This is a genomic window from Nitratireductor sp. StC3 (genome assembly GCF_003015025.1).
GTDB classification, from domain to species: domain Bacteria; phylum Pseudomonadota; class Alphaproteobacteria; order Rhizobiales; family Rhizobiaceae; genus Mangrovimarina; species Mangrovimarina alexandrii.
The window spans coordinates 1-50,186 of sequence record NZ_PYBP01000016.1; the positions used below are offsets into that span (position 1 = coordinate 1).

At 61.9% G+C, this 50,186-nt stretch carries 57 protein-coding genes and 2 pseudogenes; 36 read left to right on the plus strand and 23 right to left on the minus strand.

Annotated features, from left to right (window positions below; genetic code table 11):
• Window positions 1-199, plus strand: a 199-nt coding sequence (locus C7T96_RS24285) for a hypothetical protein (protein ID WP_210203189.1), incomplete at its 5' end; no start/stop codon positions are given.
• A gap of 130 nt (window positions 200-329) precedes the next feature.
• Here the strand turns inward: C7T96_RS24285 and C7T96_RS21935 are convergent.
• Together C7T96_RS21935 and C7T96_RS21940 are read right to left on the minus strand one after the other, a co-directional pair.
• Entirely contained in the window at window positions 330-653 is a 324-nt protein-coding gene (locus C7T96_RS21935; protein WP_106573400.1) for a YnfA family protein, read from the minus strand.
• Between the two features lie 2 nt (window positions 654-655).
• Complete coding sequence (locus tag C7T96_RS21940; RefSeq protein ID WP_106573401.1) at window positions 656-1,069, minus strand: helix-turn-helix domain-containing protein; 414 nt, start codon at window positions 1,067-1,069, stop codon at window positions 656-658.
• A gap of 76 nt (window positions 1,070-1,145) precedes the next feature.
• On the opposite strand from C7T96_RS21940, the gene C7T96_RS21945 reads away from it, so the two are divergent.
• The 5 genes from C7T96_RS21945 to C7T96_RS21965 all read left to right on the plus strand — a co-directional run bounded on the left by C7T96_RS21945 (window position 1,146) and on the right by C7T96_RS21965 (window position 3,855).
• A complete protein-coding gene (locus C7T96_RS21945) occupies window positions 1,146-1,544 on the plus strand; it encodes a mercuric transporter MerT family protein (protein ID WP_106573450.1) in 399 nt (132 codons plus the stop codon).
• Between the two features lie 10 nt (window positions 1,545-1,554).
• On the plus strand, window positions 1,555-1,887 hold the full coding sequence (locus tag C7T96_RS21950; RefSeq protein ID WP_106573402.1) for a cation transporter: 333 nt from the start codon (window positions 1,555-1,557) through the stop codon (window positions 1,885-1,887).
• 5 nt (window positions 1,888-1,892) lie between these two features.
• Window positions 1,893-2,126 carry a GDCCVxC domain-containing (seleno)protein gene (locus C7T96_RS24505; protein ID WP_106573451.1) on the plus strand — a complete coding sequence of 78 codons (234 nt, stop codon included), beginning with the start codon at window positions 1,893-1,895 and terminating at the stop codon, window positions 2,124-2,126.
• A gap of 126 nt (window positions 2,127-2,252) precedes the next feature.
• Window positions 2,253-2,528 carry a metal-sensing transcriptional repressor gene (locus C7T96_RS21960; protein ID WP_106573403.1) on the plus strand — a complete coding sequence of 92 codons (276 nt, stop codon included), beginning with the start codon at window positions 2,253-2,255 and terminating at the stop codon, window positions 2,526-2,528.
• A 7-nt stretch (window positions 2,529-2,535) separates the two neighbouring features.
• The gene (locus C7T96_RS21965; RefSeq protein WP_106573404.1) at window positions 2,536-3,855 is read left to right on the plus strand and encodes an MFS transporter; all 1,320 of its coding nucleotides are present in this window, start codon (window positions 2,536-2,538) and stop codon (window positions 3,853-3,855) included.
• 83 nt (window positions 3,856-3,938) lie between these two features.
• Here the strand turns inward: C7T96_RS21965 and C7T96_RS21970 are convergent, their stop codons facing one another.
• Complete coding sequence (locus C7T96_RS21970; RefSeq protein ID WP_106573405.1) at window positions 3,939-5,150, minus strand: metal transporter; 1,212 nt, start codon at window positions 5,148-5,150, stop codon at window positions 3,939-3,941.
• The gene (locus C7T96_RS21975; protein WP_106573406.1) at window positions 5,147-6,277 is read right to left on the minus strand and encodes a multicopper oxidase domain-containing protein; all 1,131 of its coding nucleotides are present in this window, start codon (window positions 6,275-6,277) and stop codon (window positions 5,147-5,149) included. The genes C7T96_RS21970 and C7T96_RS21975 overlap by 4 nt, the downstream gene beginning before the upstream one ends.
• A 166-nt stretch (window positions 6,278-6,443) precedes the next feature.
• Between C7T96_RS21975 and C7T96_RS21980 the strand changes: the two genes are divergently transcribed.
• Window positions 6,444-6,692 carry a zf-TFIIB domain-containing protein gene (locus C7T96_RS21980; protein ID WP_106573407.1) on the plus strand — a complete coding sequence of 83 codons (249 nt, stop codon included), beginning with the start codon at window positions 6,444-6,446 and terminating at the stop codon, window positions 6,690-6,692.
• 156 nt (window positions 6,693-6,848) lie between these two features.
• Here C7T96_RS21980 and C7T96_RS21985 read toward each other — a convergent pair whose 3' ends face one another.
• The 3 genes from C7T96_RS21985 to C7T96_RS21995 are packed head-to-tail and all read right to left on the minus strand — an operon-like array spanning window position 6,849 to window position 8,941.
• Entirely contained in the window at window positions 6,849-7,211 is a 363-nt protein-coding gene (locus tag C7T96_RS21985; RefSeq protein WP_106573408.1) for an STAS/SEC14 domain-containing protein, read from the minus strand.
• Window positions 7,180-8,148 carry a cation diffusion facilitator family transporter gene (locus C7T96_RS21990; protein ID WP_106573409.1) on the minus strand — a complete coding sequence of 323 codons (969 nt, stop codon included), beginning with the start codon at window positions 8,146-8,148 and terminating at the stop codon, window positions 7,180-7,182. Before C7T96_RS21990 ends, C7T96_RS21985 begins: the two co-directional genes overlap by 32 nt.
• Entirely contained in the window at window positions 8,138-8,941 is an 804-nt protein-coding gene (locus tag C7T96_RS21995; protein WP_106573410.1) for a peptidoglycan-binding protein, read from the minus strand. The genes C7T96_RS21990 and C7T96_RS21995 overlap by 11 nt, the downstream gene beginning before the upstream one ends.
• 349 nt (window positions 8,942-9,290) lie before the next feature.
• Here C7T96_RS21995 and C7T96_RS22000 point away from each other — a divergent pair, with 349 nt between their 5' ends.
• From C7T96_RS22000 to C7T96_RS22035, 8 genes are all read left to right on the plus strand, one after another.
• Window positions 9,291-9,890, plus strand: coding sequence for a transglutaminase-like cysteine peptidase (locus tag C7T96_RS22000; RefSeq protein WP_106573411.1), 600 nt, complete (start codon window positions 9,291-9,293; stop codon window positions 9,888-9,890).
• 286 nt (window positions 9,891-10,176) lie between these two features.
• Window positions 10,177-10,728, plus strand: coding sequence for an isoprenylcysteine carboxylmethyltransferase family protein (locus C7T96_RS22005; RefSeq protein WP_106573412.1), 552 nt, complete (start codon window positions 10,177-10,179; stop codon window positions 10,726-10,728).
• A gap of 129 nt (window positions 10,729-10,857) precedes the next feature.
• Window positions 10,858-13,230, plus strand: a complete 2,373-nt coding sequence (locus C7T96_RS22010) for a cation-translocating P-type ATPase (RefSeq protein WP_199190549.1) — start codon at window positions 10,858-10,860, stop codon at window positions 13,228-13,230.
• Between the two features lie 111 nt (window positions 13,231-13,341).
• Entirely contained in the window at window positions 13,342-14,355 is a 1,014-nt protein-coding gene (locus C7T96_RS22015) for a cell wall hydrolase (protein ID WP_106573414.1), read from the plus strand.
• A 405-nt stretch (window positions 14,356-14,760) separates the two neighbouring features.
• On the plus strand, window positions 14,761-15,414 hold the full coding sequence (locus tag C7T96_RS22020; RefSeq protein WP_106573415.1) for a cytochrome c oxidase assembly protein: 654 nt from the start codon (window positions 14,761-14,763) through the stop codon (window positions 15,412-15,414).
• Entirely contained in the window at window positions 15,411-16,091 is a 681-nt protein-coding gene (locus C7T96_RS22025; protein WP_106573416.1) for an SCO family protein, read from the plus strand. The genes C7T96_RS22020 and C7T96_RS22025 overlap by 4 nt, the downstream gene beginning before the upstream one ends.
• Window positions 16,092-16,093: 2 nt before the next feature.
• Window positions 16,094-16,555 (plus strand): copper chaperone PCu(A)C, encoded by a 462-nt coding sequence (locus C7T96_RS22030; RefSeq protein WP_106573417.1) that lies wholly within the window; start codon window positions 16,094-16,096, stop codon window positions 16,553-16,555.
• Between the two features lie 25 nt (window positions 16,556-16,580).
• The gene (locus tag C7T96_RS22035; RefSeq protein ID WP_106573418.1) at window positions 16,581-16,934 is read left to right on the plus strand and encodes a copper chaperone PCu(A)C; all 354 of its coding nucleotides are present in this window, start codon (window positions 16,581-16,583) and stop codon (window positions 16,932-16,934) included.
• Between the two features lie 50 nt (window positions 16,935-16,984).
• Here the strand turns inward: C7T96_RS22035 and C7T96_RS22040 are convergent, their stop codons facing one another.
• The 5 genes from C7T96_RS22040 to C7T96_RS22060 form a co-directional block, all read right to left on the minus strand.
• Complete coding sequence (locus C7T96_RS22040; protein WP_106573419.1) at window positions 16,985-18,040, minus strand: NAD(P)/FAD-dependent oxidoreductase; 1,056 nt, start codon at window positions 18,038-18,040, stop codon at window positions 16,985-16,987.
• On the minus strand, window positions 18,037-18,597 hold the full coding sequence (locus C7T96_RS22045; RefSeq protein ID WP_106573420.1) for a L,D-transpeptidase: 561 nt from the start codon (window positions 18,595-18,597) through the stop codon (window positions 18,037-18,039). Before C7T96_RS22045 ends, C7T96_RS22040 begins: the two co-directional genes overlap by 4 nt.
• Before the next feature lie 32 nt (window positions 18,598-18,629).
• Window positions 18,630-19,514, minus strand: coding sequence for a peptidylprolyl isomerase (locus C7T96_RS22050; RefSeq protein WP_245414215.1), 885 nt, complete (start codon window positions 19,512-19,514; stop codon window positions 18,630-18,632).
• Window positions 19,515-19,525: 11 nt separating this feature from the next.
• Window positions 19,526-20,152 carry a DsbA family protein gene (locus tag C7T96_RS22055; protein WP_106573421.1) on the minus strand — a complete coding sequence of 209 codons (627 nt, stop codon included), beginning with the start codon at window positions 20,150-20,152 and terminating at the stop codon, window positions 19,526-19,528.
• A gap of 69 nt (window positions 20,153-20,221) precedes the next feature.
• Window positions 20,222-20,950 carry a L,D-transpeptidase gene (locus C7T96_RS22060; protein WP_245414216.1) on the minus strand — a complete coding sequence of 243 codons (729 nt, stop codon included), beginning with the start codon at window positions 20,948-20,950 and terminating at the stop codon, window positions 20,222-20,224.
• 553 nt (window positions 20,951-21,503) lie between these two features.
• On the opposite strand from C7T96_RS22060, the gene C7T96_RS22065 reads away from it, so the two are divergent.
• On the plus strand, window positions 21,504-22,295 hold the full coding sequence (locus tag C7T96_RS22065) for a heparan-alpha-glucosaminide N-acetyltransferase (RefSeq protein WP_245414217.1): 792 nt from the start codon (window positions 21,504-21,506) through the stop codon (window positions 22,293-22,295).
• A 12-nt stretch (window positions 22,296-22,307) separates the two neighbouring features.
• Here C7T96_RS22065 and C7T96_RS22070 read toward each other — a convergent pair whose 3' ends face one another.
• Window positions 22,308-23,315 (minus strand): murein L,D-transpeptidase family protein, encoded by a 1,008-nt coding sequence (locus C7T96_RS22070; RefSeq protein ID WP_106573424.1) that lies wholly within the window; start codon window positions 23,313-23,315, stop codon window positions 22,308-22,310.
• Between the two features lie 451 nt (window positions 23,316-23,766).
• Here C7T96_RS22070 and C7T96_RS22075 point away from each other — a divergent pair, with 451 nt between their 5' ends.
• On the plus strand, window positions 23,767-23,961 hold the full coding sequence (locus C7T96_RS22075) for a hypothetical protein (RefSeq protein ID WP_106573425.1): 195 nt from the start codon (window positions 23,767-23,769) through the stop codon (window positions 23,959-23,961).
• A gap of 1 nt (window position 23,962) precedes the next feature.
• Here the strand turns inward: C7T96_RS22075 and C7T96_RS22080 are convergent, their stop codons facing one another.
• Together C7T96_RS22080 and C7T96_RS22085 are read right to left on the minus strand one after the other, a co-directional pair.
• Window positions 23,963-24,553: a transglutaminase-like cysteine peptidase gene (locus C7T96_RS22080; protein ID WP_106573426.1), complete on the minus strand. Its 591-nt coding sequence runs from the start codon at window positions 24,551-24,553 to the stop codon at window positions 23,963-23,965.
• A gap of 183 nt (window positions 24,554-24,736) precedes the next feature.
• Window positions 24,737-25,234: a copper chaperone PCu(A)C gene (locus C7T96_RS22085; protein WP_106573427.1), complete on the minus strand. Its 498-nt coding sequence runs from the start codon at window positions 25,232-25,234 to the stop codon at window positions 24,737-24,739.
• Between C7T96_RS22085 and C7T96_RS22090 the strand changes: the two are divergent.
• From C7T96_RS22090 to C7T96_RS22100, 3 genes and pseudogenes are all read left to right on the plus strand, one after another.
• Window positions 25,222-26,429, plus strand: a pseudogene (locus C7T96_RS22090) (IS3 family transposase). The gene C7T96_RS22085 and the pseudogene C7T96_RS22090 sit on opposite strands and share 13 nt — an antisense overlap.
• 180 nt (window positions 26,430-26,609) lie before the next feature.
• Window positions 26,610-27,023 (plus strand): helix-turn-helix domain-containing protein, encoded by a 414-nt coding sequence (locus C7T96_RS22095; protein ID WP_106573429.1) that lies wholly within the window; start codon window positions 26,610-26,612, stop codon window positions 27,021-27,023.
• A gap of 67 nt (window positions 27,024-27,090) precedes the next feature.
• A complete protein-coding gene (locus C7T96_RS22100) occupies window positions 27,091-27,603 on the plus strand; it encodes a hypothetical protein (RefSeq protein WP_146149224.1) in 513 nt (170 codons plus the stop codon).
• Window positions 27,604-27,680: 77 nt separating this feature from the next.
• Here C7T96_RS22100 and C7T96_RS22105 read toward each other — a convergent pair whose 3' ends face one another.
• Window positions 27,681-28,145 carry a hypothetical protein gene (locus C7T96_RS22105; protein ID WP_106573431.1) on the minus strand — a complete coding sequence of 155 codons (465 nt, stop codon included), beginning with the start codon at window positions 28,143-28,145 and terminating at the stop codon, window positions 27,681-27,683.
• A gap of 11 nt (window positions 28,146-28,156) precedes the next feature.
• A complete protein-coding gene (locus C7T96_RS22110; RefSeq protein WP_199190550.1) occupies window positions 28,157-28,558 on the minus strand; it encodes a hypothetical protein in 402 nt (133 codons plus the stop codon).
• 49 nt (window positions 28,559-28,607) lie between these two features.
• Between C7T96_RS22110 and C7T96_RS22115 the strand changes: the two genes are divergently transcribed.
• The 6 genes from C7T96_RS22115 (at window position 28,608) to C7T96_RS22140 (ending at window position 36,961) form a co-directional block, all read left to right on the plus strand.
• Window positions 28,608-29,057 (plus strand): helix-turn-helix domain-containing protein, encoded by a 450-nt coding sequence (locus C7T96_RS22115; RefSeq protein ID WP_199190552.1) that lies wholly within the window; start codon window positions 28,608-28,610, stop codon window positions 29,055-29,057.
• On the plus strand, window positions 29,054-29,386 hold the full coding sequence (locus tag C7T96_RS22120; RefSeq protein WP_106573433.1) for a YnfA family protein: 333 nt from the start codon (window positions 29,054-29,056) through the stop codon (window positions 29,384-29,386). The genes C7T96_RS22115 and C7T96_RS22120 overlap by 4 nt, the downstream gene beginning before the upstream one ends.
• 317 nt (window positions 29,387-29,703) lie before the next feature.
• A complete protein-coding gene (locus tag C7T96_RS22125) occupies window positions 29,704-30,672 on the plus strand; it encodes a DUF3991 and toprim domain-containing protein (RefSeq protein WP_106573434.1) in 969 nt (322 codons plus the stop codon).
• A 124-nt stretch (window positions 30,673-30,796) separates the two neighbouring features.
• Window positions 30,797-31,396 carry a DUF1419 domain-containing protein gene (locus C7T96_RS22130; protein ID WP_106573435.1) on the plus strand — a complete coding sequence of 200 codons (600 nt, stop codon included), beginning with the start codon at window positions 30,797-30,799 and terminating at the stop codon, window positions 31,394-31,396.
• Window positions 31,397-31,403: 7 nt separating this feature from the next.
• Complete coding sequence (locus tag C7T96_RS22135; RefSeq protein WP_106573436.1) at window positions 31,404-31,802, plus strand: DUF3085 domain-containing protein; 399 nt, start codon at window positions 31,404-31,406, stop codon at window positions 31,800-31,802.
• An 86-nt stretch (window positions 31,803-31,888) separates the two neighbouring features.
• Window positions 31,889-36,961, plus strand: coding sequence for an N-6 DNA methylase (locus C7T96_RS22140; RefSeq protein WP_106573437.1), 5,073 nt, complete (start codon window positions 31,889-31,891; stop codon window positions 36,959-36,961).
• Between the two features lie 12 nt (window positions 36,962-36,973).
• Here the strand turns inward: C7T96_RS22140 and C7T96_RS22145 are convergent, their stop codons facing one another.
• Window positions 36,974-37,474 (minus strand): RES family NAD+ phosphorylase, encoded by a 501-nt coding sequence (locus C7T96_RS22145; RefSeq protein ID WP_280951752.1) that lies wholly within the window; start codon window positions 37,472-37,474, stop codon window positions 36,974-36,976.
• A gap of 2 nt (window positions 37,475-37,476) precedes the next feature.
• The gene (locus C7T96_RS22150; RefSeq protein ID WP_106573438.1) at window positions 37,477-37,827 is read right to left on the minus strand and encodes an MbcA/ParS/Xre antitoxin family protein; all 351 of its coding nucleotides are present in this window, start codon (window positions 37,825-37,827) and stop codon (window positions 37,477-37,479) included.
• A gap of 391 nt (window positions 37,828-38,218) precedes the next feature.
• Between C7T96_RS22150 and C7T96_RS22155 the strand changes: the two genes are divergently transcribed.
• From C7T96_RS22155 to C7T96_RS22185, 6 genes are all read left to right on the plus strand, one after another.
• The gene (locus C7T96_RS22155; protein ID WP_106573439.1) at window positions 38,219-39,886 is read left to right on the plus strand and encodes a ParB N-terminal domain-containing protein; all 1,668 of its coding nucleotides are present in this window, start codon (window positions 38,219-38,221) and stop codon (window positions 39,884-39,886) included.
• Between the two features lie 91 nt (window positions 39,887-39,977).
• A complete protein-coding gene (locus C7T96_RS22160) occupies window positions 39,978-40,451 on the plus strand; it encodes a hypothetical protein (RefSeq protein ID WP_106573440.1) in 474 nt (157 codons plus the stop codon).
• Window positions 40,448-41,326, plus strand: coding sequence for a hypothetical protein (locus C7T96_RS22165; protein ID WP_106573441.1), 879 nt, complete (start codon window positions 40,448-40,450; stop codon window positions 41,324-41,326). Before C7T96_RS22160 ends, C7T96_RS22165 begins: the two co-directional genes overlap by 4 nt.
• Before the next feature lie 196 nt (window positions 41,327-41,522).
• Window positions 41,523-41,840, plus strand: a complete 318-nt coding sequence (locus C7T96_RS22175; protein ID WP_199190554.1) for a hypothetical protein — start codon at window positions 41,523-41,525, stop codon at window positions 41,838-41,840.
• A 502-nt stretch (window positions 41,841-42,342) separates the two neighbouring features.
• Window positions 42,343-42,930, plus strand: a complete 588-nt coding sequence (locus C7T96_RS22180; protein ID WP_106573442.1) for a hypothetical protein — start codon at window positions 42,343-42,345, stop codon at window positions 42,928-42,930.
• A gap of 222 nt (window positions 42,931-43,152) precedes the next feature.
• Window positions 43,153-43,758, plus strand: a complete 606-nt coding sequence (locus C7T96_RS22185) for a sce7726 family protein (protein WP_106573456.1) — start codon at window positions 43,153-43,155, stop codon at window positions 43,756-43,758.
• Here the strand turns inward: C7T96_RS22185 and C7T96_RS22190 are convergent.
• From C7T96_RS22190 to C7T96_RS22200, 3 genes are read right to left on the minus strand one after another with little or no spacing between them, the layout of a single operon-like run.
• Window positions 43,712-44,797 (minus strand): beta family protein, encoded by a 1,086-nt coding sequence (locus C7T96_RS22190; RefSeq protein WP_106573443.1) that lies wholly within the window; start codon window positions 44,795-44,797, stop codon window positions 43,712-43,714. The two genes, C7T96_RS22185 and C7T96_RS22190, sit on opposite strands and share 47 nt — an antisense overlap.
• Window positions 44,784-46,061: an XRE family transcriptional regulator gene (locus C7T96_RS22195; RefSeq protein ID WP_106573444.1), complete on the minus strand. Its 1,278-nt coding sequence runs from the start codon at window positions 46,059-46,061 to the stop codon at window positions 44,784-44,786. Before C7T96_RS22195 ends, C7T96_RS22190 begins: the two co-directional genes overlap by 14 nt.
• A complete protein-coding gene (locus C7T96_RS22200; RefSeq protein ID WP_245414218.1) occupies window positions 46,058-46,456 on the minus strand; it encodes a hypothetical protein in 399 nt (132 codons plus the stop codon). Before C7T96_RS22200 ends, C7T96_RS22195 begins: the two co-directional genes overlap by 4 nt.
• Window positions 46,457-46,812: 356 nt before the next feature.
• Here C7T96_RS22200 and C7T96_RS22205 point away from each other — a divergent pair, with 356 nt between their 5' ends.
• The 4 genes from C7T96_RS22205 to C7T96_RS22220 all read left to right on the plus strand — a co-directional run bounded on the left by C7T96_RS22205 (window position 46,813) and on the right by C7T96_RS22220 (window position 50,015).
• Window positions 46,813-46,998 (plus strand): hypothetical protein, encoded by a 186-nt coding sequence (locus C7T96_RS22205; RefSeq protein WP_106573446.1) that lies wholly within the window; start codon window positions 46,813-46,815, stop codon window positions 46,996-46,998.
• Window positions 46,999-47,232: 234 nt separating this feature from the next.
• Window positions 47,233-48,165: a zincin-like metallopeptidase domain-containing protein gene (locus C7T96_RS22210; protein ID WP_106573447.1), complete on the plus strand. Its 933-nt coding sequence runs from the start codon at window positions 47,233-47,235 to the stop codon at window positions 48,163-48,165.
• Complete coding sequence (locus C7T96_RS22215) at window positions 48,165-49,106, plus strand: hypothetical protein (RefSeq protein WP_106573448.1); 942 nt, start codon at window positions 48,165-48,167, stop codon at window positions 49,104-49,106. Before C7T96_RS22210 ends, C7T96_RS22215 begins: the two co-directional genes overlap by 1 nt.
• Window positions 49,107-49,697: 591 nt before the next feature.
• Window positions 49,698-50,015 carry a DUF736 domain-containing protein gene (locus C7T96_RS22220; protein ID WP_106573449.1) on the plus strand — a complete coding sequence of 106 codons (318 nt, stop codon included), beginning with the start codon at window positions 49,698-49,700 and terminating at the stop codon, window positions 50,013-50,015.
• Window positions 50,016-50,084: 69 nt separating this feature from the next.
• Here the strand turns inward: C7T96_RS22220 and C7T96_RS22225 are convergent.
• Window positions 50,085-50,186: pseudogene (locus C7T96_RS22225) on the minus strand (IS5/IS1182 family transposase); the annotation flags it as partial.

Sequence of the window (50,186 nt, forward strand, 5' to 3'; positions counted from 1 at the left end):
AGGCCACAGGCAAAAAGAAGGAGAAAGCCGCGCCCTTGACCACAACCTGAGACCCAAACCATACATGAAGGCGGGTCACTTCTCGACGAAAATCCCGGGTCAGCTCTCAGCGGAAATCAACATTCAGATGTGCCTGCCGGAAAAACCGGCCGGACATCGCCGAATCCATGCTCATAGCACTGGAGAAACTGGACGATGAATGGGGGAGCTCTGTCGCGAGCGATCGTCCGCTGATCGATGCCTATCGCGATGTGATCGGGACCTGCGGTTATAGGAAGTCCTAAATTCCTTGGGCCGGCGGCGCTGGCCATCGATTTGGGTTCCAAGCGTCAAATGGATCGAGGGCCCCACAGAATGATTGCGGCGCCCAGAAGACATACCGCAGCACCTGTGACGTCCCAGCGGTCCGGTCGTTGGGACTCGATTACCCAGAGCCAGACAAGCGATGCGGCAATGTAGACGCCGCCATAGGCTGCATAGGCACGACCGGCGAAGTCGCTGTCGATGCGCGTCAGAAGCCAGGCGAAGACGGCAAGACTTGCCATGCCCGGAATGAGCCAGAGCGGCGAGCGATCCAGGCGCAGCCAGGCCCAGAAAGTGAAACAGCCGGCGATCTCCGCAAGTGCCGCGCCGACATAAACCGCCAACGTCATCGTCACGATGCCAACGCCTCCAGAACGGGACATTCCGGCACATCCTCTCCGGAACACTGCGCGGCGGTCGCCGCCAGCACCTGCTCGATCCGTTTCAGGTCGGCGATCTTGGCCCGGATATCGGCGAGGTGTCGCTCTGTCCGTTCCTTCACTTCGGCGCAGGTCTGCGTACCGCCATCGACGAGGTCGAGCAGGCCGCGGATCTCGTCGATGGAAAAGCCGAGCTCGCGGGCGCGCAGGATGAATCGCAGCCGCGCGACGTGGGCTTCGTCGTAGACGCGGTAACCCGACACCGTGCGCGGCGGATCGGGTATCATGCCCGTCTTCTCGTAGTAACGGATGGTTTCGAGATTGCAGCCCGTGCGCCTTGCCAGTTCGGCGCGCTGTAATCGCTTCCCGGAAACGTGATCGGCCATTGTTCGGATTCTTCCTTGAGTCTGTAGTTGCTACAGACCTTAGCTTGCTCTGGAATGAAATTCGAGGATGAACCGCATGATCGAGACTGGAATTGAAACCGTGACACTGGATGCGCCGACGCACGTGGCGGATCGAAAGAAGGAATGGTTTGCCGCCGGCGGTGTCGTCGGCGCGATTCTGGCGTCAACCTGCTGTATCGCGCCGCTCGTCCTGTTGTTGCTCGGCGTGTCGGGTGCCTGGATCGGCAATCTGACCGCGCTCGAGCCCTACAAGCCGATCTTTGCCGGCGTGGCGCTTGTCTTCATCGTGCTCGGGTTCCGGCAGGTCTATTTGAAGGCCAAGCCCGCCTGCGCGGACGGATCCTACTGCGCCCGTCCCGAATCCGCCCTCATCACCAAATCGGCCCTGTGGCTTTCGACGGTTCTGGTCGTCGTCGCGCTGACCATCAACTGGTGGGCGCCGCTTTTCTATTAGGAGAACTGACATGAAACGACTTCTCATCGCTACGGCGGGATTGCTGGTTATCGGTGTGTCCGGTCTTCCCCTTATTGGTTCGATCCCCTCGCCGATTCTCGTTTCGGCCGCGCAAGCGGGTGCGACCCAACAGACCGCCACCTTCGACGTGCCGGGCATGACCTGCGCGCTCTGCCCCGTCACGGTGAGAAAGGCGATGGAGGGTGTCGAAGGCGTGAGACAAGTCGAGGTCGACTTCGATGCCAGGACGGCGACCGTGGTGTTCGATCCGTCCGTGACGACCATTGAAGCCATTGCCGCCGCCTCAGCCAATGCCGGTTATCCGGCAAAGCATATCTTGTGACGGCCGTGACCAGCGCTCTCAAGACAGTATCGATAATTACCTGCCCGGTTTGCGGGCACCGTGCGACGGAGACGATGCCGACGGATGCCTGTCAGTATTTCTATGAATGCAACAATTGTGGAAACACGATCAAACCCAGACCCGGGGATTGTTGCGTGTTCTGCTCCTATGGTGATGTTCCCTGTCCGCCGGTCCAGAGCTCGGAGAACGGTGTCGATTGCTGCGCCAATCAAGACTGATTGTCGCGAGGCATGAGGTACTGGCTTGTTGTGTCTTGTTGGCCGGCCAACACGGCTTGAACGGTCGAGGCCAGTGACTTACCGTGGCCTTTGACCATATCCCCCTAGGGAGGATATGGTCTGAACATGTCAGCAGCTCTCCATTCCACGCATCCGGCCATCGTCAAGCGTCTCAAACGCGCCGGTGGTCACCTGCAAAGTGTGATCGGCATGATTGAGGACGGTCGACCATGCCTCGATCTCGCGCAGCAACTTCACGCCGTCGAAAAAGCGATTGCCGAAGCCAAGAAAACGCTGATCCGGGATCATCTCGACCATTGTCTCGGCGAAGCCGCGGAGGGCTTGCCGGAAGTGCAGAAGCGCTCGATCGCCGAATTCAAGACGATCACGAAATATCTGTGAAACGCCGATGCTCGAAATCCTGGCGAACCGCACTTATCGGCATCTCTTCAGCGCACAGGTCATCGCCCTGATCGGCACGGGACTGGCAACCGTTGCGCTTGGGTTGCTGGCATTCGATCTGGCAGGAGCCGATGCCGGGGCGGTCCTGGGTACCGCGCTCGCCATCAAGATGATCGCTTATGTCGGCGTTGCGCCGGTTGCGGCAGCGTTCGCCGAACGCCTTCCCCGGCGCGCCATGCTGGTCAGCCTCGATCTGGTGCGCGCGGCAATCGCGGTGTTATTGCCATTCGTCACCGAGGTCTGGCAGATCTATGTGCTGATTTTCCTGCTGCAATCGGCATCGGCGGCGTTTACCCCGACATTTCAGGCGACGATCCCCGATGTTCTGCCCGAGGAGAAGGACTATACACGCGCCTTGTCCCTCTCGCGGCTGGCCTACGATCTCGAAAGCCTCGTGAGTCCGATACTGGCCGCGCTGCTGCTCACGCTGATGAGCTTTCATACGTTGTTTGCAGGCACCGTCATCGGCTTCCTCGCATCGGCCGCCCTGGTTGTCTCGGTCTTGCTGCCCAGCCCGAAACCGACCACGCCGCGGCCGATATACGAACGAACCACGCGTGGGATGCGCATCTATCTGGCAACACCGCGGTTGCGCGGCCTGCTGGCAATTAACATGGCCGTCGCCGCGGCCGGTGCGATGGTGATCGTCAACACTGTGGTCATTGTACAAGGCGCATTCGGTCTTTCTCAGCAATCGACAGCCTTGGCGCTTGCGGCTTTCGGTGGCGGGTCGATGCTGGCGGCGCTTGCCCTGCCGAAGCTGCTCGAAACCATCTCCGACCGTGTAGCGATGCTCGCTGGCGTCGCGGTCATGATCGCAGGCCTCATTGCGGGAACCGTTGTGCCAGGCTTTGCTGTCCTTCTGCCGCTCTGGTTCGTGATCGGGATCGGCTATTCCACCGCGCAAACGCCTTCCGGCCGATTGCTGCGGCGCTCCTCGCATCCCGAGGATCGACCGGCCCTTTTTGCCGCGCAATTTGCCCTGTCGCATGCCTGTTGGCTTGCTACCTATCCGTTGGCGGGTTGGCTGGGCGCCACAATTGGACTGGTCCCGACATTCCTGGTTCTTGCCGTCATCGCCGCTGCAGCATTGGCGGCGGCGCTGCTTCTCTGGCCGGCGACCGACAAGGAGACGATCCCGCACAGACATCCCGAACTGCCTGCCGATGACCCGCATTGGAAAGAGGGCATACCCAGCGGCGGCCTGCGCCACGCCCATGCTTTCGTTATCGACGATCTGCATCCGCAATGGCCGCGCGAGCCCTGAGCGGGGGATGGGACGATTCATGACGGCATGTCGATCCCGACTGCCACTTTCCCGCTTCCCCGAACACCCGGAATTAGATCAAGTCAAATCTTCACCAGCATGGCCGTGGCGTACATGAACGCCACCCCGAAGGCGGCTCCGGACAGGACAGGCCACGAGGACAGGGCCGCGACGCCACGCCCGTCGGATTTCATGAGATAGGCGGCAACCTCAATGACGACCTGAAGGATGGCGCCCGCCCCAATCGCCAGCGCCAGCGCCGACCATTGCGGCGCATGGGCGAGGCTTCCGATCCAGAGCCCGAGTACCGCCGGGCCGCCGGCAAGCAGCGTCAGCGCCGGAAATATCCACAGAGCGGGTCGCCCCTTTAGCATCGGGGCGGCAATCCCGATCCCCTCGGTGATATTGTGAAGCGTGAAGCCGAGCACCAGGAAGGTACCGAGACCCGCCGCCCCAGACGCGAAGGCCGCGCCAATGGCGAGGCCCTCGCCGAGATTGTGCAGGCCGATGCCGAGGGCGATGAATGTCGCGAGCGCCAGCCCGGCCGGTCTGCCGTCGCGGCGGCCGATCGCCATGAGTAGCAGAAAGCTTGCCGCGGCCGCCAGAACAACCATCACCTGGCCCTGGAAGATGGCCGCGGCTTCGTCCGCAAGCTCGAATGCCTCCCCTCCGGCGTCTATCATCAGGAAGACCAGCAGGCCCACGGTCATGGCGAGAAGGAAGTTCATGCCGCCGCGCCCGATGCCGCGCAGCGCCGGATAGAACATAAGCCCGATCGCAACGGGAACGATGCCGACAAAGGCGCCCAGGAGCGCCTGATTGACGAGGCTTCCCGTGGTGGGCACCGGCGTCGGCACGGCGACCGGGATTTCGTGCTCGAAGGTTGCACCGGTATTGGTGATGATCTTCACCGCGTGCGCTTCACCCTGAACCCAGGGATAGGGCAGATGGATCCAGGCGGTCTCCCCGCGCGCGAGCGGTCCTGACGGATCCTGGGAAAACTCCCAATAGGCATCGTCGACAAGGACCTGGGCGATGGTCATCGGTTCCGAGCCGCCGGCGCGGACGAGTAAGTCGATGCCGCCCGACGACAGGACCGTTCGCTCGAATGTCAGGTTCTCCACGGGGGGCGCACCGTTGTCGAAACTTCTCAACGGGTCAGCCGCGACAAGCCATGCAACCGCAAGCGCCAGCACGGCGAGCGGCAAAACGAGCCAGACGAGGGGCGCGCGGGAGCGCGGCGCTTCTTCGGCCGGAGTCGATCCTGCTTCGGTGACGGGGTGCGCTTCATTCATGCCACGGCCTCCTGAACATCGAAGAAGCTCATCCAGCCGAGCTCGGCAAACTCCGACTGGTGCGCATGGAACATATAGAGCCCCGGCTCGTGGTCCTTGAAGGAGAACTCGAGAATGCCGCGCTGGGCCTGGCACTGCATGACCGTATCGACCGTTCGAAGCGTCGGCGTCAGCGTCGTACCGTGATCGTAGTAGTCGAAGAAGTTGGCATGCAGGTGGAGCGAGTTGATCGGGTCGAATTCGACGGCGTTCACGAGGTAGACCCGCACCGGCTTGTCGCGCCGTATCGGGATCGGCCGCTTCATGTAGGTATGCGCGACCGTGTTGACGGCATAGACCTCATTCTCGTCGTCGAAATTGGTGTCGAAGGCGTTCATCACCATCGCCAGTTCCTGCCACTCCGCATTCTCCGGCGTGCCGAGCAGGCGAGACCGGGCGACATCGGTGTGTTCCGGGTGAAGCGCGGGGTCGGGGTCGATGACGAAGAGCCCGTAGAGCCCCTTGTGGATGTGCCGTTTTAGCGGCAGCGCATGGCAATGATAGAGGTGGCAGCCGAAGGGTACGGCGTCGAACTCGTAGACGAACTCCTCGCCCGGCGCGATCACGCCGGCGCCCGGAATGCCGTCCATGCGCGCGGAATGGATATTGTGACAGTGGATCGAATGTGGGTGAGAGCCGAAGTTACGAAAGACGATCTTCAGCCTCTCGCCTTCTGTGGCGCGCAGCGCAGGCCCCGGTACCCGGCCGTTATAGGTCCAGGCCGGGAACATGACGCCGGGGGCGATCTCGATCTCCTTGTCGACGGCATCGATCTCGAAGGTGCGCAGAACCCGCCCGCCGGGCAGGCGCGAGACGGTGCCGGTCTCCCAGTCGGTCAGCATCTTCCTGGTGTCGAAGCCGTTGCGCTCCTCATCGACCTCGCCGACGGTCATCATCGCGCCGTGGCTCGGGCCGTGACCGGCTGAGCCCAATCCGTCGTGCCCCGAGCCGCTGGAACGCTCCGCTGGGGCGGGCTGCTGCGCGGCGCCTGCGGCGGCAATGGCCGATCCCCCAGCCGCGAGGATACCAGCGCCCAGCACGCCGCGCCTGCTCAATTTTACCCTGAACCAATCGGTGATCTCGCCCATCTTTCATTCCTGCAAATGCAAACGATTTGCAAGTTAGCATCGCAGTTGTCCCAGTGCAAGCGCGGGGCACGGCCCGGAAAAGACCCTGGTTGAATCGGGAGATCGAGAAGTTGTTTCGGAACGGAATTGACCTCAGAGCGGAAACGAGAACAGGAGATACGAGCGCATGCAATGTCCCGTTGACAATGAAACACTGGTCATGCCCGAACGCAGCGGTGTCGAGATCGATTATTGCCCGAAGTGCCGCGGCGTGTGGCTTGACCGTGGCGAGTTGGACAAGTTCATGGAGCGATCGGCGACACAGTCGGCTCCTTTGCCAAGCCGAGAGGCGCCCCACCAACAAGGTCACGGGCACGGCGGTAAGCCGTACCGCAAGAAGAAGGAATCGTTCCTGAACGAGGTGTTCGACTTTTGACGGTCATGCCGACGCGGTTTCCGCTGCCGCGTGCAACCAGTCGATCCTCAGACGCGCCGACAACAACAGGCAGCCGGATATCGGGTGATCAGGCAGAACAAGGAGCACCCGGATCGACCGCGACCGCCCGGCGGGGCCGACTGATGTCAGATTGAATCAGCCGCTGCGCGCCCACTCGGCGGCCTCATCCTTCTCGCCGGGCCCGAACCAGCGCATCTCGGAACGCGTCAGAAGCCCGGCCAGCGATGTTCCCCAATCCATCCACTTGCTGTCGCCGACGACGGCGATACGGCGAAAGTCGTTGCGGTGCGTCGCATCCATCTTCAGGTCTTCGCGTAGAGCGGCGAGCCCCTCGTAACCTTCGGTTCCTGTGAGGTCGATGACAAGGCCGGGCTTGTCTTCCGATCGCAACCGTTCGTGCAGCAGCGCGTGCATCCGTTTCAGGTCGTCTTCTGTCAGCTTGCCTTCGCAGGCAATCCCCACGACGTCATCCTGCGTTGTCAGTGTTTCGGTGAACATGGTCGTTCTCTTTTCCCGCCGCCCCGCCATGGCCGTAGAGATCGGCGTCATCGTGGGCGGAATCGACGCGTTCGAATTCCAAGCTGGAATGGGTGATGCCGAAGCGGCCCTTCAGGCGCTCCTTGATGTCGGCCTTGACAGATTCGATGCGCTTCCAGCCCTTCGCTGTCAGGACCACGTGGCAGTCAAGCGCCGCCTCATGCTCCTGCATCTGCCAGAGATGCACGTGGTGAACGTCCTGGACCCCGGCGACGTTCCGCACCGCGTTGATCACGGCGTCGCTATCGATATCAGGCGGGCTCCCCAGCATCAGCGTCCGGATTGGGCCACCGATTTCGGTGAAGGCAAGATACAAGATGTAGAGCGCGATACCGATCGTGATCGCGGGGTCAACCCAGCGCATGTCGTAAAGGATAATGAGGGAGCCGCCGATAATCACGGCGACCGATGCAAGCGCGTCAGACAGGTTGTGCAGGAAGAGCGCGCGTATGTTCACGCTGCCTTTCTGCATCGAGTAGGTAAGCAGCGCTGTCAGCGTATCCACTGCGAGAGCGATGCTGCCGAGGATCACCACGGTCCAACCCTGGACCTCAGAAGGCTCGATCATCCGCATGCCGCCCTCATAGATCAGGTAGAAGCCGACGAGTATGAGCGTGGTATAGTTGATCAGGGCGGCGACAATCTCGATGCGGCCATATCCGAAGGTCATGCGTTTGTCGGCCGGGCGGCGCGCAATCTTGCGCGCTGCGAAGGCAATGACGAGGGATGCCATGTCGGAGAAGTTATGCAGCGCGTCGGCGATCAGCGCGAGACTGCCAGCCATGATGCCGCCGACGATCTGCGCGACGGTCAGGAGGCCATTCGCCCAAATGGCGACGGAGACCCGCCGGTCCCCCGATTTCGGATCTATGTGGGCGTGGCTGTGATCATGAGGCATGGATCATGTGATCCTTCAACGTATAAACTCCTGATGTGTTTTCCCCCTGCGAGCCGTCCTTGCCGATGAGGGAGCCGAGTCCGGCGGAGACGAGCGCGAAAAGCGCAAAGCCGCAGACGAAGGCAAGCGTAGAACTTCGTGTGTCTCCTGTGGCCTCATGCGCTTCCTCCAGCATATCTTCCACGGCGGCGACCGTCAGAAGGCCGGCGACGAAGCTCAGGGCGACGTACTTGGCGGCGTCCGGCGCGTTCTGCAGAAGCAACCACGCGATCAGCGCCGCCCCGAGGCAATAGACGGGGAAAGAGAACGAGACGGCAATTCGCCTGCCCCGCGACACCTTCTTCTCCCGTAGATTCGCCACCACCGAATAGCCCTCGGGAAAATCCGCCAGCACCTGCCCGGCGGCCAGGACGATGGCGAGCGACGTCGCAACCGCCGAGCCCGATCCAATCATCAACCCGTCTCCCGAAAGGTCGACCGCGACGGCGACATAGATCATCCACATTGGGCTGCCGCCGTCTCCCGACGTCACCCGCTCGATCAATGTCTCGGCTCCAACATAGGCTGCGCCGCCTGCAGCGAAGGAGGCGGCGATCCACCAGCCGGCAAGATTGTCGAGCGCCTCGGGCATCAGCTCGATGGCGACCACGCCGATGACGATGCCCGACGCCGCGTGCAGAGCGAGATTGAGAAGACGCGGCGTCGTGCGGACGAACTCAGCCACCATTCCCCCGGCTAGGTTGCCCAGCCCCGGAAGCAGCGCAAGACCGATGACCAGCCACAGATCGTTCACTCTCGCTCCCTTGGAAATGACTTTTCCATATTTGTTGGAGGCATCACATGAAGCCGATGCCGCCGTAGCTTGCCTAGCGCATCCAACGCCGAGCGCAATATTGCTGTTCCCCGAGCCAAATTCTCTGTGCAGGTATTCGCGGAATACCGCGAGGCGAATTGACTTTGCGGTGCAGTGAGTGGATGCACATTTGACCCCTTGCAAGCGCCGATCAGCCGGAGATTAGGGGCAATCCTGCCGCTGCACCGACGAGGCAAATTGCATCCCGAACTGTGGCCTATCTGCAATGGTCAGCCGCCCGTTGCGTTGTTAACTTATTGGTAACGAATCGGGCGAAGGGGTGGAAACGATGCCGAGCAAGAGATTGCTGGGGATCCTCGTTGCATTGTTCGGTATAGCCTCATCGGGGCCGGCTTCGGCGCATCCGAGCCAAATGGTGACTGGAGGCCAGACCTCTCAGCCGATCGGACACTATGAACTGTGCAAGCGCATGCCGAAGGAGTGCTCAGTACGATCGAATGACGTCAGTCCTGTAGCGTGGAGCAATGATTTTCGGCGACGTCTCGCCGACCTATCAGGGTCGATCAACAAGGCGATCAAGCCGATGTATGACAGCGACGTCTACGGCAAGGACGAATTCTGGACCTATCCGACGGACAGGGGTGATTGTGAGGACTATGCGCTCCAAAAGCGCCGCGTCCTGATGAATGAGGGCGTTGCGCCCGCAAACCTACTGCTCACAGTTCTCAAGAAATCCAACGGAGAGGGGCATGCCGTCCTCACCGTCAGAACGGAAGTCGGCGACTACATACTCGACAATCTTACTGATGACATTCTCCCCTGGGACGAGACCGGCTACCTGTTTTTGAAGAGACAGGCGACCTATCACACTGGACGGTGGGTGAGCATCCGCGACGGCGATGCGCCACTGGTGGGCGCACTGCATTGATCCGCCGCTGCATGCCGGCCGTACGTCGCAGCCGGGAGTCGTGTGACATTTGCACGCCAAGCTGCGCTGTGTAGCCTTCATGAAGCTATAGCTCGTTGCGGTGTACTCTTTCGCAGATGCGATTGCTGGCAGTCGGTCGCTTTCCACTGAAAATCCGCCGTGCCTTCCAACTCTTGAATCTTCTAGTCCCTATAGGAACTACAGTCGGCACCGATGCATAAGGCTGCCCCGGTTCTGGCTTCCAGGTGCAGCGTATTCTCATGCATGATTTCTTGCGGGGCTCGAAATGCTCACCATTGTCTTCTTCATCGCTGTCACATCAGCGGCGCTACTGGTTGCGCTGCTGTTCTGGTCCATTGCGAAACCGGCCCAGCGTGTGTGGCCGCCTCCTTCCGCGCAGGTGGGATGGCAGTTCTGGCTGGTGTGGGTGGTGGTCGGCCTGCTGATCTTCGCAACGCTTTACATTGGTATCGCTGATTACGGCAGCCTCGACCTGGATGCCTGGCCTTGGCGGGTCGTCGGCGGCGTCCTTCTGGTTCTGGGCAATGCGCTGGCCTGGTGGGGCGTTGCCGCCCTCGGCTCAAGGCCGACGACCGGACTCGCCGGCGATCTTGCGACTGGCGGCCCCTACCGGTTCACGCGCAATCCCCAATACATCGGCGACATCCTCGTCTTCGCCGGCTTTGTGCTTGCTGCCAATTCCTGGCTCGCATTATGGCCGGCGCTTTTGGCGATTATCAGCGCGTTCATCGCCCCATTTTCCGAGGAACCGTGGCTTGAGGCGCGGCTCGGCGACGCCTACCGCGACTACAAGCGGCGCGTTCGACGCTTCATCTGAGACCGCTTGAAAACTTCGCATCGGGTCTTGAACCTACAGTTGCTAGAGGTCCTATCTTGGAAGGACCAATCAGAGTCGACCGCGGAACGGTGAAACGCAACCTCAGCCGACGCGGGACAGGAGACAACGATGCCGACCGAAAAACAACACGACCACGAACGTTCTCAGGGGCACGAGTGTGGGCATTCTCACCCGCAAGGTCATGTGCATTCCCACGATCGTGAGAATGGCGTCGCGTGCTGCGGTGCCGATGTGCCAACGGGCCCGGTGGGTACCGCCGGGCGTAGCTTTCAGGTCAATGGTCTCGATTGCGCCGAAGAAGTGGCGATCCTGAACCGCGTTGTCGGACCGGTGGTCGGCGGCGCCGAGCATTTGGCCTTCGACGTGATCAACGGCCGGATGACGGTGCTGGAGACGGCAAATCCCGCCTCCGACGACAAGATCATAAAGGCGGTCGTCGGCACCGGCATGGGCGCGCGGCCCTGGAACGCAGACAGGGCGGAGGCCGATCGCGCAGTTCACCTGAAACGGCAGGCGCGGTTCACGGCCGCAAGTTGCGGGTTCTGGGCGGCGGGTTTTCTCTGGCACATCGTCGAGACCGGCATGGGTGGAGCGCTTGGCCTCTTTGCGAGCCATGGCGAGGCGCCGATGCCGCTGGCCGAAGCTGATCTGTTCGGCTTGGCAATCATCTTCGGCGTGTGGCTGGTCGCGCCCAAGGCATGGTCTTCGGCCCGACGCCTGTCGCCCGACATGAACCTGTTGATGGTCGTCGCCGTCGCCGGTGCCGTCGGCCTGGGCGAATATTTCGAGGCCGCGACCGTCGCCTTCTTCTTTGCGCTGTCGCTCTATCTCGAAAGTTGGAGCGTGGGGCGCGCGCGCAACGCAGTCGCGGCGCTTCTCGATCTGGCGCCAGCCACGGCGCGGGTGATCCGCAGCGACGGCTCCGAGGCGGACGTGCCCGCGGCCGAGGTCGTCGTGGGTGACCGATTCATAGTGCGCGGCGGCGACCGCATCCCGCTCGACGGCGAGGTGACGGAAGGGGCGGGTGCGGTCGATCAGGCCCCGATCACTGGCGAAAGCGCTCTGGTCCCCAAGGAGGCAGGCGACGAGGTCTATGCCGGTACCATCAACGGCGAGGGCACGCTGACGGTGCGCGCTACCAAACCCGCATCGGACAGCACGCTGGCAAAGATCATCCGCATGGTCGGCGACGCGCATTCGCGCCGGGCGCCGGTGGAGCAGTGGGTGTCGAAATTTGCTCGCATCTATACGCCGATAGTGATGGTGGCCGCCGTCGCCATCGCGCTGCTGCCGCCGCTCCTTCTCGGCGGCGCCTGGAACTACTGGTTCTACAACGCGCTCGTGCTGCTGGTCATCGCCTGCCCGTGCGCGCTGGTGATCTCGACGCCGGTCTCCATCGTGGCGGCGCTCACCGCCTCGGCACGGGCGGGCGTGTTGATCAAGGGCGGCGCCTACGTCGAGGCGCCGGGACGCACCACTGCGCTGGCGCTCGACAAGACCGGCACGATCACCGAAGGCAAGCCCGAAGTGGCCGCCGTGCATCCGCTGGGCGGCACGTCGGAAGCCGACCTAGTGGCCGTTGCCGCGTCGCTCGAGGCCAGGTCGTCGCATCCGCTCGCGCAGGCGATCCTCGCCCATGCAGGCAAGGACGTGACCGCCGCCGAGGATACCCGCACCGTGCCAGGCCGTGGCATCGAAGGCCGATTCGACGGCCGCACCGTCTGGCTCGGGTCTGACAGGTTCGCCGCCGAAAAGAGCTTTGGCGCCGCAATCCCCGCCGACCTGCGCGACCGCATCGAAGGGGCGGGCGCCACCATGGTCGCCGTCGGCGACGACTCCGGCGTTCTGGGCCTGCTGGAACTGCGTGACAGGATCCGGCCGGATGCACGCGGCATCGTTGCACAACTGCACAAACAGGGCGTGAAGAAAATCGTCATGCTTACCGGCGACAACGACCGCACCGCCCGCGCCGTCGCCGCCGAAGTTGACATCGACGAGGTTCGCGCCGAATTGCTGCCCGAAGACAAGGTTGCCGCCATTACGGAACTGGTGGCGAGCCACGACATGGTCGCGATGATCGGTGACGGGGTGAACGACGCCCCGGCCATGGCCCGCGCGCACTACGGAATTGCTATGGGCGCGGTTGGTTCGGACGCGGCGATCGAGACGGCGGATATCGCGCTGATGACTGACGACATCGGAAAAGTGCCATGGCTAATCGGCCATTCGCGGCGCACCATGTCCATCATCCACCAAAACATCGGTGTCTCGCTGGCGACCAAGGCCGTCTTCGTCGGCCTGACCGCCTTCGGCATGGCCTCGATGTGGGGCGCGATCGCAGCGGATGTCGGCGTGTCGTTGCTCGTCGTTGCCAACGCGCTGCGTCTGCTGCGGCCACGCGCCGGGACGATGTTCACGAAGGAACGTCTGGAAGGCGCCGTCGATTCCATGGTTGTCGGCCGTATCACTCATGGTCACTAGGAGCGGCGGCGGCCAAATAAATTGCCTATCTTGCGGCGAAAGGGAACTTTGATTTAACGGCTCATTAAGGTTAACGATCCAGGCTGCTCGGGACACATTCGAAGGGGCAATATGCAGGGACGCAGCCGAAAACGACGCTTCCCCTCGGGAATCCTCACCAAATTCCTATTCGCCCTGATCTGGCTCGTCATCAGCATGGCGGGCATTGATCCCGCGGGAAATCCGCAAGGGCGCTCTCCTCATATCATGCCGAACGAAATCGCCTTGCAGAAAGAGCCGACACATGCTCGGCATGTTTCCGACGAGCCGCACGTGGTACGAGGCGATAAGCAGGACAGGGTCTCTGCTGGAGCACGTAAGCGCCAATTGGCCGAAGTTGCATTGGGCCTTCGCTTAGGATTGCGTCCCTTGGCGGTCAACGCGCAGCGTCTCGCACCGTTTGATGTGGGCGACGCGAAGCGACCTACGAAGCGAATGCTTTTTCACAACGCGGAAATGGATCGGCTTGCAGGCGTCCCGGCAAAGCTAGCCGATCTGGTGACCAATGATGGCGCGGATATCCTAGCGACGGCGTACGCGCCAACAGATCCCTTCCACGACCCTTCATCCCCCTTTGATGCTCTACTCGGAACTAAGCGGAATGGGCGGTTCGTGCCTCCCGTTGTTGAGGGGGACCACGAATGGATGAAGAACCCTTTACCGCCGAACGTCTTCACTTCTGAAGAACAAAAATGCCTGTCGACCGCCATATATTTCGAGGCCCGGGGAGAGAGCCTGAAAGGGCAGGCGGCGGTAGCCCAAGTGATCCTGAATAGAGTGCGCAACCCCACATATCCCAATGAAGTGTGCAATGTCGTCTATCAGAACGCTGGATGGTATAAACGATGCCAATTCTCGTTCGCCTGTGACGGCCTTCCCGAGCGAATCATCAACCGCCGTGCCTATCGTGCGGCCCGCGAAGTGGCGATGGCCGTGACGGGGGGAAAGATATTCCTGCAGGAAGTTGGCTCATCGACGCACTACAATGCGACCTACGTCAGTCCTGAATGGGCTGATGGGATGGAAGAGATGACGCAAATCGGTAGCCACATCTTTTACCGGACATACAACGGCGGTTGGAGCTGAGCATCGCTTATCTCGGCGATCTGGGATCTCAAAAATCACTACCGGATCACGTTCGGCAAGCTGGCCTGTAATTCTGACGTCGCCAAAATCAGCTCTTTGCCCCATAGACCAGAATTGGCGCATCTCGCCCGGCGAATTCTCGATAGCAAACATATGATGCTGCGAGAGTGCCAGCCGGACAGGGTGCGCGCGAAGGACCCATTGGCTATCGCCGAGTTTGGTACGAGCTGCAGTTATTCCTTGAACCTGAAGCCGCTAGAGGTTGTACAGTCACCTCTTCGGGCCCGTAGCGGCGAGTGGAACCGCAAATCAGCTGCGTCAATCCCGCACGCGATGCGGTGTCGCGTTGTCAGGAATGGCGAGGCACGAGATGATCCCGAACGATCGGATCGGCAAACAGAAACGATGAACAGCCTACGCCTCAAGAATATGCGCGTGCTCCTCCTCACTGGGACGGTACTTGCGGCCATGACCACTCTGGTAGCCTATTCCCCAACCCTCTATCGGATGTTCTGCGACCTGACAGGCTACGGTGGAACCGTGCAGCGCGCTGTTGCGAAGCAGCCGACTGCGGCAATCAGGGATAAAACGGTCACAGTTCGTTTCGACGCCAATGTTGCGCCAGGTCTGCCCTGGGAGTTTCGACCGGAGCAGCGAAGCGTCGAAACTCGCTTTGGGGAGCCGACAAAGGTCTACTACTACGCCGAGAACAAGTCCGACGAAACGATCGTCGCGCGTGCGACGTTCAATGTCACCCCGTACCCAACGGCGCCGTACTTCTTCAAGATTGAGTGCTTCTGCTTCACGGAGGAGAAACTCGGGCCGGGCGAGAGCGCGAGGATGCCGCTTGTCCTCTACCTCGACGAGCAGATGCTGAAGGACGAGAACGCGAAAATGTTCCGTGAGGTCACGCTCTCCTACACCTTCTTCAGGCAAAAGGATTTGTCGAGCGAGGAAATCGACGCGGCTCGCGATCTGAAGGCTGGCTCGGAAGCAACCGATGCAAGGCTGGATGGCGCCAGGTCGGTGGAATTCGAGAACGACGCGCCAAGACGATGAACAGCAGGGGTTTGAGAGTCCTCTCGGGTTTTCTGGCCGCGGTCGCTTTGGTGCTGGCGGTTGCCCTCGGTGCCGCATACGTCATGCGCGGCACGTCGCAGGGTTTGATGGCTAACCAGCCGAAACAGGAAACCTTTGCCGAGCCGGGTTCTGTCCCCATAGGCGGAAAGTTTTCGCTCGTCGATCACACGGGTGAGACCGTCACCAACGACGACTTCGCTGGAAAGCTGCGGCTTGTCTTCTTTGGCTTCACGAACTGTCCCGACATATGTCCGACGACGCTGGCCGAAATCGCCCGCACGATCGAACTGTTGAAGAACGATGCCGATGCCGTGACATATCTTTTCGTAAGCCTCGATCCGGAGCGCGACACGCCGGCGGTCATGGCTGAGTATGTAAAGGCATTCGATGAACGGATTACCGGACTGACCGGGACGATTGATCAGGTCGACGCCATGGCGGAGACGTACCGGGTGGCGTACGAGAAGGTCGGTATGGAGGGCGAAGCCTATCAGGGCAGCGGCGAATACCTGGTGAGCCATCAAGGCAATACATATCTGATGTCGAAATCGGGCGAGTATCTCACCCATTTCAGCTACGGCACCGCTCCGGAGGAGATGGCCGAGACGATCCGCGAGGCCATTGCCAGATTCGGCGGTGTGGGTGGGGAGACCTGACTGTGCGCACGTATCCTATCGGGTTGATGAGCTTGTTTGTGCTCGTGTTTGTGATTCCGGCCTGGGGGCAGGATGGAGCCACCATCTCCGTCCAGCAGCCGTGGGCGCGCGCCTCCATCCTGGCCTCGCGACCTGCCGCTGCCTACGTGACCATCCTGAACAAGGATGATCGCCCCGCCACTCTCGTTGCGCTGGAGACTCCCGTGGCAGGCCGCGCGGAGGTTCACCGCACGGTCAAGCAAGGCGATGTCATGAAGATGGTGCCGGCCGGACCAATCGAGGTGCCCGCCGGTGGGAGCGTTCGAATGGAGCCGGGCGGGTATCATGTCATGCTCATGGATCTGGAGCGGCCGATTGAGAAGGGAGAGACATTCACGCTTACGCTGCGTTTTGCGAATGCATCTCCGATCACGGTTTCTGTGCCGGTTTTCGGGCCAGGCGCCAGAGGACCGGAGGACGATTAGATGACGGCGATGGAGTNTAGACGATATCGCGGTCGGTCATGTCTGGGCATCCCCATCCGAGGAGGGTGCCGGGGGTATCGCGGTGTACGGCCCAGTCCTCAATCGTGGCGGCAAGAGCGCGCGGCTCGTCGGGGCCTCGAGCCCACTGGCTGAGGATGTTGGCTTTCGCATTTCAAAGGACGGTGAAATAAACTGGCTCGAATTCATCGAATTGCGTCCAAACAAGCCCGTGTCACTTGCCGCGTGGCGAGAACACATCTGGTTGTCCGGAATCCGCGACTCCATCGAGCAAGGCGACAGCTTCGAGTTGATCCTGGATTTCGGGGATGCCGGTAAGCTGCCGGTCAAAGTTATCATTGAAGAAGAGGGTGGACATTAAATTAGTGAGAGCTGTTCACGCATAACCGCGGTCCGCCGGAAATCTGGCGACTATATCCGTTCGGAAATCAGTTTCACGATGGCGCCAGCACCGGGACCGGCGCCCATGATGAGGGCCGAAGCGCGATTTTGCTGCCATGGTCTGCCCACGAAGAACAAGTTCGGAACTGGCGACACGCCGTTCGTGTGGGCGAAGGAGCCGTCCGGGTTCTTGGCGGCCGGAATCTGCACCCAGTCGCTATCGTCGCGGTAGCCTACCGCCCAGATGACGGAGCCAATTTCAGCCTCGCCTGCGTCAGAAAATCTCGCGCTCGTTCCCGCAGCTTCCGTGAGACGGGGCATCAGTCGAACGCCCTTGCGAGCGAGGCTGTCGATGTTGCGCTCGCGATCGGGAAACGGATCGGTCCGGCGCATCAGCCGCCCGACAGCCGAGTCCGCTGGCGCACGCATGAGGCCGGACCAATGGAGCCACCACCAGATGCTCTTTCCCAGAAAGCGCTCCGGGAACAGTTTGCGCGGCTTCCCTGCCGCAAGCAAGGTTGGGCGTTTGGAGGCAAGCTCGGCGGCAATGTCACGCCCGCTTGCGCCGTCACCAACGATCAGGACCACCCCGTCGGGCACCGAGGACGGATCGCGATAGGTCTCGACAGTCAACTGCGTCACCGCACTCCCGAAGCCTGCGGCGATCTTGGGAATCACCGGGATCTGAAATCCGCCCGTCGCGATGACGACATGCGTAGCCGCCAAGTCCTCACCGCTCTCCAATGTGGCCTTGAACTCTCCATCACGCGACCGCTGCAGCCTGACGACGCGTGAATTCAGCCGCAACGGCAGATTGAACAGACCCGCATACGCTTCAAGGTAGTCGGCGAACTCGTCGCGGGTCGGATAGAGTTCGCGGTTGCCTGGAATAGTCGCTCCCGGCAGCTCGCTGAACTGCCGCGGCGTGAACAGCGTCAGCGACGCATATCTCCTGCGCCAGCTGTCTCCGACGCGGTCGTTGCCGTCGACGATAACGAACGGAATGCCTGCCCTGCGCAAGTGGTAGCCAGCAGCGAGCCCCGCCTGACCGGCACCTACAACCAGCACGAAAGGAGGCTTTGTCAATCGACAACAACCTTTGCTCCAACCGGGACGCGCTCGAACAGGTCTTCGACATGTTCGTTCAGCATTCGGAAACACCCGTTTGACACGGCTTTACCGATCGACGACGGTTCGGTCGTGCCATGGATGCGGTACAAAGTGTCCTGGCCGTCGCGATAGAGGTACAGTGCACGTGAGCCGAGCGGATTGTTCGGGCCGCCCGGTACACCATCCGCAAATCGCGCATATTTTCCGGGATTGCGTCTGATCATGTTGTCGGTCGGACGCCAACTGGGCCACTTCGCCTTGCGGCCGATCTCGGCAGTGCCGGAAAAGGCGAGACCCGCCCGGCCGACCCCTATCCCGTAGCGTCGAGCGATATTCTTCGACTCGATCAGATAGAGGAAGCGGTTCGCCGTATCGACCACGATCGTACCGACAGGATATTCCCGTGTGAAATCGACCTGTTGTGGCAGGAATTGCGGGTCAAGCGCAGGCCCTGTTTCCGGATGCGCTGCCGCGCCCTGCACGGCGGCGAACAGCGCGAAAGAGGTGAGCAGGAATTGCCTTCGATTGAGCATGATGTCCCCCTGGAACCGCCAATGAAATGTGGTTAGTGGTCGTGACCGTCGTCCGCGGCTGGCGGCGTCACGTCTGGCACCAGCTTTTCGACTTCGGCTTCTGCCCGAAGCTCCCCGATGATGCGCTGCTGCTCCGCCGCCTGAAGCGATTGACGAATCTGAGGTGCGACGGTTTCGAACTCCGGCGCCGGCTGCTGCCGCCTCTCTTCCACCTTCAGCACATGGTAGCCGAAGGAACTGCGGACCGGCTCGGCGGTGTATTCATCGACCTGCAGTTTCGCGGCGGCGGCGTCGATCTCCGGAAGCGACTGGCCGGCCGCGACGAAACCCAGATCACCCCCTTTCGGCTTCGAGACCGTGTCCCCGGATCTTGCGCGCGCGAGAACGGCGAAGTCCTCGCCGGTGTTCAGCGCCTCGATGACCGCGGCCGCAGCCTCTTTGGTATCCAGCAGGATGTGCCGAATCCGCGTTTCCTCAACGCGGGGCATGCGCGCGACTTGCGCCTCGTAGGCGGTCCTCACCGCCTCTTCCGTTACAGACGCGAAGATCTGATCGCTGATGAAAACGGAACGTAGCGTTTGCTGTTCGAGGAACGCCATTCTGCGCTTGAAGGATTCGTCCCCGGCAATTCCCTTTTCTCGCGCTTCGTTTGCGACGATGCGCAGGTCTATCAGCGCGTCGACGAGAACCGAGCGCTTCGCATCTTCCGGCATGGAGCCCAGTTGCTGCGCGTACATCTCTTCGGCAACCGCCAGTTCCGACGCTGTGATGTCCTGGCCGTCGACACGCGCGACAATCTCCTCCTGCTGAGCAAGGACGGAGGGACTGGCCGTCATGGCTGCAGCGAATGCGATTGTTGCAGCAATGATGCCGCGCCATGCGGAGCCGAATCCGGAAATGATCGTCGTCTCGTGCATTTGTCCGCTCCTTATTCGGCAACCAAGAGAGGGTCGATGATTTCACTAAATCGCTCGAGGCTGAGCACGCCTTTGTACATTTCGCCGTTGACGAAGAAGGTTGGCGTCGAGTCGACGCCGTACGACTTCCCCGTGTCAGCGATAGCCGTGATCTTGTCCAGCAGGTCTTGATCCTGGAGACAGGCTTCAACCTGCTCACCCTCCATGCCCGTCATGCCCATGATCGACTTCAGAGCCGAGGTCGCGTCGGAAACCCGGGCCCAACGGTCCTGCGAGCGATAGAGCAGGTCGAGCGTCGGGTACCATTTGTCCTCGCCGGCGCACCGTGCCAGCATGAAACCGGCCGAGGCGCGCGGGTCGAACGGGAATTCACGTATGATGAAACGGACCTTGCCTGTATCGACGTACTTGGCCTTGAAATCGGGCCAGACCGTCATATGGAAATTGCGGCAATGACCGCAGGTCAGCGACGCGTATTCAATGACGGTCACGGGTGCGTCCGCATCTCCGAAACTTTTCTCTGGAAGCGGACCGGGTGCCAGCAACTGCTGTTGCGTGGACTGAGCGAATAGCGGAAGCGGACATATGCCGGCGACGGCAAATATGGACACTCCTGCAAGAAAATGACGGCGTTTCATGGCTTCTCCAATAACTGCTCAGCGGACGGTGGGACCTCTAGCTGCTAGAGGTGCAAGACCGTTTTTCGTCTAGACGCTCGTGAGGGCACCGCTGCGCACGATAATCGGGGACGGGGTTGAGACACGCTTGTAGAGGTCTATGATGTCCTGGTTCATCAGTCGCACGCAGCCACTCGACACCGCTTTCCCGATCGTCCAGTATTCGGGCGTGCCGTGGAGGCGGTAGAGCGTGTCTTCACCGTCCTGGAAAATATAGAGCGCGCGCGCGCCGAGCGGGTTGTTGAGCCCCGGCGCCATTCCGCCGTTCTCCGCGCTGTACTTCTCCAGTTCAGGCTCACGCGCGATCATTTCAGCGGGCGGCGTCCAAGTTGGCCATTCCTGCTTCCATTGGATCACGCCGCGACCCGACCATTCGAACCCGGCACGACCCAGGCCAACGCCATAGCGCATGGCCTTGCCTCGGGGCTGGATCAGGTAAAGATAGAAGCGTCGCGTATCGACAACGATGGTACCCGGACGTTCGCCCGTGGGGTCATCGACGAGCTGGCGGTAAAACCGCCTGTTGACCTTCGAAATATCGACCGCGGGTATCGGAAACCTCTCGTCCGGCATTGCCGCATACATTGAAACATAGGACCGGTCCGGCTGTGGCTCCGGCTCAGCCGTTTTCTCGCCGTTCGTTGTCGTACAGCCTGAAACGACGAATGCACCTGCGGTACTTGTCATACCGGCAAGGAAGGCGCGTCGCTTCGGGTCAAAGTGGATGTCTTTGCTGCTTTTCACGATTTTTTTGCTCACGATGCACTGCGGCTTGCCGCAAGCGGGAACTGTTATCCCGGATGATGACCAGCCTGCGGCGCTCCGGAGGGCCGCGAGACGGGACGCTCGTTGTGATTTGGGCAAGTAAGCCTCGCCCGCCGTTATCGCGTTTATTGCGGCGGCGGAAGGGAAACCTCGAAGGTAACGGGCGCGGCAGAGGGTGATCCGGTGTGAGCGCGCAGGCTGCTGACCGCGCGAGATGGGGGCTCAAGAGCTTGTACCAACCACACACAATGATCCGGACATGTCGAAAGCCGCGGGAGATCTGCATCCGGCGCAACATTCTTTTGCTGCTGCCAAATTCCGGAGTTGCCTGCTGTGCCGCAATTTTCGGAGACAAGCGGCGCTTTCCGGCTAGCCTCGCCAGTTTCGACAGTTGACCCCGCGGCAACGACCGGTGCGGTCGCCGCGTGAATGAGTACGAACAGAACGAACAGGATAGTGGACAGTACCCGGAGCATGTCTCCAATTAGAGCAACGGGATAATTAAGAAAAGCCAAATCAATGTGAGATTTGGTGGCCGAGCCGGAATATGGGGTTGAACCTCCAGCGGGATGAGCTTTTACACGAACCTGAAATGCAAACAGGAGATCGCTCCTTGGCAGGGACGCAACGCCTCATTGCTGTCGACATCGTTCGTGGCCTCGCGATTGCGGGCGTGGTCCTGTTCCATCTCGTCTGGGATTTTGAGTTCACCGGCATCATCTCAGGTGTCGCGCAGCATCCCGCTTGGCTGATGTTCGGTCGCAGTCTGGCCGGCACCTTCATGATCCTCGTCGGCGTCAGCCTCGTTCTTGCACATCGAACGCAAATCAGATGGTCGCCATTCATGCGGCGTCTGAGTATCATCGCCCTCGCAGCGGCGGCTGTCACAGTGATGACATATCTGGTTTTCCCGGCCAATTTCGTCTATTTCGGCATCCTTCATGCAATCGCAACGGCGACGCTGATAGGGGCCTTGTTCATTCGCGCTCCCGCGTCACTATGTTTGGCGGCCGGGATTGCAATTTTTGCGCTTCCGTTTTTCTACGAGTCGACAGCTTTCGACACCAGATTGCTGGCCTGGATCGGCTTTTTTACGCAGCCCCCGCCGAGCAATGATTTCGTGCCGATATTTCCCTGGGTCGGTCTCACGCTTTTTGGCATGGCAGCGACGAAATGGCTGCTGACCACTGATCTGGAAGGACATCTGTCAAGCGCGGCGCCGCAGGGTCAGACCGCACGGTTCCTTGCGTGGTGCGGGCGCAGAAGCCTCGTGATCTACCTCGTGCACCAGCCCGTTCTTCTGGCTGTCATCGTACCGGTTTCCCGGCTATTGATTTGACCCGGCGAATGTCTATTCGTTCGGGGTGTGAGGATCGGCAAGAGCGGCATCGGGACGGCTGATCGGCACCGCGTCCACGGAAACCCGTTCGGCAAGCGCCTTGTCGCCAAGGCGCTCCAGCAGCTCACGGAATTTCGGGTGCATTCCCCCGTCCGAATAGGCGTGCGCCCGCACAGCCGAGCCTTCCTCGACTATCCTGTTCATTTCCCGCAGATCCGATTGCGAGCGCGCCGCGACGACGGAATTTGGAATGGAGATGGCCGGAGGACATGCGGCGAGGGGATCCCTCGGCTCGCCGCCTTCAAACTCGGTGTTGAATGCGTAGCGGCCTGCGCAGTGGGAGACGCGAGGCTGCTGGCGTGTAACTTCGAAAATATCGTAACCCTTCTTCAGGTTCATCCAGTACTCGAAACTCGGATGGTTTCGGTTCTTCGCCATGTTTTCAGGTGTCATGCGGAATGGAAAAGCCTGAACCTGGAATGCCGTCTGGCCGCCCTTCAGCGCTTCGCGCGCCACCGCGTAGATCTCGGCCACACCCTCATCCGTCATTGCGAAGCAGCCGGACGAGGAGCATGCGCCGTGTACCATCAACGCTTCCCCGGTATGGCCGAGTGCGGATTCGAGCCTGTTCGGATATCCGAGATTGAAGGAAAGGTAGTATTGCGAGTTCGGGTTAAGCATGCCCGCGCTGACATGATAGAAGCCTTCGGGTGCCTGACGGTCGCCTTCGCGCGTCTTCGGCCCAAGCTTTCCCGACCAACGGCACATTGGATAGGTCTTGAGAAGCGCGAACTTGCCGCTTTTGTCGCGCTTCCAAATCTCCAGCTCGCTCTCTTGCTTGAAGATCCGAATCAGAATCGGTGCTGACCGCGACATTGATTTGCGATTCATTTCCGCGATAAGCGTCGCCGGGACCGGCTGAACTGACCTCCCGTCCACGTCGAGCACCGTTGAAACGCACGCAGACGTGGCTAGGCCCATGACCGAAACCAGCGCGAATGCAATGATCAATCGAACCATAATTTAGAATGTGATCCCCGGAGGTGCATTCGGCGTTGGTGAAGAGACCAGAGACTCGCCAATGACGATTAATGGCGCGTTTACGTGACTCATCCAAGCGGCGGCAAACCGCCGCAGCACCGTGAACCGACTACCCTCTTCACCGCCGCATCCGATCTCCTTAACACAGGTCGCACAAAGGGAGATACATCACAGTGACTGAAGCACCCGAACGTCTCACTATCCGCGAGAGTGCTGCCCTGGCAAGCAGTCGCCGGTCCCGTAACGTCGTGGTTATGCTGGCGTTGGTTGCATTCGTGGCAGCCGCTTTCGGGCTTAGTTTTTGGCACATGGAAGCGGAGCTTAGCACGAGCATGTAGGGACGCCGGACGCGATCACCGACCAGTGAATGGCGCGGGAGCGCGATGGACCTTAGTTGTTGACGGCGTGAACCCAAATCGTCGGAGCGACCATGCTCGCACGCATCGCCACCTTTCTGGTTGCCGGCGTGGCCCTCTACCCTGTCCTGGCGACCATATTCTGGCTCTACTGCCTACTCGGCGGACACAACATCATGGAAATGGTTTATGGAAACGCCGCAGCCTTTGTGCTTTCCGTAGCTGCGGCGTTCGAATTCGCGTGGCTCAGACCGATCGGATCGGACTGAGTCAGTTGGAGGCGAGACTGACCCACCTGTTTGGATCGTCTGGCGACTGCCGCTTGAGATAGTACAGCTCTGCTTCCTTCCACAGAAGTACACGCGGCTCGACGTTGTCGAGGACGAAGTCGCCGTGATCGGTCACCACTGTCAGGACTGCGTGGCCGCCGCCGTCGGCATCCCGGCCCACCGTCATCAGCAGCGCCCCCAGCGGAACGCCTTTCTCGTTCAGGATCTTCCGTTTCTCCAACGCGAAATCTTCACAGTCGCCGACCTGGTCCGGATAGTCCCAGCGCTCCTCGACGCCGAAAATCTCCCTGTCCGTCAGAGGCTCCACGGTGGTGTTTACCTCGTTATTCACCTCGATGATTGTTTTCCAGAGTTCCCGTGTCAGCTCGACACTGGCTTTCTCCGGCGGACGGTTGCAGCGCTCACCATAGCGCTGGCAGTATTCGTAGTAACCGATCGGAATTGACGTGTTGCCGAAGGTTTCCATGTTCTTCGCCAGCGCCGACTGCGACGGATTGAGATGCAGTGCGTTGGCTCCAGCCGAAGCGCACGAGATTGCGAGCGCAATCGCGCCCAGAACAAGTCGATGCATTGTGACACTCTCCCCAAGTTTGCGGGAGAGACGTTAGCTGCTGGAGCTAAAAATCACGCGAAAACAATAAGTTAGAGTTTATGCAAATTAGAATCAAAGTCCGACGGCTATCTAAACCCGTCGTTAACCACGATGAGGCGTCCTCGAATTCCGTCTATTTGGACTGGCGGCACTGCCCGCACGTCAAAGCGTGACATCCCCGTCGCCATGGTGATGATCTGTCACGGACGTGCCGACAGCCAGCAGTGTGGCGGTTGCCGCAATACGTTTTCCGCTATCGAATACCAGCGTCAATTCGACAGCATCTCCGGACGAGAGCGTTTCTTTCGGCTGGGTGAGCAATAGATGCACGCCGCCGGGCCGCATCAAAAGCTCCGCGTTACCGGGAATGGGTAATATACCTTCCACCCGGCGCTTTCTCGCGATACCGCCGTCTTGCTCCATCTTGTAGATGGTGACAGACTCGAATGCAGGGCTTTCGACAGACACGAGGTTTGCCTGCGAACGCTTCCCGTTCCAGACGGCCAAATAGCCCGTTGCACTCGCCCGTCCGATAGTTGGCAAAACGATCTCAGCGTGTTCGACCGAGAGCTCGTCGGATGCAGTGACCTGAGCCCCTGAATCTCCTCCAGATTTTGGTAGAGTCCGTCGATCACGGAGACGGACGAATGAAGCGTTCACGGTTCACGGAAGAGCAGATCATAGCGATCCTGAAGGAGCAGGAATCGGGGGTGAAGACCGCCGATGTTTGCCGCAAGCACGGCATCTCGGAAGCGACCTTCTACAAATACAAAGCCAAGTTCGGCGGCATGGAGGTGTCGGACGCCCGGCGGCTGAAGGCTCTGGAAGACGAGAATGCCAAGCTGAAGCGGTTGCTGGCCGAAGCGATGCTCGACAACGCTATGCTGAAGGATGTCGCCACAAAAAAATGGTGACGCCCGATGCCAGGCGGGATGCGGTGGCTCACCTGTGCGCAGTGCACGGTGTGAGCCAGCGTCGGGCGTGTGATGTGCTCGCGGTCGACCGGTCGAGCGTGCGTTATCGCAGCGTGCGTCCGGACGATGCGGCGGTGAGAGCTGCAATGAAGCAGGTCGCCGCGGAGCGCCGGCGCTTCGGCTATCGGCGCATTCACGTGATGCTGCAACGACAGGGGATCGCGATGAACCTGAAGAAGCTCAGACGCCTTTACCAGGAAGAGAAGCTGCAGGTCCGTAAGCGCAGCGGTCGCAAGCGGGCCCTGGGAACGCGCCGCCCCATGCTTGTGCCGGAACAGGCGAATGAACGCTGGAGCCTGGACTTTCTCAGCGACGACTTCACCCGCGAATGCCTGACGCTGATTGCAGACACCTCGCTTTCCGGCCGGCGCGTGGTTCGCGAACTCGATCCGGTCATCGCCCGTCGCGGCCGGCCGAACACGATCGTCAGCGACAACGGCACCGAGCTGACCAGTATGGCCATACTCAAATGGTGCCAGCAGACCGGCATCGAATGGCACTACATCGCCCCGGGCAAGCCCACGCAAAATGCCTTTGTCGAGAGCTTCAACGGCCGCTTTCGCGATGAACTGCTGAACGAGACGCTGTTCTCGTCACTTGCCGAAGCCCGGACCGCCATCGCCAACTGGAGGGAGGATTACAACAACCACAGACCACACTCAGCTCTCGGCAACGTCCCGCCGGCCGAGTTCGCCACGAAAATCAGGCTGGAAATGCAGGCCGCATAAGGCCAGAAATGAAACCCAGGACTCTCCAAACAACTGGAGGGACGTCAGGGCTCAGGTCAGCAGCCTTATGCGATGGAGCTCCTTCGGTCGCGTGCGCCGCCGCGATCTGTATCAGGAGCCCAAGGACGAGTGTTGGCAACAGACGTATCATGACAGCCCTCCCTCTGCGTGATTGGGGTAATGATGTGACCTCAAGCTGCTAGAGGGTCAAGGTTCATCACGAACTCTGCGGCTTGATAAGCGCGTCATCTGTTGCGGCAAATGTTCCCATTGCTGGATGCCTGCAATACCTCTAGACTCTATAGAAATCATGGAACTGCTGTGAGACCTGCCATGCTGACGATTGGAGTCCTGTCCCGGCGCACGGGCGTCAAGATACCGACCATACGTTATTACGAGCAGATGGGCCTTCTGGCTCCACCCGAGCGCTCGGAAGGGAACCAGCGCCGGTACACTCCAGAGGAACGCGACCGCCTCGCATTCATCAAGCACGCCCGCGATCTCGGGCTGAAGATCGAGGCAATACGCGAGTTGATTGAACTCAGTGCACACCCGAACCGGCCGTGCGCCGATGCGGATCGGATAGCAGCAGAGCAGTTGCAGGCGGTGCGCGACAAGATCAACAGGCTTCGCCGATTGGAACGCGAACTGGCGCGAATCGCCGCCGGTTGCGAAGGCGAGCAGATCAAGGACTGCTACGTGTTCCGCGCGCTCGCCAGCCATGATCTGTGCGACGACGAGCACTAGCTTGGTTACTGTCTCCTTCACGGGGTTCGCCAGGTAGTAGGTCGCAGTAAGGGTACAAGTGACGCCCATGTCCGAACGAAGCTTCCGAATTGGCGGACTTCTTGTGATGCTGTGTTTGGCACCGCCCGGTGCCTTCGCTGCACCGGGACCCTTCGGTGTCTATCTCTGGTATCCCGGACCTGGCGTTCCCATGGACGCAGATTGTCGCGACCTGGTGGCCGAGGTCAAACCTTCCGTTGCCAAGGCGGAGGATTGGCTGTGGGGGAGAGTTCCGAACTTCGAGACGGACGAGCTCGAACTGTATCTCATCGTTACGCCAACTCGGATCGAGACGACCTATTCCGCCGAAGGTGATTACGATCGCGGGAGTGTGACCTGGACAGACAGCGAAGGAGGGGCATACCGGTTCACGCTCGTTCCGGATGAGCATCCCGAAACGAAAATAGCGGGAACGATCGTTTCGCCGCCGTCCACTCAGGTTACAACGCTGACCCTCAATGGCATTCCGGCGGATCGGGGTACAGTCGTCGAACGAATGACCTACTATTGCCGTTTTCCGGCGAGCGGACCGGCAATTTGAGCCGGCACGCTGGGTGGTCAGGCAACTTGAGTGACGGGGAGGCGGGTCCGACCCATGTCGGCTCACGACTTATATTGTCACGTTCCGCGGGCGCCACGAGCATCTTTTCCCGGCAGATACATGTGCAGCCCCCAAAGCAGCAATCCGAAGAGCAAATGAGGCACGAAGGATGCGACGATCAGTTTCGGGCTGATGGCCAGGCCGGCAAGGCCCCATCCGACGATAGGGAAGAACACCACCAGGATCACGATCCAAAGCACGGCGGCGAGACCCAACGCGGCCCAGACATCCCGACGGGGAAGATACCGTACAAACATCACCGACCAGAAGGTCACGTATGCTGTGTGAAACAGCAGCCCGATCGGCAGGGGCAAGGTCCGTCCGAGCGCGGTCTCCGCAAAAGCTAGCGAGGGCGGCTTCGGGAACGGCGATACACCGGCGGCTGTCAGTGCGAGCATCACCGCGGCGGTGAGAGCGGAAACGAGGATGCCGATCCCGATAGCTCTCAGCCAGGAACGTCCGGCGTGTTCAGTTGCAGCCATGATCGAGTCTCCTATGTGTCACGCGTTGCCGTGCAACCGCAACCTGCGCTGCCGGTTTCGCTCGGCAGGAATGGTTCAAAGACCGCGTCCAGCGCGTCGGCGGCGCTCTCGGGCGCCGCGATGGCGAGTGTCACGCTGTCATCCCCCACGTGGAGCTCGAATCCGAGAAAGGCGCAGCATTGCTGCTCCCGCCGTACCATCTCGCGCACCTGATCAGCATGGTCGCGTCGGTAGGTCAGGATCAATCGCAAGCCTTCGCGTTGCGCGTCCAGCAAGGCCGCTCGGTTGAGGTCAGCAATCCATGCGAGACGCTCCCTGAACGCGCCGCTCTCCAGCGAGCAGGCTATTGGAGCCTCCGCCGAAATGTCGGTATTTTCCATGACGATCCCTTTCAATTCACATTCGCCATCCATAACCTAGTCCTTCAAGTGACTTTAAGTTCAACCCTTTGGGATCATCCCGATGACATTCAGAATTGGCGACCTTGCCCGCTGCACCCGCACCAATCCGCCCACCATTCGCTATTACGAGGAGATCGGCCTGTTGCCGCCGGCCGACCGGCGTGATGGCGGCCAGCGGTGCTACGGGGAAGAGGATCGCCGTCGCCTGACCTTCATCCGTCAATGCCGCGAGTTCGGCTTCCCGATCGACCAGGTCCGCTCGCTAGTGGCGCTCACGCAGGACAGCGACCGCTCCTGCATGGAAGCGCGCGCCATCGCTGTCGACCATCTGGGCGCGGTGCGGGACAAGATCGCGGAATTGAGGAAGCTGCAGAGCAATCTCGCGGATTTCGTGCGCCGCTGCGACGCCGCCTGCGCCGGCGGCCCCGGACCTGATTGCACCATCCTTCACGACATGGCCGAACCTGTCGCCGGTGCCTCGCGGTCGCCGGAGCGGGAGCAACGCCAGTGAGCAAGACCGCCGTCGTCTATGCAGCCGCCGCCTTCTTCGAGATCGCCGGGTGTTTCAGCCTCTGGCTGTGGCTGCGCGAGGGAAAGACCCCATTGTGGATAGCGCCCGGTGCGATATCGCTCCTGTTGTTCGGCTGGCTGTTGACGCTGGTCGACACAAGCGCTGCCGGTCGAGCTTACGCCGCCTATGGCGGTGTCTATATCTGCGCGTCGCTTCTCTGGCTATGGACGATCGAAGGAGTGCGACCTGACCGATGGGATACGTTAGGCGCCGCCATCTGTCTGGTCGGCGCAACAGTAATCCTGTTCGGACCGCGAACGGCTTCCTGAACTCGACGGCTCTTGCATTCTCAAGCTGCTTGAAGGTTCAGAATCGCACTTTGCCCGGAATTCCAGGACCATTCGGAGATGCAGCGCAGAGGAAGAGAGACGCAGCGGTTGACGTGCGGGTCTAGGTGCCGCTTGCGCGCTGCGCCCGGCAAGGGAGGCTTCGCCGCGGCAGGCCAGATCGGTCCGCCCCTGCAAATCTGCCGGGTTGCCCGCCGCGCCCTTGCCCGTCTTGCTCTTCGCGGCATGCCGATCCTCGTTCCGGCAGAGACTGGGAGCGGGAATCGGATAAGAGGAGCGCGCGAAGGCGCAGGCGAGACATGGAAAAAGCAGACCTGGAAGAGCTGAGAAGAAAGGTGCCCTGCAGCGCCGTGCTGGAGGACGCGGGGTTCGCGCTCGATCTCAAGGAGAGCAGCCGCAAGGCGATGAAGTATCGCCGCGCCAGCGAGATCATCATCGTGATCCATGACGGCAAGGGCTGGTTCGATCCCTTGTCCGATGCGAAGGGCGACATCTTCTCCCTGGTGGAACATCTCGACGGCGTTCCTTTTGCCGCCGCGCTCCATGTCGTTGCCGAACTGGTCGGCTTTGTCCCGACCGAACCGGTCTGGACACGCGAGGCCAGGGACCGCGCGCCCGACTTGACGATCATGGAACGCTGGCGGGTCCGGCGCCAACCATGGCCCGGCTCGGCGACATGGCGTTATCTCCGCGACACGCGCCACATCCCTGAGCGTGTTATCCGGAAGGCCATTGCCGGGAACCTCCTGCGCGAAGGCCCGAAGGGTAGCATGTGGGCCGGCCACACCGATTCCGCCGGTGAGGTGACCGGCTGGGAGGAGCGCGGTCCCGATTGGCGCGGCTTCGCGACCGGCGGCGCCAAGACGCTGTTCCGTCTTGGCCGGCCCGATGCGCTCCGGCTCTGTGTGACAGAGGCGGCGATCGACGCCATGAGCCTGGCCGCGATCGAGGACATTCGATCAGACACACTATATCTGAGCACCGGCGGCGGCTGGGCGCCGGCCACGGCGGAAGCCCTTCGAACATACTCCCACCGGACGGGCGCCCATCTTGTGGCGGCCACCGACAACAACGCGCAGGGCGAGATATACGCCAGCCGTCTGCGAGACCTCGCTGCGGAGGCAGGATGCGGTTTCGAGCGGATGTGTCCGCTGGCGGAAGACTGGAACTCGGAATTGGGGAGGAACCAGGAATCGAGTGGGAAGGATAGGAAGGACGGCTGCCGCATGCCCGCCGGCCGCCTCAAGGGTGACGCTTCGCCCGGCTGACGCCGGCCCTTGACCCGGCCGAACGGAGAGGCGGCCGCTTGAGTGGGGTCCGGAAGGGCTGAAGACGATGGCGACGTCGAGAGGATGAGCCGCGCTCCAGCCCCGGAGGCCAAGGAGCCCACCCATGACCCTCTCTCCCATCCGCAAGATCTATTTCGGGATAGCCGATCGCCGGCAGATGTTCCGTCTGTTCGATCGCCACGCCCAGCGCCCGAACCGCTGGCAGAACGACGATGGCGCCCTGTACGCGGGCGAATGGTTCGAGATCGCCCGGCCCGAGCACGATTACATGCTCGATATCCTGCCGCCGCTCTGGATGGGTGGTGAGATGTTCGCCCTGGGCGAATTCCTGACCGGCAGCATCACCAGCGTGTTCTACGCGCTGCGCATCAATGGGGCGGACCGCTACTTCCATGCATATTGCGATCTCGCCCGGCCGGGTTCGCCGGTCGAGATGCGCGACGCCATCGTCGAGCGGGAGCGCCGCTCGGTCAAGGCGATGACCCGCGAGGAGCGGATCGAGCATATCTGGAGCGCCACCGAGGACCGGTATCGCGGCTATGCCGGGGCGGGTTATCCGCCCGAGCATCGGGGCAAGCGCACCGTCATCGTCTATGGCAGGCATGGAAGCAGCTTAGCGCTGCTGGATCATCTGACCGACGCGCAAATCTCGGAGAAGCTCCCGGTTCATCTGCGCCACCTGCCGTTCGCCGAGGCCGCGTGAGGCCGCCATGTTCACCTTCCCGATCATGGCCGTGCGCAAGGTCATCGCGCGCGGGGAAGCCGACGCGGCCGCCAATGGCGGCTTCCGCGACCCCTATTACGGCTTGAAACCCGGCCAGGGCGAAAAGCCCGGCCTGTGGCTCGTTGGCGACGAGGGCGTCTACATCATCTCCAACGGCAAGCTCGCCGATGGGCAGAGGCCGCTCGTCCTCTATTCCGCCGAATGCCATCCGAAGGGCAATCCGGACTGGTGGGACTACAAGCGCCGGCATTTCGGTGGCGATGACGGCATCGAATTCATCGACGCCGACCTGCTGATCCCGAGCTTCAACCGGAACTTCGGCGCCACCCATCTGAGGGTGCAGCTCACCGAGCACGACATCTCGTTCGCGCTGATCACCTGCTGATCCCATCCCGAATCTGTCGCGAGCGTCGCGTCACCGGTCATCCCGGCGGCGGGCGGGCGTGCACCCCAACACACGGAGAACAATCCATGCCCAATGACGACCCCTTCACGCTCGATCTTTTTGGCAACACCTCCCGTTCATCCGGCCTCGGTCTTGGCGTCACCGCGTTCGGCACGACGATCGAACCGCCGGAGGAACACGAGGACGACGCGTCGGAAGTGCCGCTGCCCGTGGCTTCACAACGCCCCGGCAAGACCGCGGACAATGAACGCGGCGAGAATTTCCTTCTCGCCGGCGATCGCGGTCTGGCCCGTGGCTGGAGACAACGCGCCAAGGACAATATCGCCGCCATCGCGCTCGCCCAGACGATCGAATCCGAAGCCCGTCCGGCAACGGTCGAGGAACAGGCGGCGCTCATCAGGTTCACCGGGTTCGGCGCCTCGGAGCTGGCCAACTCGGTGTTCCGGCGCCCGGGCGAGGAGGCGTTTCGAAAGGACTGGCAGGAGATCGGCGCCGATCTGCAGGATGTCACCTCTGAGCAGGAATACGCTTCGCTCGCCCGCTGCACGCAATATGCGCATTTTACGCCGGAGTTCATCGTCCGCGCCATCTGGTTGGGCTTGCTGCGGCTTGGCTGGCGCGGCGGCCGGGTGCTCGAACCTGGCATCGGCACGGGACTGTTTCCTGCCCTGATGCCCGAGGACCTGCGCCCGGTCACCCATGTCACCGGCATCGAGCTCGATCCGGTCACGGCGCGCATCGCCCGTCTGCTCCAGCCCCGCGCCCGGATCGTCAATGGCGATTTCGCCCATACGGACCTGCCGGCGCATTTCGATCTGGCGATCGGCAATCCGCCCTTTTCCGATCGCACGGTGCGTTCGGACCGGGCGTATCGCGGCTTTGGTCTGCGGCTGCACGACTATTTCATCGTCAAGGCGATCGACCGGCTGAAGCCCGGCGGGCTTGCGGCTTTCGTCACCTCCAGCGGCACCATGGACAAGGCCGATGCAGCCGCCCGGGATACGATCGCCAGTCAGGCCGATCTTGTCGCTGCCATCCGCCTACCGGAGGGCAGTTTCCGGGCCGAAGCCGGCACGAACGTGGTGGTCGACATCCTCTTTTTCCGGAAGCGCGGGCCTGACGACGCCGAGGGCGACATGTCCTGGCTGGAAACAGAAGAGGTCCGGCCTGCAACCGAGGATGAGGGCCCTATCCGGGTCAATCGCTGGTTCGCGCAGCATCCCGATCACGTGTTGGGAATCCATGCCACGACGTCCGGACCATACGGCGAAACCTATACCTGCCTGCCGCAGCCCCATGTTGATCTGGAGCAGGCCCTTGGCGCCGCCATCCATCTTCTTGCGGAAGCGATCTATGACGGCGAGGCGGAAACCGACGCCGGCGATGCCCACGAATTCGATAAGCCTGAAGGGCAGGGCATCCGCGAGGGCAGCTTCTTTATCCGCAAGAACCAGGCACTGATGCAGATGCGCGACGGTGAACCCGTCACCATCACGGTGCGCAAGGGCCGTACCGCAGAAGGCGTCTCCGACAAACAGGCCAGGGTCATCCGAAAACTGATCCCGATCCGCGACGCCGTGCGGGAGGTCCTTAAGGCTCAGGAGCTCGATCAGCCCTTCAAGCAGCACCAGGTCAGGCTGCGCATTGCGTGGTCGAATTTCGTGCGCACCTTCGGTCCGGTCAATTCCACCACCGTGTCGGTGAAGGAGGATCTTGAGACCGGCGAAGTCCGCGAAACGCACCGTCGTCCCAATCTCCAGCCCTTCCTCGACGACCCCGATTGCTGGCTCGTTGCCTCGATCGAGGATTACGACCTCGAGACGAACACGGCGCGCCCGGGTCCCATCTTCACCGAGCGGGTGATCGCTCCGCCCTCGGCGCCGGTCATCGCTTCAGCCGCCGATGCGCTGGCCGTGGTGCTCAACGAGCGCGGTCATGTCGATATCGATCACATTGCCGAGCTCATGCATACCGACGTGGACACCGTCATCGCCGAGCTGGGTGACGCCGTTTTCCGCGAACCCGAGACCGGGTCCTGGCAGACCGCCGACGCCTATCTCTCGGGGAAGGTGCGCGACAAGCTCAGGGCGGCGGAAGCCGCTTCCGCCCTCGACCCGGTGTTTGAACGCAATGTCAGGGCGCTGCGTGATGTCCAGCCCGCCGACCTGAGCCCGTCCGATATCACGGCGCGACTGGGTGGCCCCTGGATTCCCGCCACCGACATTGTCGCCTTCGTCAAGGAGATGATGGGCGTGGAAATCAAGATCCGCCACATGCCCGAGCTTGCCTCCTGGACGGTCGAGGCGCGCCAGCTTGGGTATGCCGCCGCCGGGACCTCGGAATGGGGCACGGATCGGCGGCACGCCGGCGAACTTCTCGCCGATGCGCTCAACAGCCGGGTGCCGCAGATCTTCGATACGGTGAGGGAGAGCGACAGCGAAAAGCGCGTCCTCAATGTGGTCGACACCGAGGCGGCCAAGGAGAAGCTCACAAAGATCAAGACGGCCTTCCAAACCTGGATCTGGTCCGATCCCGAACGGACCGACCGGCTTGCCCGGGACTACAACGAGCAGTTCAACAACATCGCCCCGCGAAAATTCAACGGCGATCACCTTCAGCTTCCAGGCGCCTCGGGCGCCTTTTCTCTTTATGGGCACCAGAAACGCGGCATCTGGCGCATCATCTCGGCGGGTTCGACCTATCTCGCCCACGCCGTCGGCGCTGGCAAGACCATGACGATGGCGGCGGCAGTCATGGAGCAGAAGCGGCTCGGGCTGATCGCCAAGGCGATGCTGGTCGTTCCCGGTCACTGCCTCGCGCAGGCGGCGCGCGAGTTCCTGGCGCTCTACCCGACCGCCCGCATCCTCGTTGCCGACGAAACCAACTTCACCAAGGACAAGCGACATCTCTTCCTCGCCCGCGCCGCCACGGCCAATTGGGATGCGATCATCATCACCCATTCGGCGTTCAGGTTCATCTCCATTCCGTCCGCCTTCGAGCAGCAGATGATCCAGGACGAGTTGGAGCTTTACGAAGACCTGCTGACCAAGGTCGACGGCGACGACCGCGTGTCGCGCAAGCGGCTTGAGCGGCTGAAGGAGGGGCTCAAGGAACGGCTCGAAGCGCCCGCGACACGCAAGGACGATCTTCTGACCATATCCGAACTCGGCATCGATCAGATCATCGTCGACGAGGCCCAGGAGTTCCGCAAGCTCTCCTTTGCCACCAACATGTCGAGCTTGAAGGGAGTCGATCCGAACGGCTCGCAGCGGGCGTGGGACCTCTACGTCAAGTCCCGCTTCGTTGAAACCAAGAACCCCGGCAGTGCGCTGGTGCTGGCCTCGGGCACCCCGATCACCAACACGCTCGGCGAGATGTTCTCGGTGCAGCGCTTTCTCGGCATCGAGGCGCTGAAGGAGCGTGGTCTGCACGAGTTCGACGCCTGGGCCTCGACCTTCGGCGATGTGACGACCGAACTCGAGCTTCAGCCCTCGGGCAAATACAAGCCGGTCACGCGCTTTGCCACCTTCGTCAACGTGCCCGAGCTCATCGCCATGTTCCGTTCCTTTGCGGACGTCGTGCTGCCCGAGGACTTGCGCCAGTATGTGAAGGTGCCGGCGGTCTCGACCGGCAAGCGGCAGATCAGGACCTCCAGGCCGTCCGCCGCCTTCAAACGCTACCAGACCGTGCTCGACGCCCGCATCAAGGCGATCGAGGAACGGGAGGGACCGGCGCAGCCCGGAGACGACATCCTGTTGTCGGTGATCACCGACGGCCGCCACGCCGCGATCGATCTGCGCCTGGTCGACCCCGACAATGGAGACGAGCCCGACAACAAGCTCAACGACTTGATCGGCAACGCCTTCCGCATCTGGGCGGAAACCTCACAGAACACCTATCGCAAGCCCGATGGCGATTGCTTTGAGCTGCCCGGTGCTGCGCAGATGATCTTCTCCGATCTCGGCACGATCAGCGTGGAAAAGAGCAGGGGATTCTCTGCCTATCGCTGGATCCGGGACGAGCTTCTGCGCAGGGGCGTACCGGCGTCGGAGATCGCCTTCATGCAGGATTACCGACGCGCGCAGGCCAAGCAGCGCCTGTTCGGTGACGTCAATGCCGGCAAGGTCCGGTTCCTGATCGGCTCGTCGGAAACCATGGGCACCGGCGTCAACGCTCAGCTGCGCCTCAAGGCGCTGCATCACCTTGACGTGCCGTGGCTGCCCTCGCAGATCGAGCAGCGTGAGGGACGCATCGGCCGGCAGGGCAATCAGCATGACGAGATCGATATCTTCGCCTATGCGACGGAGGGCTCGCTCGATGCCACCATGTGGCAGAACAACGAGCGCAAGGCCCGCTTCATCGCCGCGGCACTTTCCGGCGACACCTCGATCCGCAGGCTCGAGGACATGGGCGAGGGCCAGGCCAACCAGTTCGCGATGGCCAAGGCGATCGCGTCGGGCGACCCGCGCCTGATGCAGAAGGCCGGGCTCGAAGCCGATATCGCCCGGCTGGAGCGCTTGCGCGCCGCCCATATGGACGATCAGCATGCGGTCCGCCGTCAGATCCGCGAGGCCGAACGCGACATCGAGGTTGCGACCCGCCGCATCGCCGACATCGGCATAGACATCGACCGGCGTCTCCCGACCGTGGGCGAGGCCTTCGCCATGACGGTCGCCGGCAGTTCCTTTTCCGAGCGCAAACCCGCCGGCAGGGCGCTGATGAAGGAGATCCTCACCATGGTCCAGCTCCAGCAGGACGGTGATACCGCAATCGCCTCGATCGGCGGCTTCGACGTCGAATTCTCCGGCGAGCGGGTCGGTGCGGATGGATATCGCTATACGACCATGCTGATGCGCACCGGTGCCGAACACGAAATCGAACTTCCAGTCACGACGACACCGCTCGGCGCGGTCTCCAGGCTCGATCACGCGCTTTCGGGATTCGAGGACGAGCGGCTCCGGTATCGCCAGCGTCTGGCGGACGCCGAGCGCAGGCTCGCCTCCTACCGCGCTCGCCAGGGCGAAGCCTTCGCCTTTGCGGGAGAGCTTAAAGACAAGCGCCGGCAACTGGCCGAGATCGAAAAGGATCTGGCCGACGATGTTGTCGCCAACGCGCCAGGTGTCGATAAGGCTGCATGACGCGCGTTGCGCTCAGCCCAACCGATCCTCATCATCGATCAGCTCCAGGCGGGACGGGCCACTCGCACTCCATTTCCAGAGCACCAGATTTTTGTCGTCCGGACCGGCTCCCTTGGCGAAACTGCGAACGAGCAGTCCGTTGTAGCCTTCCGAAATCAGGTTGCGCGCGAAACGCTGTGTGCGTGCCTCACCTGTCTTGATCATCTGATCACGCCAGGTCGGATCTGCCAGTGAGCCTTCGTCAAGACCTGCCGCCTTAAGGGCCGCCGTATCTGCGGCGTCGAAGACCATTTCGATCTCGGCGCGGTAACAGACCAACGTCGTCGGCTGCAGATCGCCTACTTGATTGGACTCCCTCAGAGCGGTCAGCACAGATGTCGAGGTGTAAAGGGCCGGAACACCCTTCGGATTGAAGCGGCCGCCATAGCGTTCCGCGCCGCGCCCCGACATCGGTTCGCGCGCGAAGACCGGATTGATTGCCCGGTAGAGCTTTCCGGAATAAGTGAACGCCACGATCAGGCGTGAACGCCGGCGTCGACGGCATCGATGAAATCGAGAACCTCTTCGGCCCGACCGTCGCGAACCAGCTGCATGGCCGTCTGCCCGGAAAATCCCGGCAACGGCTCGGACCGATACCAGGCGTAGGCCATCAGTGCGGAGCCGAAACGCGGTTCGACCTTGTTGACGATCTCCACCATTTCGCGCAGGCGGCGCTGTGTCTTGTCCGAGCGTACCCGATCCTTGCGCTGGATCGCGTCCTTGCCAAGGCCGACCGTGCGCGCAATCTCTTCGCTCGTCGTGCGAAAGACGGTTGCGATCTTGTTCGGCGCGAACATCCCGTGATCTGAGTATTGTGCGAGATTCATTCTGTCGCCTTATCCATTGCCAGTGTTTCTGGCGCAGTATAGCGTCAATATCAACGGCGTTCAAGTGTCACGCTCTGCATGCCGGCGAGTTGGTGATGTGTCGTGCGCCAAGCGGTGACGGGTAAAACAGGATAGCAGGGAAAGGCAGGGGGAAAGAGTCCCTCGCAGAGCGGCCAGCCCGCTGGCGGTTTCACCTCAACCGCGCCGCTCGCGATCCCGGCCCGTCGGTCGTCGCGATGGCTCACGAGCCATGCTCGCCCTGCCGGACAGGGATGCTCGGCCGCAGTTGCACCGGCCCGTCCGCTCCGCGGGCCGGGGGATGTCTTCGGGAAGAAGACGAAAAAGGGACCGGCGCGGTGCCGGGTTCCCGAACCCCGAAAGGAGCATCCCGATGGAAATCAAGCTCGTCGATCCGCGCGCGCTCGTCGAAAACCCCGACAAGGCCCGCCGCTCGAAATCCAATCCCCAGGCCGATGCGCTGCTGCTCGCAACGATCAAGGCGGTCGGCATCGTGCAGCCGCCCGTCGTGGCGCCTCAGGCCGATGGCGGCAACGGTTTTGTCATCCAGGCCGGGCATCGCCGCGTCAAACAGGCGATCGCCGCCGGTCTCGAAGAGATCGCGGTCATCGTCGGAGAAGCCGCCGAGGATGGTGGCGCCATGCGTTCGCTCGTTGAAACGCTCGCCCATGAAGGGCTCAATCCGGTCGACCAGTGGCGCGCGATCGAGCGCCTCGTCGCCATCGGCTGGACCGAGGAGGCGATCGCCGTGGCGCTCGCGCTTTCGGTCCGCCAGATCCGAAAGCTGCGGTTGCTCGCCAATGTGTTGCCGGCCATGCTCGATCATATGGCCAAGGGCGACATGCCCAACGAAAGCCAGCTCCGCACGATCGCGGCCACCTCGCTCGAGGAGCAGAAGGAGGTCTGGAAGGCGCACAAGCCCAGTAAGGGCGATCCCCAGGTTTCCTGGTGGAGCGTGGCCAACGGCCTTTCCAAGACCCGCATGTATGCGCGCGACGCGAGTTTCGATGACGAACTCGCTCGGGCCTATGGCATTTCCTGGGTCGAGGACCTGTTCGCCCCCGCCGACGAGGACAGCCGCTACACCACCGATGTCGAGGCCTATCTCGGTGCCCAGCAGGAGTGGATGACGCGGAACCTGCCCAAGAAGGGCGTCATCACCGAGGCCAATACATGGGGCCAGCCGGAGCTGCCCAAGAAGGCCGAGCGGGTCTACGGCAAGCCGAAGAAGTCCGATCACTCCGCCATGTATCTCGATCGCGACGGCAAGGTGCAGACCGTTCACTTCCGCATGCCGGAGCCGAAAGCAGCCAAGGGCACGGGATCTTCGGGCGAGGATGCCGTCGTGATGCCCAAGACGCGGCCTGACGTCACCCGCAAGGGCATCGAGATGATCGGCGACTTCCGCACGGACGCCCTTCATGAGGCGCTCGGCCGCGCCCCGATCGAGGACGACACGCTGATGGCCCTGCTGGTCCTCGCCTTCGCCGGCCAGAATGTCAGGGTCGACTCCGCCAATGGAGGTGGAGACGATTATTACTGTGGCAATCGACGGATCGCGCGTCACGCGGCGGCACTTTTCGACACCGAGGGCAATCTCTCCTTCGACATGGAGACCCTGCGCGTCGCGGTTCGCTCCATGCTGATCGAGGTGCTCTCCTGCCGGGAGAACCGGACCAATAGCGGCATCGTGGCCCGCGCTGCCGGCGATGTGATCGGCGCCGACGGCTTTCTGCCGAACATGGGCACGGAGGAATTTCTGTCCTGCCTGTCGCGCTCCGCCCTCGAAGCCTCGTGCGAAGGCACATCCGTCCTGCCCCGGGCCCGGGTCAAGGATACGCGGGCGGCGCTGGTCGAGGCGTTCAACGAGCAGAGCTTCGTTCATCCCTCGGCGTTCTTCGCGCCCGACCGCGAAGCGCTTGGCGCATGGCTCGCCTCCAACGCGGTTACCGAGGAGGACGAGGAGCCGGGCGGCACGGATGCCGAACCCGTCGACCCGGACCAGGACGCCAGCGAAGGGTTCCGCGAGGCCGCCGAATAGCCCCACCACACTTCTCTTTCGAATGCCTGATCCGCCGCCGGTTCACCCCGGCGGCGCTTTCGTTTTCACCATCCAGAACAGGAGGACATCCATGTCCGCGCAATTGATTTTTGACCACGTGCCGCTGGGCGCGATCATCCGCTATTCCGACGGCACCCCAAACCCCCCCGAACGCCATCGGCGCAAGCTTCGGGCCTGGGAAAGTCGCAACAACACCGGCCGGCTCGTCAGGAAACAGGCCGGCACGCGCGTCGGCGAGACCACAATACCGGCCGCGATCACGCTTCATGAGGGCGATTTCGGCAGCAAGGCGGTGATCGTGCTCAGGGTCTTCAAGACCTTTTCGGTCGATAGCGACCTCGCCTTCACGGTAGTCGAACGGCCCGCCATCGGCTCCGTCCTCGTGCTCGACCGCCCCGGCGATGAGGCCGAGCTCGTCCATGTCGCGGCCAACCGTCAGGCCGCCGATGAATGGTTGTCGCGGCACGGCTATCCAAATGCCGTGCTCCGTGAGGTAACCGCGGACATGGCTGCGGCCGATCAGGTCGAGGGGAGGGCGGCATGACCCGTGATCAGCCATCGCACCCTCGGCCGGGTGGAACGCCGGGCCAGTCGGGGGCTCATTTCGGCATCAGTGCTGAAGGATTTCCCGTGGCGCGCGTCGATGACACTGTCTTTGCCATGCTGCCGGGGCGCGTCGGCCAGTATTTTCTCGCCACATGCTGGTGCGCGCGCCGGCCGCTGGCGGAACTCACCCGCAATGACTTCTACGGGCATGGTGGCCAACTCGCGGACGAGGCGGAATTCAGGGCAAAGGTGCTCGAGCAGGCCGAGCACAATCGCGAAAAGCGCGCGCTCGGTCGCCGGGAAATCCGCTCCCGCGCCCATACGCCATGGGGACCCTCGCAGGGCGCGACGGTCTTTGCCGAGGGCATCGTCTGCCATTCGACGGCCGGACACGGCGGTTTCCATCTCTCCGCCGACCGCAATGCCAGTGTCGACTTCCGGCTCCAAAAAAGGGACGGCTGGTACGAGGAAGACGCCGAATGGGCGATCGTTGCGATCACCTACCCGCATCTGTTCACCGGGTTCGAACGGCGGTGTGCCGAGCAAACCCTGAAGGACTCCTGGCCGGACGCCTGGGAGGCGATCTTCGGAACCGTTCTGCGGCCCGGCGAATCCCGTGAGAAGGATCGCCGGGCATTTGAGGCGCGGCATAGGGGGGACTGGGTTGTCGTCTCGGCAATCAGCTCAGAGCACCACGATGGTTTCGTTGAGGTGGTCGCCACATTGGGTGGAGGCCGTGGCGAGGGTATCGAGCGCCAGCGCTTTCTGGTCCCGGCCGGCGAGTACGAGGTTGGACGTTTCGGCTTCGTCGTCGATCCGGCGCGCCACGCATCCTATGGCGGGCCGTCGAGCTTTGTCGCCGGGGGGAGGTGATGTCCATCCCATGGAAAGCGATCGCGGTCCGCTTCGGCTGGCGGGCTGCGTTCGGGATGGAAGGCCCACATCCCCGTCTTGTCGTCCGACACACGCGCCATCGCCATCGCTTCACAGGCGCCGATGCCTGGAAGCGCGCGGTGCTCGACTCGATCCGAGCGCCACGCTTCAATCATCCAGCACGGAGACCCAACCGATGACCACCTTTCTCGTCGCGGTACACATCCTCGTCGACACGCAGGCCGCCAGTCCCCGTTCGGCCGTCGCAGCGGCTTTGGAGAACCAGTTCGACCGTTGTGCAGAAGCTGTTCCGGCGGCCGGCACGATAGTCGATTGGGCCGTCGCCGGCGAAGACCTCGCCGCATCGATGGTACCTGTCGTGATTCCGGCCGACTACACGCCGGGAGCAACACCGTTTCCCGAATGGAGCACCGCGCGAGAGCCAAGCGCGGACAAACGATTCGGATCTGCCCGTCCAGGCCCCGATCCCGCATGCAAGGCGCCGGTCAGCTGATACCTTCCATACGTCGAAGGAACTGACTCGATCGATGCATTGTGACGGAAGCTCGCTCGTCGGGCGTGTGCGACCGCCATCCTCAGGAGGAATTGTGAGGACAGCAGTGTTCGGCCGCAAGATGCCGGGATGTCCAGCCTGTCGGGATGACGGGCGTGCTGTCCGGTCATCATCATTTCCTTCATGGGGCAGCTTCGGTGGAACGCCACCCCCTGCCGGCCTCCCGTCGGTTTTGGCTTCGGTCCTAAACCGGCGGCCGGAGCCTTCAAGGCCGCTGGCGCGCCGCGGAGCGGCCATGCGCACCAGCCTCGGCAAACCAGCCTCGCGGGACCGCGCGAGGGCAGTGAGCCCTGCTTGCCCGCAAGGCTGGTCCGCTCGGCTCTGGTCCGCACGGACCCTGAAGCCTCCTCCTTCCGCCGGTTTTTCTGGACCGCGCCCGAAGGGAGGGCCGGCAGGGGCCGGCTCGAGCCTTCGGCCAGACCGTGAAGGAAAGGAATCTCACATGACCAGAACCGCTCGTTCCAGCCGTCAATCCAGCAAGGTGGTCCAGCTCCGCAAGGGCGCCTCCCTCGAAATGGTCCGCCTCGCCTGTCCCGACAGCGCCCAGGCATCGCTCATCTCCGAAAGCTTCGGCCTCCCCGTCATCGACAGCGACGGTATCCGCGAACTCCATCGCAAGATCATCATCGACACGGCCGACTCCTTGAACGAAGGCCTCGGCGAACGGGCCATGCAGATCCATCTCCAGCGGATCGTAGGCTCCTATGTCGGTTCAGCCCACGGCGCCGGGCAGTTCTATTCCCGGTCGGTCTCGGAAGCCCGCGACGCCACGGCCAGAAACGCCAACGACGACCGCGACGCGGACCTCGACGGTCCTGTTGGTTTCGACAGCGCCGCCCAGCGCAAGCGCGAGTTCGCGGCCGACATGGGTATTCAGGCCCACGCGCTCCGCTGCGCCGCCGAAGGCGTGGTGGCTGCCTACGAAGAGGTCGTCGGCGAAGCCTGGAAGCCCTTCGAACGCCATGTCGAAAATCCCGGCCAGACCGTCGATCGCAAGGCGGCCGAAATGCAGATGGCCGCCCTTGGCTGAACGGCTCGGGCGGAGCTCCGGCTCCGCCCGTTCGGTTCGATAGCTGCCTTCCCGCGAGAGATTGCTACGACAATAAGCATTCGGCCAGAACAGCGGTCTTCAGGGTCGAGCTCGATCGGCGTGCACATCGCTGGTGACGCCCCCGAGAAATGTCAGGTGAGTTAGAATGCCACCTTGGCACAAAGCAGAACTTCCGGCAGAAAGTGGGCTGGGGGGATGACGATGGCGGCCATGACAAAGTTGGGAACGACAGACGCAGACATTCGCACTGCGCTACATGCCAAACGATTGCGGCGCGCCAAATCTCATCCCGATACGCTCGTGATCGACGAACTGGGCCTTGCGCACGCCCGAAGTCGTATCGACGTGGCCGTCATCAACGGCTGTATCCACGGCTATGAAATCAAGAGCGCCAAGGACAACCTGGACCGGTTCGCGACGCAGATCGACATCTACCGCCAGACGCTACAAAAGCTCTCACTCGTCGCTGCGCCGAAGCATGTCGCAAGCATCATGCGTCACGCCCCCGAATGGTGCGGCGTGATCGTGGCGGAGCAGGGACCACGAGGCGGTATCAGCTTTCATGTATTGCGAAACGCCATCGCCAATCCCGAGATCGATCCGGTCATGATGGCGCATCTTCTCTGGCGCGATGAAGTCATCGAACTCTTGGGCCAGGCAGGATATGCGCCGAAGGACCTCCGGCGGCCGAGAAGGCAGCTTTACGAGATGCTATGTGAAGCCATGAGCTTGCGCGAGATCACCGCCTCCATTCGCACTTTCATGGCGCAGCGCCAAGCGTGGCGAGATCGTCCAGCACACGCGTGATGTGGTGGTTGATCGCCACCTCCTTCCACCGCGTCTGATTGCTCGGTCCTTCCTTATGAACCGCGCATCTTGCGATATATTCATCGCCGCTTGAATAGCCGGCACCGTCGAACTTTCCCGACGCTACGATTGACGCGCAGTGACCATGCATCTGTGCACGATTGTCGTTGAATGCCCCGCCCTTGCGCACCTCCCAAGCCGACGACGTCGTATAGACGAGCTTTCCGGCCGCCTTGATCATGCGCATATCCAACGCCTTGAATTCTGGATGGACGATCGTGTAGTCGCCGTAGTTCGGCTGGCGAACGCCGGCTGGCATCTTGCCGAGCAGCGCCCGATAGAAGAGCCAGTCGTGACGCGGGAGCTGGTCGGCGCCCTTGGCAACATCCTTGAACGTTTCCGGTATCGCCGTGCCGATCACGACGAAATTGCGGAAGGCATGCAGATCCCCAAGCTTTTGCATTGCCGCAATGAGCGCGCCAGCAAAAGCATTGTAGGGCTCAAAATTCGGTGCGCCGAGATCGATAATGAGGTCAACTTCGTCGAGCGATACACCAAGCGCTGCGGTCAAAGCCTCGATGCGCATTCGCGCATGGGGCTTCATCAGATCCTCCAGCCGAACTGTGATAGCCGCTCCAAGGTCATCGGTCGCAACGATTCCTGCAACCGATGCGACCATGGCTGAGGAGGCATCGAGAGGAACGGCGGGCATCGCATTTGCCTGGAATGTCCGCATGGCTTCGAACACGTATGTGAAGATGTCGCGGCCGTCGCCCATGGGGTTGCCGGAAATACTGGGATGCACGCCTACCCACGCTGGCCGTTGCCCCCACTTGGCCTTGAAGCGAGCGGCGAACGGATGCACATGCTCCTGAACCGTCTTCTTCGGCTGCCACAACTCGAAATCGAATTCGACTTCTGGAATCGTGACATAGGGCACGATACGGTCCTTGGCGACGGCGGCAAGGCGGGCGAGCGCCTGGTATTCGCCCTGACGCCACCGCAACGCCGGAACATACATATCCTCAGTCAAGATCATCGCTCGCCTCCTCTAGCTGCGAGCGCACCTGGTCCCGACCAACCAGATTGTTCAGGATGGTGTAGTTGCCGCGCTCCTTCCTGATGCGCCCCGCGATGATGCTCGGATCGATCCCGATCGTCTCCGCGTCGATCCTCACCGCCTCTTCCGAAAGGGCGAAGCGGGACAGACACTGATCCCACAATGCTTCCGGTATCAGCGCGTCGAGTGCGAATTTGTCAGCCTGCGCCTCGATCGCATCACCGTCATTGCCGTCCTCTTCGTCGAAGAAGTCGAACCGCAAACCGTCGAAGAGGTGCAGGAAGACATGACCGAGCTCATGCAACAGCACAAACCAGAAATTATCCAGTCGATCATAGCGTAGCGTAAGGCCCACAACTGGTGTCTCACCATCAGCGAGCATGGCAGCGCCGTCCAAATACGACCCTGGCAGGTGACGCTCGACGACGAGAACGATGCCTTTCTCTGCCAACAGATCGCGGGCACGCTTCGGCCCGTCCTTCCTTTTCGTGAGATGCACCAGTTCCGGCAGCCACCGGTCATCGAGTTCGAACGTCCCGATCTCTTCTGCTTCGATCTTGCTACGCGCGCGCTCAAGAATGCGCGCCTGCCACGCGAGTAGGGCGTATTCGTTCGGCACGTTTCCGCTGCGCATCTTCTTGCGATGGAAGACTGTCGCGAATTGCGGTCCGGCCGCGTGCAGGAAGTACTCCTTGACGCGCTCGATCGGGTTTGCGCCGCGGGGCAGATCAAACCACCTGCGTTTGATCATCTCCTTGTTGGGAAACTGCCCCCAGACGATATCATCGGCATCACCCCACGCGAACACGGATCCGCCAGCCTGCCTCGGTCCCTCAAAACTTCCCGACGCCTTCACACCGAGCGTCTTCGAAATCTCGATCAGCCGCCCAAGGCTTGCGCCCATGTAGTCGGTCGCCTCGTAGCGCTGCACCTGTTGCGGCTTCATGCCAAGTCTCTGGGCGAGGTCCGTTTGACTCATTCCGGAGGCAATTCGTGCCTGCACCAGCACATGCGGCAATTCTTCAAGCGCATAGGTTTTCGAGAACGAGACCTGGCCGGATTTCAGCAGATCGTATTCAGCAAGCTCCGCCTCTATATCGGCGATTTGGCTTTCGAGCCCATCAATTTCCGCCTGCTTGAGCCAATGCTGATCCGATGCGCGCGCTTTCGCAGCAGCAAGGGCGTCTTGCAACTTGGCTAGTTGGGCACTCGATACGCCATACTGTTTGTCGCTGTAAATCATGGCTGCACCTTCCCGGAGAGAAGCGGATCGGCCGAAAGCGAAATGGCGATGATCCCTTTGTGTTTTCCTGTGAAACGATCCAGTTGGAAAAAATCGACGAATGCCCGCCCGACATCCGCGCACATCATCGAGGACGGAAAGAACTCGCCCTTGAATGCCGCTTTCTGCCCTGCCCGACCGTTCGAAAATTCCAGGAACACGGGATCAAGCTTGGCCGGATTGACCCCGATAGGGTCCCAGCATGCATCGAAGTCGCCAGGCCTCGGCTTGCCTGTCACATAGCTCCCGTCGAGATATATCATCGCACATCCCGCCAATCGCAGCTTGCCGGAGGCGAGAACGAGCCCCTCGAAAAGCTCCCGCCGCCAAACGTTCGTTGCGAAAGCAGTCGCCACGTCCTCCAAACTCGCCGCGTGCATCCCGGCGGGCAGTGTAGGCCACGGAGAGCCGGGCAATTGGACGAGGGCAGGAATCATCGTTACAACAATAATGTTGTATCAGACGAAAAGCAAGCCCGGCTTCCCCCTCGAGAACGCGCAACACGGGCTTCAAGTCCCGGGGAGGGTCAATCCCGCTCTTCAGGGATGGCATTCCTGGTGCGGCCGCGGAACTTCCACGATCAACCCGTAAAGGGTCCGCTAGCAAGGCTGCGGCCGTTTGGCTGACGCCTGCACGGTGATCGCGTCCGCGTGCCGCACACTGACGGAGCCATCAGAGCGGGAATTGGCCCGCTCCAACGATGGAGCCTCGGATGTCGCACGATCTTTCACTCGCTCAGAAACACGCTTGGAGACTCGCCCGCACCCTGATGACCCCGGTGGTCCTCTTCCAGTCCGACGACGCATATGGGGTGCTGCCCGCCGACGAAGTCGACGACGCCGAGGTCGACATCCTCTTCGAATACGATCCCTACACCGGTGGACACGCGGTTCACTGAACCGGCTCTCGGTTCACTTTCCGCAGCGGCGGCGCCAGGCGTCGCCGCGCTTGTCTCGTCCTCCCGCAGCCCGTCCCGGTCGGTGGCCTGGGCAGAGCCGGCCGCGCCGGCAACGGCTTGCGCCGTCCTCCCCTTCGGTCCGGCCCTGCGGGTGCAGGCGCGCCCTGAAGCTCCGCCTGAACCGGCCCCGTGACGGGGCCGCGATCGGCGCGGCCTCCAGAAACGGAGGTTGTAATGAGCAGGAAAGAAAAGGGCGCGAAGACCGATATCTACGCGCGCATAACGCAAAAGATCGTTGCCGATCTGGAGAAGGGCGTGCGGCCGTGGGTGAAACCCTGGAGCGTCGGCCATGTCGACGGCCGGATCACCCGGCCGCTGCGCCACACCGGTGAACCATACACCGGCATCAACGTCCTGTTGCTGTGGTCGGAGAGCCTGGCGCGCGGGTTCACCGCGCCGCTCTGGATGACCTATCGGCAGGCGGCTCAGATCGGCGCACAAGTCCGCAAGGGCGAAACCGGCGCGACGGTCGTCTATGCGAGCCGGTTCACGAAAACCGAGACTGACGCGCAGGGCGAGGAATTGGAGCGCGATATTCCGTTCCTCAAAACGTACACCGTCTTCAATTGCGATCAGATCGACGGGCTTCCCGATCACTATTACCACCGACCCGAGAAGGTCATCGATCCTGTCGAGCGGATCGAACATGCCGACCGGTTCTTCGCCAGTACCGGGGCCGTGATCCGGCATGGCGGCGCCCGGGCCTTCTACGCGCCGGCAAGCGATCACATCCAGATGCCGCCCTTCGAGGCCTTCCGGGATGCTGAATCCTACGTCGCGGTGCTCAGTCACGAAACAGTCCATTGGACCTCGAGGCCCGAGCGGGTTGGCCGCGATCTGAGCCGCTACGCCAGGGACAAGTCCGAGCGCGCGCGTGAAGAGCTCGTCGCGGAGATTGGTTCGGCGCTGGTTTGTGCCGACCTCGGCATCGTTCCCGAGCTTGAACCGCGGCCGGACCATGCGTCGTATGTGGCGAGCTGGTTGCGGGTCCTTTCCGACGACCGAAAGGCAATCTTTCAGGCCGCCGCCCATGCGCAACGGGCCGTGACCTACCTGCACGGTCTGCAGCCCTCCGCCACCGGCACGGGACAGTTGGAGGCGGCCTGATGCTTTCCTTTTCGAATGCTGCTGCGGAGGGCATCGAGCCCTCCACCATCCGGCTGCGCGTGCTATCGCTCGGCGCCGGCGTCCAATCGACCACCCTGGCGCTGATGGCCGCCCATGGCGAGATCAGCCCGATGCCCGATTGCGCCATATTCGCCGATACTGGCTGGGAACCGAAGGCGGTCTATGACCATCTCAACTGGCTGCGATCGCCCAACGTCCTGCCGTTTCCCGTCCATGTCGTTTCGGCGGGCAACATACGTGATCAGCTCATGCGAGCCGCAAAGGGTAAACGCTGGGCGTCGATTCCAGCGTTCGCCAAAACCGTCACCCCGGTGGGATCCGCCGTGCCGGTATTCGACGAGGATGCGGCCGGTGCGCTCGTCGAGGTCTCCACACGGCGCACAACACGCGACACGGTTTCCATCGGCATGATCCGGCGTCAATGCACCACGGATTTCAAGATCGTGCCGATCCGGCGGAAAGTCAGGGAGCTTGCGGGGCTGACCCGGAAGCGCTCGCCCGGCCATGCCGTTGTCGAGCAATGGATCGGAATCTCGTGCGATGAGATCATGCGCGTGAAGCCGAGCCGCGAAACCTGGCAGGTCAACCGCTGGCCGTTGATCGAGATGTGCATGAGCCGGCGGGACTGCCTCGCCTGGCTGCGCCGCCACGATTACCCTCAACCGCCGAAATCTGCCTGCATGGGGTGTCCATTTCACGACAACGCACGCTGGCGCGCCATGCGCGATCATGATGCCGATGCCTGGTTCGATGCGGTCGAGGTCGATCGAGCCATCCGGACGGGTTTGCGTGGAATTCGGGGAGAGGTCTTTCTCCATCGGTCCGCCGTCCCACTTGACGAAGCCGATCTGTCGACGCTGTCCGACCACGGGCAACTCGACCTGTGGCCGAACGAGTGCGAGGGCATGTGCGGTGTCTAGGCAGCCTTCGATCCTTCCGATTGCAGTCCGGTCGCGGGATGTCGTGGGCTTCGGGCTGGCGGCTTCGAGCGGATGCCAGAAGCGGACTCTGCCGAAGCTGGCTGATCAGCGAAGGACGGTAAGGGCGATGGTTATGTTCTTGGGCCGACTGCTCACGGGCACCCCTCGTCGTGCGCGCGGGAACGAGCGAATAGAGCCTGTTTGAAGGCGTGGCAGCCTGCCGTGAAGGAGGCCAGCGTCAAGCGCGCGATTGATCCCACCGACGGATGTCGCGAAAGCGCAATGGCTCCGGGCCCGGGCGCCATGGTCGTGTTCCCTTCACCTCGATGTCTGGGAGCTCGCCCGGCGCGGTCTCGATGGGGCATGTCTGACCGGGAAACGGCTCCACCTCGCCCGGCGTTTCGCAACGCCCGTCCAGAACTTTCTTCCCCTGCGAACTGACGTTCGCATTCCTCGCGAACCAAGAAAGTTCCTCCCGGCCGTCCTCCATTTCATTTCGGCCTTCCAGGTGCGCGCCGGTCGTTCCCGATCTTTTCGACAGCCATCGAGACCGCGATGGGCGCGGCTCGGAACTTCGAAAGGAACACGACAATGGCTAACATCGGCACCTTCACCACGACCAAGACCGGCTTCACCGGCCAGATCAAGACCCTCGCACTCAACGTCAAGGCCCGCTTCGAGCGCGTCGAAAACCCCTCCGAGAACGGACCGCACTTTCGTATCTACTCGAATGCAGTTGAGCTAGGTGCGGCGTGGCAGAAACAGGCCAAGCAGACCGAACGCGACTACCTTTCGGTCAAGCTGGACGACCCGAGCTTCCCGGCTCCGATCTACGCCACCCTGATCGAGGTGGAAGGCCAGGAAGGCGTGCAGCTCATCTGGTCCCGCCCCAACGGCAATCGGGACTGACGAGGTCCCAAACGGCTCCGCCGAGAAGGCGGGGCCGTTTCTGCGTCGACTAGGCTCAGGACTCATTGATCAAAGCCAGAAGATGACGGTGGCTGCGATGCAGATGGCGGAGAAGAAGGTGTGGGCACACCGGTCATAGCGTGTTGCGATACGCCGCCAGTCCTTGAGTTT

Excerpts from the sequence above, each read along its gene's own strand:
- C7T96_RS22095 (WP_106573429.1), top strand. The coding sequence starts at position 26,610 with ATGCTGACGATTGGAGTCCTGTCCCGGCGCACGGGCGTCAAGATACCG.
- C7T96_RS22000 (WP_106573411.1), top strand. The coding sequence starts at position 9,291 with ATGCCGAGCAAGAGATTGCTGGGGATCCTCGTTGCATTGTTCGGTATA.
- C7T96_RS22100 (WP_146149224.1), top strand. The coding sequence starts at position 27,091 with ATGTCCGAACGAAGCTTCCGAATTGGCGGACTTCTTGTGATGCTGTGT.
- C7T96_RS22175 (WP_199190554.1), top strand. The coding sequence starts at position 41,523 with ATGACCACCTTTCTCGTCGCGGTACACATCCTCGTCGACACGCAGGCC.
- C7T96_RS22180 (WP_106573442.1), top strand. The coding sequence starts at position 42,343 with ATGACCAGAACCGCTCGTTCCAGCCGTCAATCCAGCAAGGTGGTCCAG.
- C7T96_RS21965 (WP_106573404.1), top strand. The coding sequence starts at position 2,536 with ATGCTCGAAATCCTGGCGAACCGCACTTATCGGCATCTCTTCAGCGCA.
- C7T96_RS22160 (WP_106573440.1), top strand. The coding sequence starts at position 39,978 with ATGTCCGCGCAATTGATTTTTGACCACGTGCCGCTGGGCGCGATCATC.
- C7T96_RS22015 (WP_106573414.1), top strand. The coding sequence starts at position 13,342 with ATGCAGGGACGCAGCCGAAAACGACGCTTCCCCTCGGGAATCCTCACC.
- C7T96_RS21940 (WP_106573401.1), bottom strand. The coding sequence starts at position 1,069 with ATGGCCGATCACGTTTCCGGGAAGCGATTACAGCGCGCCGAACTGGCA.
- C7T96_RS21935 (WP_106573400.1), bottom strand. The coding sequence starts at position 653 with ATGACGTTGGCGGTTTATGTCGGCGCGGCACTTGCGGAGATCGCCGGC.
- C7T96_RS22195 (WP_106573444.1), bottom strand. The coding sequence starts at position 46,061 with ATGATTTACAGCGACAAACAGTATGGCGTATCGAGTGCCCAACTAGCC.
- C7T96_RS22150 (WP_106573438.1), bottom strand. The coding sequence starts at position 37,827 with ATGAATCTCGCACAATACTCAGATCACGGGATGTTCGCGCCGAACAAG.
- C7T96_RS22065 (WP_245414217.1), top strand. The coding sequence starts at position 21,504 with ATGGGGTTGAACCTCCAGCGGGATGAGCTTTTACACGAACCTGAAATG.
- C7T96_RS22020 (WP_106573415.1), top strand. The coding sequence starts at position 14,761 with ATGAACAGCCTACGCCTCAAGAATATGCGCGTGCTCCTCCTCACTGGG.
- C7T96_RS21945 (WP_106573450.1), top strand. The coding sequence starts at position 1,146 with ATGATCGAGACTGGAATTGAAACCGTGACACTGGATGCGCCGACGCAC.
- C7T96_RS22075 (WP_106573425.1), top strand. The coding sequence starts at position 23,767 with ATGCTCGCACGCATCGCCACCTTTCTGGTTGCCGGCGTGGCCCTCTAC.
- C7T96_RS22215 (WP_106573448.1), top strand. The coding sequence starts at position 48,165 with ATGCTTTCCTTTTCGAATGCTGCTGCGGAGGGCATCGAGCCCTCCACC.
- C7T96_RS22005 (WP_106573412.1), top strand. The coding sequence starts at position 10,177 with ATGCTCACCATTGTCTTCTTCATCGCTGTCACATCAGCGGCGCTACTG.
- C7T96_RS21950 (WP_106573402.1), top strand. The coding sequence starts at position 1,555 with ATGAAACGACTTCTCATCGCTACGGCGGGATTGCTGGTTATCGGTGTG.
- C7T96_RS22220 (WP_106573449.1), top strand. The coding sequence starts at position 49,698 with ATGGCTAACATCGGCACCTTCACCACGACCAAGACCGGCTTCACCGGC.
- C7T96_RS21985 (WP_106573408.1), bottom strand. The coding sequence starts at position 7,211 with ATGTTCACCGAAACACTGACAACGCAGGATGACGTCGTGGGGATTGCC.
- C7T96_RS22115 (WP_199190552.1), top strand. The coding sequence starts at position 28,608 with ATGACATTCAGAATTGGCGACCTTGCCCGCTGCACCCGCACCAATCCG.
- C7T96_RS21990 (WP_106573409.1), bottom strand. The coding sequence starts at position 8,148 with ATGCCTCATGATCACAGCCACGCCCACATAGATCCGAAATCGGGGGAC.
- C7T96_RS22105 (WP_106573431.1), bottom strand. The coding sequence starts at position 28,145 with ATGGCTGCAACTGAACACGCCGGACGTTCCTGGCTGAGAGCTATCGGG.
- C7T96_RS22130 (WP_106573435.1), top strand. The coding sequence starts at position 30,797 with ATGACCCTCTCTCCCATCCGCAAGATCTATTTCGGGATAGCCGATCGC.
- C7T96_RS22055 (WP_106573421.1), bottom strand. The coding sequence starts at position 20,152 with ATGAAACGCCGTCATTTTCTTGCAGGAGTGTCCATATTTGCCGTCGCC.
- C7T96_RS21980 (WP_106573407.1), top strand. The coding sequence starts at position 6,444 with ATGCAATGTCCCGTTGACAATGAAACACTGGTCATGCCCGAACGCAGC.
- C7T96_RS22185 (WP_106573456.1), top strand. The coding sequence starts at position 43,153 with ATGGCGGCCATGACAAAGTTGGGAACGACAGACGCAGACATTCGCACT.
- C7T96_RS22155 (WP_106573439.1), top strand. The coding sequence starts at position 38,219 with ATGGAAATCAAGCTCGTCGATCCGCGCGCGCTCGTCGAAAACCCCGAC.
- C7T96_RS21960 (WP_106573403.1), top strand. The coding sequence starts at position 2,253 with ATGTCAGCAGCTCTCCATTCCACGCATCCGGCCATCGTCAAGCGTCTC.
- C7T96_RS22165 (WP_106573441.1), top strand. The coding sequence starts at position 40,448 with ATGACCCGTGATCAGCCATCGCACCCTCGGCCGGGTGGAACGCCGGGC.
- C7T96_RS21975 (WP_106573406.1), bottom strand. The coding sequence starts at position 6,277 with ATGGGCGAGATCACCGATTGGTTCAGGGTAAAATTGAGCAGGCGCGGC.
- C7T96_RS22190 (WP_106573443.1), bottom strand. The coding sequence starts at position 44,797 with ATGATCTTGACTGAGGATATGTATGTTCCGGCGTTGCGGTGGCGTCAG.
- C7T96_RS22080 (WP_106573426.1), bottom strand. The coding sequence starts at position 24,553 with ATGCATCGACTTGTTCTGGGCGCGATTGCGCTCGCAATCTCGTGCGCT.
- C7T96_RS22135 (WP_106573436.1), top strand. The coding sequence starts at position 31,404 with ATGTTCACCTTCCCGATCATGGCCGTGCGCAAGGTCATCGCGCGCGGG.
- C7T96_RS22010 (WP_199190549.1), top strand. The coding sequence starts at position 10,858 with ATGCCGACCGAAAAACAACACGACCACGAACGTTCTCAGGGGCACGAG.
- C7T96_RS22050 (WP_245414215.1), bottom strand. The coding sequence starts at position 19,514 with ATGCACGAGACGACGATCATTTCCGGATTCGGCTCCGCATGGCGCGGC.
- C7T96_RS22205 (WP_106573446.1), top strand. The coding sequence starts at position 46,813 with ATGTCGCACGATCTTTCACTCGCTCAGAAACACGCTTGGAGACTCGCC.
- C7T96_RS22070 (WP_106573424.1), bottom strand. The coding sequence starts at position 23,315 with ATGGTTCGATTGATCATTGCATTCGCGCTGGTTTCGGTCATGGGCCTA.
- C7T96_RS22210 (WP_106573447.1), top strand. The coding sequence starts at position 47,233 with ATGAGCAGGAAAGAAAAGGGCGCGAAGACCGATATCTACGCGCGCATA.
- C7T96_RS22045 (WP_106573420.1), bottom strand. The coding sequence starts at position 18,597 with ATGCTCAATCGAAGGCAATTCCTGCTCACCTCTTTCGCGCTGTTCGCC.
- C7T96_RS22140 (WP_106573437.1), top strand. The coding sequence starts at position 31,889 with ATGCCCAATGACGACCCCTTCACGCTCGATCTTTTTGGCAACACCTCC.
- C7T96_RS21970 (WP_106573405.1), bottom strand. The coding sequence starts at position 5,150 with ATGAATGAAGCGCACCCCGTCACCGAAGCAGGATCGACTCCGGCCGAA.
- C7T96_RS22025 (WP_106573416.1), top strand. The coding sequence starts at position 15,411 with ATGAACAGCAGGGGTTTGAGAGTCCTCTCGGGTTTTCTGGCCGCGGTC.
- C7T96_RS22110 (WP_199190550.1), bottom strand. The coding sequence starts at position 28,558 with ATGGATGGCGAATGTGAATTGAAAGGGATCGTCATGGAAAATACCGAC.
- C7T96_RS22125 (WP_106573434.1), top strand. The coding sequence starts at position 29,704 with ATGGAAAAAGCAGACCTGGAAGAGCTGAGAAGAAAGGTGCCCTGCAGC.